This window comes from Devosia sp., assembly GCF_025809055.1.
Taxonomy (GTDB): Bacteria; Pseudomonadota; Alphaproteobacteria; order Rhizobiales; family Devosiaceae; genus Devosia.
Genome location: NZ_CP075529.1, coordinates 1,697,441 through 1,754,790 on the forward strand (window position 1 = coordinate 1,697,441; position 57,350 = coordinate 1,754,790).

General features: G+C 64.3%; 51 protein-coding genes (2 of these 51 running past the window's edge). 32 read left to right on the forward strand and 19 right to left on the reverse strand.

The genetic code is table 11. The features are described from left to right. From KIT02_RS08290 to KIT02_RS08300, 3 genes are all read right to left on the reverse strand, one after another. A protein-coding gene (locus KIT02_RS08290) for an autotransporter assembly complex family protein (RefSeq protein WP_297584829.1) crosses the window boundary here: on the reverse strand, positions 1 to 575 show its beginning. It extends 1,303 nt beyond the left edge of the window; only the first 575 of its 1,878 coding nucleotides appear in the window; it begins with the start codon at positions 573 to 575; its stop codon lies beyond the left edge, outside the window. A gap of 273 nt (positions 576 to 848) precedes the next feature. After that, positions 849 to 2,858, reverse strand: coding sequence for a MacB family efflux pump subunit (locus tag KIT02_RS08295; protein ID WP_297584832.1), 2,010 nt, complete (start codon positions 2,856 to 2,858; stop codon positions 849 to 851). Further along, positions 2,858 to 4,072: an efflux RND transporter periplasmic adaptor subunit gene (locus KIT02_RS08300; protein ID WP_297584834.1), complete on the reverse strand. Its 1,215-nt coding sequence runs from the start codon at positions 4,070 to 4,072 to the stop codon at positions 2,858 to 2,860. The genes KIT02_RS08295 and KIT02_RS08300 overlap by 1 nt, the downstream gene beginning before the upstream one ends. Before the next feature lie 150 nt (positions 4,073 to 4,222). On the opposite strand from KIT02_RS08300, the gene KIT02_RS08305 reads away from it, so the two are divergent. The 5 genes from KIT02_RS08305 (at position 4,223) to KIT02_RS08325 (ending at position 9,613) form a co-directional block, all read left to right on the forward strand. Beyond that, on the forward strand, positions 4,223 to 4,999 hold the full coding sequence (locus KIT02_RS08305; RefSeq protein WP_297584835.1) for an SDR family NAD(P)-dependent oxidoreductase: 777 nt from the start codon (positions 4,223 to 4,225) through the stop codon (positions 4,997 to 4,999). An 88-nt stretch (positions 5,000 to 5,087) separates the two neighbouring features. Then, positions 5,088 to 7,295: an ATP-binding protein gene (locus KIT02_RS08310; RefSeq protein WP_297584837.1), complete on the forward strand. Its 2,208-nt coding sequence runs from the start codon at positions 5,088 to 5,090 to the stop codon at positions 7,293 to 7,295. Next, positions 7,292 to 7,957, forward strand: a complete 666-nt coding sequence (locus KIT02_RS08315) for a response regulator transcription factor (RefSeq protein ID WP_297584839.1) — start codon at positions 7,292 to 7,294, stop codon at positions 7,955 to 7,957. Before KIT02_RS08310 ends, KIT02_RS08315 begins: the two co-directional genes overlap by 4 nt. A gap of 68 nt (positions 7,958 to 8,025) precedes the next feature. Beyond that, positions 8,026 to 8,739, forward strand: a complete 714-nt coding sequence (locus tag KIT02_RS08320; protein ID WP_297584841.1) for a hypothetical protein — start codon at positions 8,026 to 8,028, stop codon at positions 8,737 to 8,739. Beyond that, positions 8,732 to 9,613 carry a hypothetical protein gene (locus KIT02_RS08325; protein WP_297584843.1) on the forward strand — a complete coding sequence of 294 codons (882 nt, stop codon included), beginning with the start codon at positions 8,732 to 8,734 and terminating at the stop codon, positions 9,611 to 9,613. The genes KIT02_RS08320 and KIT02_RS08325 overlap by 8 nt, the downstream gene beginning before the upstream one ends. Here KIT02_RS08325 and KIT02_RS08330 read toward each other — a convergent pair. Next, a complete protein-coding gene (locus KIT02_RS08330) occupies positions 9,610 to 10,641 on the reverse strand; it encodes an Ldh family oxidoreductase (protein ID WP_297584846.1) in 1,032 nt (343 codons plus the stop codon). The two genes, KIT02_RS08325 and KIT02_RS08330, sit on opposite strands and share 4 nt — an antisense overlap. Positions 10,642 to 10,781: 140 nt before the next feature. On the opposite strand from KIT02_RS08330, the gene KIT02_RS08335 reads away from it, so the two are divergent. The 3 genes from KIT02_RS08335 (at position 10,782) to KIT02_RS08345 (ending at position 14,383) form a co-directional block, all read left to right on the forward strand. Further along, positions 10,782 to 11,678 carry an aromatic ring-hydroxylating dioxygenase subunit alpha gene (locus KIT02_RS08335; protein ID WP_297584849.1) on the forward strand — a complete coding sequence of 299 codons (897 nt, stop codon included), beginning with the start codon at positions 10,782 to 10,784 and terminating at the stop codon, positions 11,676 to 11,678. 222 nt (positions 11,679 to 11,900) lie between these two features. Next, positions 11,901 to 13,610, forward strand: a complete 1,710-nt coding sequence (locus KIT02_RS08340; protein WP_297584851.1) for a Rieske 2Fe-2S domain-containing protein — start codon at positions 11,901 to 11,903, stop codon at positions 13,608 to 13,610. 125 nt (positions 13,611 to 13,735) lie between these two features. Continuing rightward, positions 13,736 to 14,383, forward strand: a complete 648-nt coding sequence (locus tag KIT02_RS08345; protein WP_297584853.1) for a glutathione S-transferase family protein — start codon at positions 13,736 to 13,738, stop codon at positions 14,381 to 14,383. A 27-nt stretch (positions 14,384 to 14,410) separates the two neighbouring features. On the opposite strand, the gene KIT02_RS08350 is transcribed toward KIT02_RS08345, so the two are convergent. The 3 genes from KIT02_RS08350 to KIT02_RS08360 are packed head-to-tail and all read right to left on the reverse strand — an operon-like array spanning position 14,411 to position 16,403. Next, complete coding sequence (locus KIT02_RS08350; protein WP_297584855.1) at positions 14,411 to 15,154, reverse strand: hypothetical protein; 744 nt, start codon at positions 15,152 to 15,154, stop codon at positions 14,411 to 14,413. Next, the gene (locus tag KIT02_RS08355) at positions 15,151 to 16,029 is read right to left on the reverse strand and encodes an ABC transporter ATP-binding protein (RefSeq protein WP_297584858.1); all 879 of its coding nucleotides are present in this window, start codon (positions 16,027 to 16,029) and stop codon (positions 15,151 to 15,153) included. The genes KIT02_RS08350 and KIT02_RS08355 overlap by 4 nt, the downstream gene beginning before the upstream one ends. After that, positions 16,026 to 16,403 (reverse strand): GntR family transcriptional regulator, encoded by a 378-nt coding sequence (locus KIT02_RS08360; protein ID WP_297584861.1) that lies wholly within the window; start codon positions 16,401 to 16,403, stop codon positions 16,026 to 16,028. The genes KIT02_RS08355 and KIT02_RS08360 overlap by 4 nt, the downstream gene beginning before the upstream one ends. Before the next feature lie 143 nt (positions 16,404 to 16,546). Between KIT02_RS08360 and fabV the strand changes: the two genes are divergently transcribed. After that, positions 16,547 to 17,716, forward strand: coding sequence for an enoyl-ACP reductase FabV (gene fabV, locus KIT02_RS08365; protein ID WP_297584865.1), 1,170 nt, complete (start codon positions 16,547 to 16,549; stop codon positions 17,714 to 17,716). Positions 17,717 to 17,754: 38 nt separating this feature from the next. Here fabV and KIT02_RS08370 read toward each other — a convergent pair whose 3' ends face one another. The 3 genes from KIT02_RS08370 to epmA form a co-directional block, all read right to left on the reverse strand. Continuing rightward, the gene (locus KIT02_RS08370; RefSeq protein ID WP_297584875.1) at positions 17,755 to 18,543 is read right to left on the reverse strand and encodes an SDR family oxidoreductase; all 789 of its coding nucleotides are present in this window, start codon (positions 18,541 to 18,543) and stop codon (positions 17,755 to 17,757) included. Continuing rightward, positions 18,524 to 19,594 (reverse strand): lysine-2,3-aminomutase-like protein, encoded by a 1,071-nt coding sequence (locus KIT02_RS08375; protein WP_297584886.1) that lies wholly within the window; start codon positions 19,592 to 19,594, stop codon positions 18,524 to 18,526. Before KIT02_RS08375 ends, KIT02_RS08370 begins: the two co-directional genes overlap by 20 nt. A 163-nt stretch (positions 19,595 to 19,757) precedes the next feature. Continuing rightward, the gene (epmA, locus tag KIT02_RS08380; RefSeq protein WP_297584889.1) at positions 19,758 to 20,816 is read right to left on the reverse strand and encodes an EF-P lysine aminoacylase EpmA; all 1,059 of its coding nucleotides are present in this window, start codon (positions 20,814 to 20,816) and stop codon (positions 19,758 to 19,760) included. Between the two features lie 132 nt (positions 20,817 to 20,948). On the opposite strand from epmA, the gene efp reads away from it, so the two are divergent. Beyond that, entirely contained in the window at positions 20,949 to 21,518 is a 570-nt protein-coding gene (gene efp, locus KIT02_RS08385) for an elongation factor P (protein WP_297584892.1), read from the forward strand. Between the two features lie 108 nt (positions 21,519 to 21,626). On the opposite strand, the gene KIT02_RS08390 is transcribed toward efp, so the two are convergent. Both KIT02_RS08390 and KIT02_RS08395 read right to left on the reverse strand, forming a co-directional pair. Further along, the gene (locus tag KIT02_RS08390) at positions 21,627 to 22,598 is read right to left on the reverse strand and encodes an acetylxylan esterase (protein WP_297584895.1); all 972 of its coding nucleotides are present in this window, start codon (positions 22,596 to 22,598) and stop codon (positions 21,627 to 21,629) included. A gap of 58 nt (positions 22,599 to 22,656) precedes the next feature. Next, positions 22,657 to 23,076, reverse strand: a complete 420-nt coding sequence (locus KIT02_RS08395) for a hypothetical protein (protein ID WP_297584897.1) — start codon at positions 23,074 to 23,076, stop codon at positions 22,657 to 22,659. Positions 23,077 to 23,270: 194 nt separating this feature from the next. Here KIT02_RS08395 and fgd point away from each other — a divergent pair, with 194 nt between their 5' ends. The 11 genes from fgd (at position 23,271) to KIT02_RS08450 (ending at position 35,508) form a co-directional block, all read left to right on the forward strand. Continuing rightward, on the forward strand, positions 23,271 to 24,272 hold the full coding sequence (gene fgd, locus KIT02_RS08400) for a glucose-6-phosphate dehydrogenase (coenzyme-F420) (RefSeq protein ID WP_297584899.1): 1,002 nt from the start codon (positions 23,271 to 23,273) through the stop codon (positions 24,270 to 24,272). A gap of 155 nt (positions 24,273 to 24,427) precedes the next feature. Further along, positions 24,428 to 25,240 (forward strand): coenzyme F420-0:L-glutamate ligase, encoded by an 813-nt coding sequence (gene cofE / locus KIT02_RS08405; protein WP_297584901.1) that lies wholly within the window; start codon positions 24,428 to 24,430, stop codon positions 25,238 to 25,240. 3 nt (positions 25,241 to 25,243) lie between these two features. Next, positions 25,244 to 26,221 carry a putative F420-0 ABC transporter substrate-binding protein gene (locus KIT02_RS08410; protein WP_297584903.1) on the forward strand — a complete coding sequence of 326 codons (978 nt, stop codon included), beginning with the start codon at positions 25,244 to 25,246 and terminating at the stop codon, positions 26,219 to 26,221. A 151-nt stretch (positions 26,222 to 26,372) separates the two neighbouring features. Further along, entirely contained in the window at positions 26,373 to 27,374 is a 1,002-nt protein-coding gene (locus KIT02_RS08415) for a putative F420-0 ABC transporter permease subunit (protein ID WP_297584905.1), read from the forward strand. Next, positions 27,371 to 28,162: an ABC transporter ATP-binding protein gene (locus KIT02_RS08420; protein WP_297584907.1), complete on the forward strand. Its 792-nt coding sequence runs from the start codon at positions 27,371 to 27,373 to the stop codon at positions 28,160 to 28,162. Before KIT02_RS08415 ends, KIT02_RS08420 begins: the two co-directional genes overlap by 4 nt. Positions 28,163 to 28,236: 74 nt before the next feature. Beyond that, positions 28,237 to 29,238 (forward strand): TIGR03842 family LLM class F420-dependent oxidoreductase, encoded by a 1,002-nt coding sequence (locus KIT02_RS08425; protein ID WP_297584909.1) that lies wholly within the window; start codon positions 28,237 to 28,239, stop codon positions 29,236 to 29,238. 160 nt (positions 29,239 to 29,398) lie between these two features. Further along, entirely contained in the window at positions 29,399 to 30,385 is a 987-nt protein-coding gene (locus tag KIT02_RS08430) for a BMP family protein (protein ID WP_297584911.1), read from the forward strand. Between the two features lie 146 nt (positions 30,386 to 30,531). Beyond that, positions 30,532 to 32,079: an ABC transporter ATP-binding protein gene (locus KIT02_RS08435; protein ID WP_297584914.1), complete on the forward strand. Its 1,548-nt coding sequence runs from the start codon at positions 30,532 to 30,534 to the stop codon at positions 32,077 to 32,079. After that, on the forward strand, positions 32,079 to 33,149 hold the full coding sequence (locus tag KIT02_RS08440; protein ID WP_297585168.1) for an ABC transporter permease: 1,071 nt from the start codon (positions 32,079 to 32,081) through the stop codon (positions 33,147 to 33,149). The genes KIT02_RS08435 and KIT02_RS08440 overlap by 1 nt, the downstream gene beginning before the upstream one ends. Before the next feature lie 3 nt (positions 33,150 to 33,152). Further along, positions 33,153 to 34,100 carry an ABC transporter permease gene (locus KIT02_RS08445; protein ID WP_297584917.1) on the forward strand — a complete coding sequence of 316 codons (948 nt, stop codon included), beginning with the start codon at positions 33,153 to 33,155 and terminating at the stop codon, positions 34,098 to 34,100. A gap of 118 nt (positions 34,101 to 34,218) precedes the next feature. Then, on the forward strand, positions 34,219 to 35,508 hold the full coding sequence (locus tag KIT02_RS08450) for an amidohydrolase family protein (RefSeq protein ID WP_297584919.1): 1,290 nt from the start codon (positions 34,219 to 34,221) through the stop codon (positions 35,506 to 35,508). Here the strand turns inward: KIT02_RS08450 and putA are convergent. Continuing rightward, on the reverse strand, positions 35,496 to 38,834 hold the full coding sequence (putA, locus tag KIT02_RS08455; RefSeq protein ID WP_297584922.1) for a bifunctional proline dehydrogenase/L-glutamate gamma-semialdehyde dehydrogenase PutA: 3,339 nt from the start codon (positions 38,832 to 38,834) through the stop codon (positions 35,496 to 35,498). The two genes, KIT02_RS08450 and putA, sit on opposite strands and share 13 nt — an antisense overlap. A gap of 151 nt (positions 38,835 to 38,985) precedes the next feature. On the opposite strand from putA, the gene KIT02_RS08460 reads away from it, so the two are divergent. From KIT02_RS08460 to KIT02_RS08490, 7 genes are all read left to right on the forward strand, one after another. Then, on the forward strand, positions 38,986 to 39,420 hold the full coding sequence (locus KIT02_RS08460; protein ID WP_297584925.1) for an Lrp/AsnC ligand binding domain-containing protein: 435 nt from the start codon (positions 38,986 to 38,988) through the stop codon (positions 39,418 to 39,420). 28 nt (positions 39,421 to 39,448) lie between these two features. Next, positions 39,449 to 39,952 (forward strand): GAF domain-containing protein, encoded by a 504-nt coding sequence (locus KIT02_RS08465; protein ID WP_297584928.1) that lies wholly within the window; start codon positions 39,449 to 39,451, stop codon positions 39,950 to 39,952. Between the two features lie 169 nt (positions 39,953 to 40,121). Next, positions 40,122 to 41,051, forward strand: coding sequence for an ABC transporter permease (locus KIT02_RS08470; RefSeq protein WP_297584930.1), 930 nt, complete (start codon positions 40,122 to 40,124; stop codon positions 41,049 to 41,051). Beyond that, on the forward strand, positions 41,048 to 42,220 hold the full coding sequence (locus KIT02_RS08475; protein ID WP_297584933.1) for an ABC transporter permease: 1,173 nt from the start codon (positions 41,048 to 41,050) through the stop codon (positions 42,218 to 42,220). Before KIT02_RS08470 ends, KIT02_RS08475 begins: the two co-directional genes overlap by 4 nt. Next, the gene (locus tag KIT02_RS08480; RefSeq protein ID WP_297584936.1) at positions 42,217 to 43,221 is read left to right on the forward strand and encodes an ABC transporter ATP-binding protein; all 1,005 of its coding nucleotides are present in this window, start codon (positions 42,217 to 42,219) and stop codon (positions 43,219 to 43,221) included. Before KIT02_RS08475 ends, KIT02_RS08480 begins: the two co-directional genes overlap by 4 nt. Beyond that, the gene (locus KIT02_RS08485) at positions 43,218 to 44,219 is read left to right on the forward strand and encodes an oligopeptide/dipeptide ABC transporter ATP-binding protein (RefSeq protein ID WP_297584938.1); all 1,002 of its coding nucleotides are present in this window, start codon (positions 43,218 to 43,220) and stop codon (positions 44,217 to 44,219) included. Before KIT02_RS08480 ends, KIT02_RS08485 begins: the two co-directional genes overlap by 4 nt. A gap of 14 nt (positions 44,220 to 44,233) precedes the next feature. Further along, complete coding sequence (locus tag KIT02_RS08490) at positions 44,234 to 45,814, forward strand: peptide ABC transporter substrate-binding protein (RefSeq protein WP_297584941.1); 1,581 nt, start codon at positions 44,234 to 44,236, stop codon at positions 45,812 to 45,814. 3 nt (positions 45,815 to 45,817) lie between these two features. Here the strand turns inward: KIT02_RS08490 and KIT02_RS08495 are convergent, their stop codons facing one another. The 5 genes from KIT02_RS08495 to KIT02_RS08515 are packed head-to-tail and all read right to left on the reverse strand — an operon-like array spanning position 45,818 to position 51,765. Then, a complete protein-coding gene (locus tag KIT02_RS08495; protein ID WP_297584943.1) occupies positions 45,818 to 46,957 on the reverse strand; it encodes a glycosyltransferase in 1,140 nt (379 codons plus the stop codon). Then, a complete protein-coding gene (locus KIT02_RS08500; RefSeq protein WP_297584946.1) occupies positions 46,954 to 48,255 on the reverse strand; it encodes a lipid II flippase MurJ in 1,302 nt (433 codons plus the stop codon). Before KIT02_RS08500 ends, KIT02_RS08495 begins: the two co-directional genes overlap by 4 nt. A gap of 2 nt (positions 48,256 to 48,257) precedes the next feature. Beyond that, positions 48,258 to 49,406 (reverse strand): glycosyltransferase, encoded by a 1,149-nt coding sequence (locus KIT02_RS08505; RefSeq protein ID WP_297584948.1) that lies wholly within the window; start codon positions 49,404 to 49,406, stop codon positions 48,258 to 48,260. After that, positions 49,406 to 50,494, reverse strand: a complete 1,089-nt coding sequence (locus KIT02_RS08510; RefSeq protein WP_297584950.1) for a glycosyltransferase — start codon at positions 50,492 to 50,494, stop codon at positions 49,406 to 49,408. The genes KIT02_RS08505 and KIT02_RS08510 overlap by 1 nt, the downstream gene beginning before the upstream one ends. Continuing rightward, positions 50,488 to 51,765, reverse strand: coding sequence for an O-antigen ligase family protein (locus tag KIT02_RS08515; RefSeq protein ID WP_297584953.1), 1,278 nt, complete (start codon positions 51,763 to 51,765; stop codon positions 50,488 to 50,490). Before KIT02_RS08515 ends, KIT02_RS08510 begins: the two co-directional genes overlap by 7 nt. A gap of 129 nt (positions 51,766 to 51,894) precedes the next feature. Between KIT02_RS08515 and KIT02_RS08520 the strand changes: the two genes are divergently transcribed. The 4 genes from KIT02_RS08520 (at position 51,895) to KIT02_RS08535 (ending at position 56,669) form a co-directional block, all read left to right on the forward strand. Beyond that, entirely contained in the window at positions 51,895 to 52,536 is a 642-nt protein-coding gene (locus KIT02_RS08520; RefSeq protein WP_297584955.1) for a hypothetical protein, read from the forward strand. Between the two features lie 2 nt (positions 52,537 to 52,538). Then, positions 52,539 to 53,867: an O-antigen ligase family protein gene (locus KIT02_RS08525; RefSeq protein WP_297584958.1), complete on the forward strand. Its 1,329-nt coding sequence runs from the start codon at positions 52,539 to 52,541 to the stop codon at positions 53,865 to 53,867. Positions 53,868 to 53,946: 79 nt separating this feature from the next. Further along, entirely contained in the window at positions 53,947 to 56,064 is a 2,118-nt protein-coding gene (locus KIT02_RS08530) for a Wzz/FepE/Etk N-terminal domain-containing protein (RefSeq protein WP_297584961.1), read from the forward strand. 113 nt (positions 56,065 to 56,177) lie between these two features. Further along, entirely contained in the window at positions 56,178 to 56,669 is a 492-nt protein-coding gene (locus tag KIT02_RS08535) for a hypothetical protein (protein ID WP_297584964.1), read from the forward strand. Between the two features lie 56 nt (positions 56,670 to 56,725). Here the strand turns inward: KIT02_RS08535 and KIT02_RS08540 are convergent, their stop codons facing one another. Then, on the reverse strand, positions 56,726 to 57,350 hold the 3' portion of the coding sequence (locus KIT02_RS08540) for a sulfate/molybdate ABC transporter ATP-binding protein (RefSeq protein WP_297584966.1). 410 nt of this gene lie beyond the right edge of the window; only the last 625 of its 1,035 coding nucleotides appear in the window; its start codon lies beyond the right edge, outside the window — the gene reads right to left on this strand; it ends in the stop codon at positions 56,726 to 56,728.

Sequence of the window (57,350 nt, forward strand, 5' to 3'; positions counted from 1 at the left end):
TGCTGGCGCCAGGCCTCGAGCGAAAGGGCCTCGGCGCGGGTGATGACCGAGGATTTGGCGATTTCGCCGCTCCCATAGCCGCGCATGACCGGCAGATCGACCTGATCGTCCGGGTCCAGAGTCGCGGGCGCCTGATTGACGATGGAGACCGATCCGAAACGGAAGACCGGGCCGACTGTCACCAGAACGGTGACATCAACGGGATCAGGAAGGTTGGTATCCGGCGGCAGGTTGGCCGCCTCGGAGCCGCCAATGCGGATGCTGACCGCACCGCCATAATGCCCTTCGGAATAAAGAGCCGCCAGAATGCGCCGGTAGTCGCCGCGCGCCTTGGCAATCAGACCCGCAGCGCCGGAGGCCGGTTCGGCCTGATCAGCCAGAAGCGATGATGCATTGCGCGCCGCATCCTCCGCCGGACCGGGCTCGGAGGCAGAGAAGGTCACCGAATAGGGTTGTGGATCAACGATGACCGCATCGGCGTCGCGGTCGGCCTGATCCTCGAAGAACTTGATGCCGAACAATTCGAAAGCGCGCGCAGGCGCAACCGCCGTGGCCAATGCCACAACGAGGCTCAAGGCGCTGATACTCGTTACTAGACGCGCGCTTAGCAGTGGTCTGTCCCGCCCGTTTACACTTCAACCAGATTGGGCTGAAGCACATGATTGCCGCATGGATGGAAAGATACCGTTAAGCCTTCCATCCCCCAAATCGCGCTCGCGCACGCGCTGCCCAAAGGGCGACGATTTGGTGGCAAGTTTAGGGCGGGCTGCGGGGCGCGAATACCCCGAGCGATAAAATTGATCGCATTGAAGGCCTTGGCGTTGCCCTTCGGCAACGCTGGCCGCCCGCTATTCCCGGGCCAGCGCCTCCACCGGATCGAGCCGGGCAGCCGAGCGGGCGGGCATGAAGCCGAAGACTACGCCGATAATGCTGGCCGAGGTAATGGCCAGAATGATGGACTCGGTGGAATAGGCCAGGCGCGCGCCCGGCACGATGGCCGTGAGCCCGAGGCCCAGCGCGAAGCTGAGGGCGACACCGGCCGCCCCGCCGGCAAAACAGACAAGCACAGCCTCAATCAGGAACTGCCGCATGATGTCGCTGCGCCTGGCGCCCACGGCCATGCGGATGCCGATCTCCTTGGTCCGTTCGCTCACCGAGACCAGCATGATGTTCATCACGCCAATGCCCCCGACCACCAGCGAGATCACGGCAATGGTCGAGATCAGCAGCGCCAGCGTTGCCGAGGTGGATTCAATGGTCTCGCGGATGGTCGCCGTGTTCTGCAGGAAGAAGTCCTGCGTCCCGCCATGCAGTTGCAGCATGATCTGGGTGATCTCGGCCTCGGCCTGATCCATGTCGTAATCGTCGGAAATCCGCACCGTGATCTGGTTGAGATAGGCCTGGCCCAGGATCCGGCTCATGGCGGAGGTGTAAGGAACATAGACATTGGCATTGTTGCCGCCCGGTCCAAACCCGGTCGTATTGGCCACGACGCCGATGACCCGCACGGGGACATTGGACAGCATGATCACCTGGCCGATGGGGTTCTGGCCATCGGTGAAGATGGCATCGACCGCATTCTGGTCGATCACCGCCTCCTGGGCCCTGTCGGCAATGCCCTCGGCGGTAAAGCCGGAACCGGCGGTAAAGGTGCGGCCATTGACCTGAAAGAACTCGACGCCGACACCGGTAACCGAAGCGTTGGAGGCAGTGTTGCGGTATCGGGCCGTGGCATTGGCCGAGACTTGCGGTGATACGGAATCGGCAAAGGCCTGCTCGGCCAGGACATCCGCATCCGTTGGCATCAGCGTGCGCACCCGGCCCGATCGCATGTCTCCGAAACCGCTGCCCGGATAGACATTGATGGTGTTGGTGCCGATCGAGGAGATGTTTTCAAGCACGGTCTGCTGGCTGCCCTGGCCGAGCGCGACCACGGCCACCACCGAGGCAATGCCGATGATGATGCCCAGCATGGTGAGAAAGGTGCGCAGCTTGTGCGCCCCCATGGCGCGCAGGGCGATGCGCAGGGCTTCGGATGTTCGATCCAGCCCCCGCCGCCAGGAGGCAGCGGCACGCACCGACGCCGAAGGCGTATCGGTTTCGCGCAAGGGCACGTTGCGCGTGTCAGCGATGATCTCGCCATCGGAAATCTCGATCACCCGCTCGGCCTGGGCGGCAATCTGCGGATCGTGGGTCACGAGGATGATGGTGTGGCCATCGCCATGCAATTCGCGCAGCAGGGCCATCAATTCCTTGCCGGATCGGGAATCGAGCGCTCCGGTGGGCTCGTCCGCCAGAATAACCTCGCCGCCATTCATCAGCGCCCGCGCCACGCTGACGCGCTGCTGCTGGCCGCCCGAAAGCGCATTGGGACGATGGTCGAGCCGGTCACCGAGCCCAAGGCGCGTAAGCAGTGCGCGGGCGCGCTCGCGGCGGGCTGTGGCATCGGCACCGGCATAAATGGCCGGCACCTCGACATTTTCCACCGCATCAAGATCGGGGAGCAACTGGTAGCGCTGGAAGATGAAGCCGAAATGCTCGCGCCGCAGCGCCGCAAGGTCATCGGCGTCAAGCTTGCCGACATCCTTGCCGGCAAACCGATATGTGCCCTCGCTCGCGCGATCCAGGCAGCCAAGAATGTTCATCAGCGTGGATTTGCCGGAACCGGACTGGCCGATAATGGCGACCATTTCGCCGCGGTGGATATCGAGGTCCACGCCCTTGAGCACCGCAACGGTCTCGGGGCCGGCCTGGAACCGCCGGGAAAGCCCCGAAATCGAAATGATCGGCACCGATCCGCTGCCCGGACCCTGGCTTGTGGCCGCCGCACCCTGGCGCGGGTCAAACGGGCGGTTCATCAGCCGCCACCGCCACGCGGCATCATCATGCCGCCTGCCCCGCCCATGCGCATGCCGCCGCCCTGGCCACCCTGGCTGCCGCTGCTGAACTGGGCGCCGGTGGCATTGATCACAAGATCACCCTCGTTCAGACCGGAGCGGATTTCGGCACTGATATTGTTGTTGAGCCCCACCTCGACCTGCATGGGGCGCTGTTCCTCGCTGGCCTGGTCATAGACCATGACCGTGGCCATGCCGTCGCGGCCCCGGCGGGAGACGAGGGACGATGGCAGGGTGAGCACGCCGCGGGCCTCATCAAGCACGATGGTGACCGAGGCCGTCATGGAGATGCGCAGGCGATGTTCGGGATTGGGCACGTCGAACAGGCCATTGTAATAGACGGCGCTGCCGGACGAGGTGGTGTCGCTGGTGATCGAGGTCGGCGCGGGTTCGACCTCGCGCAAGGTCGCCTCGATCTGGTTGTCGGGCTCGCCCAGAATGGTGAAATAGACCCGCTGACCCGGCGTCACCTTGACGACATCGGCCTCGGAAATCTCGGCACGGATGACCATGGTATCGAGATTGGCGATCTTGGCGACGGTCGGGGTGGCCGAATTGGCATTGAGCGTCTGGCCTTCATCGACCATCAGGGCAACGATGGTGCCGTCATTGGGGGCCACGATCTGGGTGCGGGAAAGGTCGAGCTGCGCCGATTCCACGGTCAATTCGGCCTGGGCGATCTGGGCATCGAGCTGGTCGATCTGCGCCTCCGCCTGTTGCACCGCCAGTTGCGCCGCCTCGAGGTCCGTCTGGGTGACGAGACTATTAGCGCTCAGCTGCTGCTGCCGGGACAGGGTCGACTGTGCCTTGGCAAGATTGGCCTCCTGGTTGCGCTTCTGCGCCTCGATGCCGGCCAGGGCGGCCTCAGCCGATTTGACGGCATTTTCCTGATTGAGGCTGTCGATTTCCACGAGGAGATCGCCGCGGCTGACATTGTCGCCCAGCGCGACGTGCACGGCCTTGATGGTTCCGGAAACTTCTGCGCCCACGCTGACGAGCGAACTGGCTTCCAGAACGCCCGAGGCCAGCACGGTGGTCTCGATATCGCCGCGCGCGACCGCGACGGTGCTCGGCGCCGACCGCGCCTGGGTCGGGGCATAGAAGTAGAACCATCCAGCGCCAATGGCCCCACCGGCCACCAGCAGTCCGAGCAGGATTTTAATGAACCGCTTCACGCACTTGCCTCGATATTTCTCCGAGCCTTATGCTACCCCTGCCCGCGCGCCAAATCACGTTAGCTCGCGGTAAGCCGCATTAAACTTTGGAAAGGTTGGCGCCGGCCGTTTCCGCCGCCCGCCTTTGACCTTCAGCGCCCAGGATAGCCCATGTACCAGTTGCTCGACCCCAGCCGATTTGTCGTTTTCATCACCGGCGCGACCTCCGGTTTCGGCGCAGCGGCGGCACGGCGCTATGTGGCTGCCGGTGGCAAGGTGATCGCTACCGGACGGCGGGAGGACCGGCTCCTCGCCCTGCGCGACGAGTTGGGCCACGAAAAGTGCCACGTCATGCCGCTCGACGTGCGCGACCGGACGGCGCTCGAGGCCGCCGTGGCTGCCATTCCCGAGCCGTTCAGCGGCATCAATGTGGTGCTCGCCAATGCCGGCCTTGCCCTTGGCCTGCAGCCGGCTGCCGAAGCGAACCTCGACGACTGGCAGACCATGATCGACACCAATGTTTCGGGCCTCGTCTATACGGTGCGCCTGCTGCTGCCGGGCATGATCGCGCGCGGTGGCGGGCATGTGGTGACACTGGGTTCGGTTGCGGGCGAATACGCCTATCCCGGCGGCTCGGTCTATGCGGCTTCCAAGGCTTTCGTGAAGCACTTCGCCCTCGCCATCCGCTCCGACCTGCAGGGCAAGAATGTCCGGGTCACCGACATCGAACCGGGTCTCACCGAGACCGAGTTCTCCGTGGTCCGCTTCAAGGGCGACGAGCAGAAGGCCGGCAATGTCTATGCCGGGACCAAGGCGATGACGGCCGAGGATATTGCCGAGTCCATCTTCTGGGCCACGAGCCTGCCCGAGCATGTCAACATCAACAAGATTCAGCTGATGGCGACGACCCAGGCGATCGGCCCCTTCGACATTTACCGCGGCGGTTAATATTGCGCTAACTAAACTGTTGCGCGCGCAGAGCTTCTCTCGTTTTATGCCGCCCATGAGGGCTAACATCACGACACCGGGGCTGTGGATGACGGCCGTAACGCTGCTTTGCGTTGCGACCTTTGTCATCGTGAGCATTTTCGCCACCAGCATCCCGCGCCTGGGGCTCAAGCTGGTCCCCGGCCCGCTCGATGATGGGGTCTATGTGGTGGGCGTGGAGCAGAACGCGGTTCTGGACGGACCGGCCCTCGTGTTTCCGTCCGAGCTGATCGCCATTGCCGCCGCCTCGACGCCGGATCAGGCTTTCGCCGTTGAACCCATCGACCTCATTCCCGAGGCCGATACGCTGCCCAGTTACCCCGAATTGCGCCGGTTTCTCGACCGGCAGCAGGCGCTTTTCGACATTCTGACCGAGGACCGGGTGGAACTGCACCTGCGCGACCCGGCCAGCAATGACATCTACACGGTTCTCGCCGAACCCTCCGGCGTGCCCCTCTGGCGGCTGCCGGACGGCTTTTGGGTCCAGCTGCTCACCGGCATAGCCAGCATGCTGATCGCCGGCTGGGTCTGGGCCCTGCGGCCGCACAGCCTGGGCCCGGCCTTCTTTGCCGCGACGGCCGTCGGAATGCTCATGGCCACCGGCACGCTGGCCATCTATGCCAATCGCGAGCTGGCCATCAGCGGCACCCTGTTCAAGGCGCTGATGCCGATCAACCATATCGGCACCATGCTGTTCGGCATTGCCATGGTCGCCCTGCTGCTGACCTATCCCCGCCGGATCGTGCCGCCCGCCTGGCTCCTCGTGCTGCCGATCATGATCGGGATTTTTCTTTTCGCCGAACTCAACGAGATAGGCCCGGGGCCCTTCCAGCTCTATGGGGCGGTGGCCGTATTGATGGCCGCCATCCTCGTCGCCATCGCCCTGCAATGGTGGCACACCCGCGACAAGCCATCCGACCGCGCGGCATTGGGCTGGCTCGGCCTTTCCGTCGTGGCGGGCTCAGGTGCCTATACCATCCTGGGCGCTGCGCCGGTGCTGCTGGGGATACCCTTCGGGCTGCCGCAAAGCCACGTCACCGGCGTCCTGATCGTCATCTATGTCGGCCTGGCACTGGGCCTCAGCCGCTATCGGCTGTTCGAGTTGGGCGACTGGGCCTATCGCGTGCTGTTCTACACCATTGGCGTGGTGCTGCTGCTGGTGATCGACGCCGGGCTGATCTTTCTCCTGCAGTTCGAAACGGCCCCGGCCCTTGGCGTTTCGCTGCTCTTGGTCGGCTTCGTCTATCTGCCGGCGCGGGACTGGATCTGGCGGCGCCTGACCGCCCGTCGCCGCATCGAGCAGGATGAGCTATTTTCCGCCGCCCTCGAAATCGCCTTCGCCCCCTCGCCCGATGATGGGGCACGCGAATGGCGGGCCCTGTTGCAGCGCCTGTTCGATCCCCTGGAGATCGAACCGGTCACCGCGACGACCACACGGCCAGCCGTCTCCGGCGACGGCCTTGCGCTCGATCTGCCGGCCGTGGGTGGCTCGCCGCCCTTACGCGTGACCTTCCCCTTTGGCGGCCGGGGATTGTTTTCGCCGGCGCATCTCAAGCTGGCCACCAATCTCGTGACGCTGACCGAGCGCGCCGAGGAAAGCCGCCTCGCCTATATGCGCGGCGTCGGTGAAGAACGCCGCCGCATGGCGCGCGACCTGCACGACGACGTCGGCGCCCGCCTGCTGACCGGGCTCCACACCGCCGACGAGCAGACCCGGCCGACCCTGCAGGCGGCCCTGAGCGACATTCGCGCCATCGTTAGTGGCCTCGCCGGCGAAGAAGCCAGCCTCGACCGCGTCCTGGCCGCAACCCGCCACGAAGCGGCTCGGCGCCTCGAAGCCGCCGGTATTGTGCTCGACTGGCCCCTGCCCGAAGCCGAGACCGAGGCAGTCCGGCTCGATTATCGCCTGCACAAGGCCCTGGCGTCCTCCGTGCGCGAGATTGTCTCCAATGTCATTCGACATTCCGGCGCGACGACGCTGACCGTCACACAGGCGGTGCGCGCAGACGGACTTGACCTGCAGTTTGCCGATGATGGGCGGGGCCTGTCCGAAGACGCCCGGTCCGGCGAAACCGGGGGTTATGGGCTGCGGAGCCTGCGGACGCGCATCGAGGACGTGGGTGGCCAGCTTGGTTTCGGTACGCCCCGGAGCGGGGCGGGCACCGAGGTAAGCCTGGCCATTCCGCTGCGCCTTGCGACCCGCACCCCGGAACCGGGGGTGCAGTCGGTTGATGGCCAGATAGACTTCGGGACATGAGCCCAAAAGACACCCCAAATACCGCACGCCGCTGCCTGCTGATCGAGGACCAGCCGACGACGCGCGACTGGATGCTTGCGGTTCTGGCGCGCGCCTTCCCCGGCATCGTCGTGGAAACCGTGGGTACGCGGAAGGCGGCCATGGCCTGGCTCGACAAGGGCGCGCCGGACCTGTGGCTGGCGGTAGTCGATTTGGGCCTGCCCGATGGATCGGGGATCGACATCGTCAAGCGCCTGCAGCAGGAATTTCCGCAGGTCCTGCCTGTTGTCGCCACCATCTATGATGACGACGCGCATCTGTTCGAGGCCATTTCAGTGGGTGCGCGCGGCTATGTCCTCAAGGATGAAGAGGCCGATCTGCTGGTCGGCTATCTGCAACGCATCGAGCGCGGCGAGCCGCCCCTGTCGCCATCGATCGCCCTGCGCATGCTCAGCCATTTCCGCGCCCCGGCATCCGTGCCCGACGATGATGCGGGCCTGTCGCCGCGCGAAACCGAGGTGCTGACCCTGCTCGCCCGTGGCCTGACCGTGGCCGAGGCCGCGCGGCGCCTTGGCCTGCAACCGCAGACCGTCGCCTCCTATGTGAAGGTCATCTACCAGAAACTGTGCGTGTCGAGCCGGGCCGAAGCCACCCGCGAAGCCATCCGCCGGGGCCTGGCCTGATCCACCCCCGGTTCCGGGGCTGCCGGCCATGGCGGGGAGGGCTATTGAGGGGTATCGGAGGAAGCCCCATGAAATCGCGCTCTGTCCTGCCTCTTGTTGTCGCCGTCGGCGTGGTCACCCTGCTGTTTCTGCCGGCCGACAGTTTCGCCGAACCACTCGACATCTCCACCCTGGACAGCGCCTGCATCGCCACCGAGCTCAAGAACTGCGTGGTCATCACCTCGGGCCGTCTCAACCAGCCCTGGGGCGATGCCGAAGGCGCGCCGATGCTCGCCTGGCAGACCCAGTCCGGGTTCACCGATGTCGACGGCGTACTTGGTGGCTTCGTACTGCTGACCCATCGCCAGGATGGGTGGGAGGTGCTGGACAGTGGGTTTGACGGCCACGATTTCTCCCCGCCCATGCTCGGCATGGACGGAGGCATGCTGCATATCTCCGGCTATACCGGCGGCACCGGCGCCTACAATGTCGACCGCCTGTACGTCTGGGAAGACACCGGCGCAGCCCGGCTCATCGAGGACTGGATCCCCGTGGATATGGGGCAGTGGCGCGAGGCCGTAGGCCCCATGCTGCCCGAAGGTCTCGAGATCTGGAAAGGTGTCGACTTCGACTTTTCGGACTGGTTTTACGGCACTCTGGACGCACGGACGCCGCTTTGGCGGGCGGATGACGGCAATTGTTGTCCGACGGGCGGCTGGGCCACAATTCGCTTCGAGATCGACGACCAGCACCGGCTGATGCCCGTCGGTCTCGACTATGTGCCCAACAGCCCGGATGACTGACCTTGCCGGGGTCCTGCTGAGACTGCTGGGCGGCTTCTATGTCTTTGCGGGCCTCGCTGCCATGCGCGCAGCGGCCGCCGACCGCATGATGGACCTGATGCTGAGCGCCATCACGCTCAAGCCGCAACCGCCGCGCGAGGCGCAAAGGCGCATTCTCTGGGTGATTTCGGCCCTGGCCATCGGCATGGGTGGTGCGGCCCTCGTCGTTCTCAGCATCTGGGCGATACCGCTTTTCGCAGCCGGACTGGCCACGCAGGCCTTTTACCTGGCCTGGGCGCGGGGCGCTTATCCGCCCGAAACGCCGGACGAGGAAAAGGGCCGCCGCCAGACCATCAATGCCGCTTTGCTCTATGCCGTCGCGACCGCCGCCGTTGCGGCTGCCGGCTGGGCGGGCCTCTTCAATCCATGGACTGATCCCTGGGCCCTGATCGCGCCGGCCACGGGTCTCTTCATTGCAGCAACGGTCGGTCAGCACCTGTTCTGGACCCCAAGGAAGCAGACCGGGTTCGACCTCGGACCCGATGACGAACCGGAGCCCGCCCCGGGGCCACCGGTGCGCCGGGTGCGCCTGGAGCCAAGCTGGGGCGGTGTGTTCCTTGTTGATCTCGATACGGGCTTCGGCGTGGACCTATGGGACGCCTTTGACAATGCCCTGGCGGATCGCATCTATCACTGGAGCCTGGCTTTCCATGCCTCAGAGGATGAGCAGGATCAGCAAATCTGGGCCCAATTTGCATCCGGGACCGAAGCGGCCGCCCATCGCCGGGAGGGCGAGGCGATCATATCTGAACTGGCGGCAGTCCTGGGACCGGACAATGTCGAAGGGCCGATCTATCCCGCCGAAACCCGGTTCACCGGTCCTTCTGACCTCTAGAGCTCCAGAAAGGCCACCGTGTCCGGATCGATAGGAATGCCATGGGCGCGGCGATGATCCATCTCCGCCCATTCGCGGTCGCCCGGCGCCATGACGGCTCCGCCTGCTCGGGCCGGCGAACCGCGCAGCGCGGCAAGGTAATTGCCGATGGCAGAAGCAAAGGCGGCCCTGCCGGCAAATTTGTCGGGATCGATCACCAGCACGAAGTGACCCATATTGCGCGGGGTCGAGACATCTTCTGTGCCATACATCGGGATGAAATCCGGATCGAGCGTCGTACCGGTCAGGAGCGCCGAAAACAGCGTCGCCACCCCCGCCAGGGCCGCACCCTTATAGCCATAATCGACGCCGCCGAGCGGCAGCAGCATGTCGGCCTCATGCGGGTCGGTCGTCGGCGTGCCATCCGGCTTTGCTGCCACGCCCTGCGGCAAGGGCTGATCCAGCGAGCGATGCAGCAGGACGCGATTGAGCGGAATGGAACTGGTGGCCATGTCGAGGAGCCAGGGCCGGGTTCCCTCGACCGGGGCAGCGAAGGCGAGCGGGTTGGTGCCGTGGAATTTCTGCGCGCCATCGAATAGCGCAACCATGGAATCGGTATTGGTGGTGGCAAAGGTCACAAATCCTTGCTCGGCGCCCGCCATCGCATAGGCGCCGGCGGCGCCCAGGTGCGAGGACCGGCGGATGCCGACAGCCCCGACACCGGCCTCGCGGGCCAGGTCCATGCCCACCTCGACGGCCTTGTAGGCCGCATAATGTCCGAGGCCATCATCGCCATCGATCATGGCGCTGCCGGCGCCGCGCTGTTCGACGCGCAAATCGGGATGCTTGTTGAGCCTGCCGCCCGCCAGCATCCGGCAATAATGGCCGGCAAGGCGCACGCCGTGGCTGTCGACCCCGACGAGCGAAGCGTGGAGCATGGCTTTTACCGCCGCCGCCCGCGAGTCGGCGCTGGCGCCCGCTTCGGTCAATTTCGCTTCGACGCGCTGTCGCAGCAGGGCTTCGTCAAATCTGGGTGCATCGCTGTCCATGGCTTGCTTGTGCCCCCCGCACCCCGGAATGGCAAGCCACCTGGGACACCGGTCCCTCCCTGCATGGCCGCTCGCCGAACTTTATGCTGGCACCAGACGCGCATCGGATTATGCTGGTCTCAAGAGTTGAGACTATGCCCATGCCCAAGAGCCCCGACCCTATCACAGCCAATCTCTGGCACGTCCTGGCGGCCATCGACGAGATGCCCATCGGCCGCATCGAAACCACGATACTGCTCGATCAGCCCATCGCAATGACCCGCGCCGAAGACGGGCAGCCCGTCATCTGGCGGCGCACCGATGAGCAGACCGGCGACGAAATCGACCCCGAAAGCATTCTCGACCGGCTGCCGGTCAAGGCTGCTTATGGCTATGCCTGGACATGCCTGGGCACCCCGGCGATCGATCTGTTCCCGATCCCCGAATATGCCGAGGCCGATCGCAAGAACATGAATTGCGGCTCCATCGGCCTCAACGTGTCGGCGCCCCGGGCCGTGGAAAATTTCCTCGATATGGGGCATTTCCCCTATGTCCACACCGACATTCTCGGGGCCGAGCCGCATACCGAGGTCAAGGAATACGATGTCGAAGTCTCCGAGGAGCGCGACGAGGTTCTGGCGACCAAGTGCCGCTTCATCCAGCCGCGCGCGGCAAAATCAGCGACCCGGCCGATGGAAGTGGAATACGTCTATCGCGTACCCCATCCCTTCTGCTCTGTGCTCTACAAGTCGTGTCCCGAGGACGAAAACCGCCGCGACGTGATCGCCATCTTCCTGCAGCCCATGGGCGAGGAACGCTGCCGGGCGCATCTGTTGCAATCCATGGTCGACTCCCATTCCACGCTCAAGGAATTGCGGCGCTTCCAGCAGACCATTTTCGGGCAGGACAAGCCCATTCTCGAAAACCAGTATCCCAAGAAACTGCCGCTCGACCCACGCGCCGAGACCCCGATCCGCGCCGACAAGAGCGCCATCGCCTATCGCCGCTGGCTGAGCCAAAAGGGGATCACTTATGGGGTAATTCCCCAGGCGAGCTAGTCTTCTACGGTGTCATTCCCGCGAAAGCGGGAACCTCCGTTAGGAACAGGGGTCCCCGCTTTCGCGGGGATGACGCCGAGACAAACAAAACACCCCGTACGCCAGGGTGGTTTGCGACTGAAATTCGATCGTGGCGCGATCCCTCAAAGCGTTTCCAGCAAAAGTGGCCTTCCGGTTTTGCGGTTCGGAAACGCGGCACAAAGAGAATTGGATCTGATCGACATGCCCCTCTCCGTCACAGACCCCACCTGGTACCCCATCGCTTCGAGCGATGAACTGCCGTTCCGTCACGTCTATCAGGGCCAGTTGCTGGGCCGCGAACTCGCGGTCTGGCGCGCCGACGACGGCAATGTGAACATCTGGGAGAACCGGTGCCTGCATCGCGGCGTGCGCCTCTCCATCGGTATCAATGAGGGCCAGGAGCTCAAGTGCCAGTATCACGGTTGGCGCTATGCCAACCGCTCGGCAGGCTGCACCTATATTCCGGCCCATCCCGCCGATGCACCGGCCCGGCGTATCGAGAACCGCAAGTATCCGGTGCGGGAGGCATTCGGGCTTATCTGGTCGGCGGCCAACGACGACCTGCCTTTCACCCCCTTCCCCGGCGCCGGGAACCACGCCTGGTTCGCGCTGCGCCCCATGCCGGTCAATGCAGCGCCGGACGATATTGCGGCCGCACTCGCACGGCTGGCACCCGACGATGCGCCGGCCGATACGCTGCCGGGCCTCGCCGTAAGAGTTGGCGGCGCCGTGTATTTCGTCCAGCCGGTCGATGCCGGCCGTGCCGTGATCCGGGGCCTCCTGCCCGACAGGCCGGCCGACGAATTGGCGGCCCTGCGCCGATACAATGAAGTGCTGACGGGCCTCCGGGACCGGCTGGAACGCGCCGCCAGCCGCAAACCCGCGCCGGAGCCGCTGGTGCCGCTCTACGAAAAGGTCTCGGCCGATCTCGCCACCATGCCGGAAATAGCCGTGCCCCGTGGCAATACGCTGAACGTGGTGGTCAAGCGCAAATGGCAGAATGCCGAGGGCGTCACCAGTTTCGAGCTGGCCGATCGTGATGGCCGGCACCTGCCGACCTTCCAGCCCGGCGCCCATATCGACGTCCACCTGCCCAATGGTCTGGTTCGCCAGTATTCGCTCACCAATGGCCCGGGCGATCTGATGAGCTATGTCATTGGCGTCAAGCAGGAAAGCGCCTCCAAGGGCGGCTCGAAGGTGCTGGTCGAAACGGTGCGCGAGGGCGATGTTCTCGCCATTTCCGAACCGCGCAACAATTTCCCCCTGCGCCGCGACGCCACCCGAACCGTGCTGATTGCCGCCGGTATCGGCATCACGCCGCTCTTGTCCATGGCTCGTTTCCTCGACAAGTCCAATCTCAATTACGCCCTGCACTATTTCGCCCGCTCCGAGCAAAGCACCGCCTTCAGCGCGGAACTCGGCGTGCTGCATGGAACCATCGAAAAGCATGTGGGCCTGGCGCGCCCGGCCATCCGTGAAAAGGTTGCCGAAATTCTGGGGCCCTACGACTTCGCCAACCATGTCTATATCTGCGGGCCCGGCGCCATGCTCGAAATGGTGCAGGAGCAGGCAGCAGCGCTCGGCTGGCCCGACGAGGCCGTGCATTTCGAGTATTTCCAGAACGACAAGGTCATCGACAGCTCGACCGCCTTTGACGTGGAACTGGCCCGTTCGGCCATGACCCTGCACGTGCCGGCCGGCAAGACCATTCTCGAAACCATGCGCGAGGCTGGCCTCACCGTCCCCTCCTCCTGCGAACAGGGCGCCTGCGGCACCTGCCTCACCGCGGTGATGGAGGGCGAGGTGGACCATCAGGACGTATATCTCAACAAGACCGAGAAGGCGTCGAACACCTGCATCATGACCTGCGTTAGCCGCGCCAAATCGGAGCGGCTGGTGCTGGATATCTAGCCAGGCACGGCGCTTCATCAGACCTCATCCTGAGCCTGTCGAAGGACGAGGTCGTGCCATCAGATTTTCGCGTACCCGACCTCGTGGTTCGACAGGCTCACCATGAGGTCTCAAAGGCAAAGCAAATGACCATTGCGCTCTACGATTTCGAACTCTCCGGCAATTGCTACAAGCTGCGCCTGATGATGAGCATTCTCAACCTGCCCTATGAGATCGCGCCGGTGGAATTCTTCCCGGCCCGCGAACACAAGGCGGACTGGTTCCTGAGGCTCAATCCCTTCGGGCAATTGCCGGTGCTTGTGGACGATGGCCTGACCCTTTCCGATTCCGGAGCGATCCTGGCTTATCTGGCCCGCAAATATGACGCGGGCGGCACCTGGCTTCCCGACAATCCGGCGCTGATGGCGGAGATCCTGCGCTGGCACGCCGTGGCCGATGACATCACCGCGACAGCGTCGGCCGCGCGCCTGGCCCTGAGCTTTGATTTCGATTTCGACATCGAAAAATGCCAGCGCGGGGCCCACCGCATCTTTCGCCTGATGGACGAACATCTCTGGTTCGGTGAACGCGAGGGGCGTCAGTGGCTGGCCAGTGCGCCGCATCCGACCACGGCCGACATCGCCTGTTTCCCCTATGTGATGCTGTCCGAGGAGGGCGGGATATCCCGGCAGGACTATCCGGCCCTGCGGCGCTGGACCGACCGGGTCCGCCGCATCCCCGGCTTCATCGTCATGTCGGGGATTTTTCCGGCCGGACCAGCCAGGTCCGATTGAAAGCGGCCCACCCTTGAATGGCGCGCCCTAAACCGCCTTCTTCTTGATCGCGACATTGCGACCGCAGAGCCAGGTCACGGCGAACAGCACCGCGACACAGAGCAGGTGCAGCGCCGTCGCCAGCCACGCATTGGGTTCGGTCGGCACCAGGCCCTCTTGCACGAGAAACTGCAGCGGGCCATCCCGGTTGGCCATGCCCACACTCGCAATCAGGCTGAGGGCAACTGCAAACGGAATGGCCAGCGATCCGATATAGGCACCGCGATACCACGCGACGCCCAGGAACAGGCCGCCCGCACCGTAGAGCGTGAAGATCAGCCAGTAGTGCAGGAAGACGAGATGCACCTCAAGCGGATGATCGTAGAGGTGAGACCCATCAACGGCCTGCGGCCATCCGGCAAGATGGTATATCAGCGCCTCGGGAAAAAAGGTCACGATGCACAGCGCGGCGACCATGGCAGCGAACAGCGGCACGAAGATGAAAGCCGACTTGAGATAGCTGCGCCGGCTCTGCCCATGCGCCACATGCAGTTCCAGATACTGTCCGCCGACATAGCAGCCGATGGCCAGCACATACCATTGCACAATACCCAGTCCGATGACCCAGCCGCTCACTTCGATGGGCCGGAAAAAGGACACGACGACTGGAATGACCAGCATGAGCACCGAAAATGCGCCCCAGATCATGACGGTAAACAGGCCCTGCTCAGCCAGCAGGCGTTTGGGAAACACGGCGAAGCCGCGCGGAATACGGGCGGTCACAGTGGTCATGGCTGGCTCCCTTCGGCGGTGATGTGTACGAAAATGTCTTGGATCGGCAGTCCGCCGACGTCGAGCCGCTCGGCCGCGGCACGCTCGGTTATCCGTGCCATCTCGCCAAAGACGGCAACCGATCGCGTCGGCCCCAGGTCGCGCGTCGACAGGACACGCAGGCCCTCGGTCGCCCGGTCCACGGCCTCGCGGGGCCCGACCAGGGTCGCGCCCCGCGCCTGGAGCGTCTCGGCATCCTCACGCAGCACCATCCGGCCCGCGTCGATGATGACGATGTCCGAAAACAGCCGCGCCACTTCTTCGATCAGATGGGTGGACAGGACGATGATCCGTGGATTGTCCATGTAGTCGGCCAGAAGCGCCTCGTAGAAGGCATAGCGCGTTGGCGCGTCCATCCCCAGATAGGCCTCGTCGAACAAGGTCAGCGGCGCCTGGCTTGCCAGCCCCAGCGCCGAGGCCAGCGCCGAACGTTGCCCGCGCGAGAGCGTGCCGACTTTCTTCTTACGGTCGAGCTTGAACGTATCGAGGAGGCGCCCCGCCAGCGCCTCCGACCAATAGGGACGCATATCCGCGGAAAATTCGAGCGCATAACCGATGGTCTCGGTGCCATCCACCATGTCGCCGCTTTCGCGGATGAGGCAGATCTGGCTGGTCGCGGCCTCATTGTCGAAAACCGGCAGGCCATCGACGAGCACTTGGCCACCATCGGGCCGGCGCAGTCCGGCCACCGCTGACAGCAGCGTCGTCTTGCCCGAGCCGTTGCGCCCGAGCAGGCCGCAAATGCCGACCCCCTCCAGTCGCAGCGACAGCCCGTCCACGGCCACGACATCGCCATAGCGCATGGTGAGGTTTTCGATATCCAGCGTCACGGTCATGACCGTTCCTTTCCGTTTGCATCAACCGCCGCGCGCACCTGCTCGGCCACCTCGTCCAGCGACAGGCCCAGTGCTCTGGCCTCCGCGATCATTGGCGCCACATGTTCGGCAAAGAAGCGCTCGCGCCGCTCGACCAGGAGCTTGGCCCGCGCCTCCGGGCTGACGAACATGCCCACGCCGCGCCGCTTGTAGAGCAGCCCCTCGTCAATAAGCTCCTGGAAGGCCTTGGCGGCGGTGGCCGGATTGATGCCGTAAAAGGCAGCATACTGATTGGTGGACATGACCTGTTGATCCGCATCCAGCGTGCCGGTGACGATATTGGCGCGGATGCGATCCCCGATCTGCCGGTATATCGGAACCCTGTCGCTGAACACGCTCGCCTCGTTGGTTCGTTACTTCACTAATGAACCATATAGGTCGTGCCGGGTGGCCGTCAAGGGTGGGGCAAAACGTCGGCCACGACTGGCACTGAGAGGCCAGAACGGCTATTGCCTTGGGAAACACGAGGAGAAATCCCATGATCATCGAGCCCAAGATCCGCGGTTTTATCTGCACCACCGCCCATCCCACCGGCTGCGCCACCAATGTGCAGCGCCAGATCGACCACGTCGTGATCAAGGGGCCGATCCCCTCGGACCGCAAGCGCGTCCTCGTGCTCGGCTGCTCCACGGGCTATGGCCTGGCCTCGCGTATCGTCACCACCTTTGGCAGCGGCGCCGACACGGTTGGCGTGTCCTTCGAGCGCGAACCGGGGGAATCCAAGCCCGCTTCGGCCGGCTGGTACAACAACCGCGCCTTCGAGAACCGTGCCCGCACCGCCGGCTCCAAGGCCGTGACCATCGAAGGCGACGCCTTCTCGGACGCCGTCAAGGCCGAGACAATTGAAGCCATCAAGCAAACGCTCGGGCAGGTGGACCTGGTGGTCTATTCGCTGGCCTCGCCGGTGCGCACCGACCCCAAGGACGGCGTGACCTATCGGTCCGTCATCAAGCCCTATGGTGGCGCGGTGACCTCCAAGACCCTCAATACCGGCACTGGCGAAGTCTCCGAGATCAGTGTCGAGCCGGCCACCGAGGAAGAAGCCGCCGCGACCGTCAAGGTCATGGGTGGCGAGGATTGGGAGCTCTGGATCAAGGCGCTCTCGGATGCCGGTGTGTTGGCCGATGATTTCCTCTCGCTCAACTACACCTATCTCGGTTCCGAGCTGACCTGGCCGATCTATCACAAGGGCACGCTGGGCAAGGCCAAGGCCGATCTCGACCGCGCTGCCCAGGCCATTCGCGATACCCATGGCAAGAACGCCGCCCATGTCGTGGCGCTCAAGGCCGTCGTAACCCAGGCCAGTTCGGCCATTCCGGTGGTGCCGCTCTATGGCACGCTGCTGATCAAGGTCGAGGACGAAATGGGCCTCAGCGAAGGCCCGATCCACCAGATCGACCGCCTGTTCCGCAAGAAGCTGCAGGGCGATCTGCACCTCGATGAGGACAACCGCATCCGCGTCGATGACTGGGAGCTTTCCCAGGCCATGCAGGCAGAGCTGGCCAAGCGCTGGAAGGTGCTGACCACCGAAAACCTCGGCGAATTGGCCGACCTCCCCAAATACCGCGAAGAGTTCATGCGGCTCTTTGGTTTCGCGGTTGGCGGCGTGGACTATTCCAAGGATGTCGATCCGCGCGTAGTCGAGTAATCAATGTGAAGGGGCGCCGCCGGCGCCCCTTTTCCTGGCTACCAGCAGCAGAAGCCGCCATCGACCAGCAGGTCGACGCCGGTGACGAAGCTTGCTGCCTCGGACAGCAGAAACACCGCCGGTCCGACCATCTCATCCGGTCGCGCCATGCGTCCCATCGGCGTCTGCTCCTCGAACAGCCTGGTCTGGTGCACCATTTCCGGTCGGGTGTTCATCGGCGTTGCCGTGTAGCCCGGACTGATCGTGTTGACGCGAATGCCGCGTCCCACCCATTCCATCGCCAGCGATTTCGACATGTGGATGACGCCGGCCTTGGAGGCGTTGTAATGCGCCTGCGACAGGCCACGATTGACGATGACGCCGGACATGGAGGCAATGTTGACGATAGCACCGCGGCCATGGGCCAGCATGGCGCGCGCCTCTGCCTGGCAGGACAGGAACACGCCCTTGAGGTTGATATCCATCAGCGTCTGATACTGATCGAGCGCCATGTCCTCTGCCGCATTGGCATTGGCGATGCCCGCCGCATTGACGGCCAGTGACAAAGGCCCCAGTTCCGCCTCGAGCCCGCCGACAGCATCGGCCAGTGCTTCAGCATCGGTGACATCGACAGCCAGTGACAGGCTGCGCCGTCCGGTCGTGGCAATTTCTGCTGCCGTATCGGCCAGACCACCATCGGACCGCCGGTCGAGCAGCGCCACATCGGCCCCGCATTGCGCCAACCCAACGGCGATACGCTGACCGATGCCGCTGCCGGCGCCGGTGACCAGCGCCACATTGCCCGACAGGTCGAACTGTTTTGCAGCATTAATCGCGGTCATCATCATCCCCCCCGAATTCACCTGCCTGCGCCGGCGGATAGGCATGTTCGCCACCCTGCCAGTCGCGGACGGTAAAGCAGCCATCGCCGCCCGTCACGCTGGCCGCACCGATATCAGCCTTGCCGTGGCCCCCGGGAATATCAAGCACGTAGGTCGGCTGGCACAGCCCGGAAATCCTGCCCCTGAGCGCAGCGACAAGCGCCTGCCCCTCTGCGATGCCGACGCGAAAGTGCCCGGTGCCGGGGGCCAGGTCGGGGTGGTGCAGGTAATAGGGCTTGATCCGGTTCTCGACGAAGGTCCGCATCAGCGCCGCCAGCGTTGCGACATCGTCGTTAACGCCCCTGAGCAGCACCGATTGGCTGATAAGGGCGATGCCGCCCTCAAACAGGCGCGCGATTGCCGCCCGCGCCAGCGGCGTAAATTCGCGCGGATGATTGGCATGGACCGCCAGATAAGTGGTCTTGCCGCTGGCGGTGAGCGCCGCCACCATCGCCGCATCGATCCGCTCCGGCTCGACCACCGGAACCCGCGTGTGAAAGCGCACAATCTTGACATGCTCGATGCGGGCCAGCCGCTCCATGATCGCGCGCAGGCGCCGGGGCGACAGCACCAGGGGATCACCCCCGGTGAGGATGACTTCCCAGATTTCATCATGGCCCGCGATGTAGGCCATTGCCGCATCGAGCTCTTGCTCGGTCAGCGTGCCAAGGCCCTGCGGGCCCACCATTTCGCGGCGGAAGCAGAATCGGCAATAGACGGGGCAGACATGCACGGCCTTGAGCAGCACCCGGTCGGGATAGCGATGGACAATGCCCTCGACCGGCGAATGGGTGAGGTCACCGATGGGATCGGTTCGCTCTTCGGGCGTCGTGACCAGTTCGGCGGCGGATGGCACATATTGGCGCGCGATCGGGTCATTGGGGTCAGCCGGATCGATCAGTTCACGCACCGCCGGGGTAATGCCGATGGCATATTTTTCGGCGACGGCGGCTAGGTTGCCTTCTCCAGTGACCAGCCCCGCATCGATCAAACTCCGAACAGTCTTGATGGGGATCACCCTTTGCCCCCCTCATCCGCCCTTCGGGCACCTTCTCCCACGAGGGGAGAAGGGGGACGCTGTGACCGGCCATACACCGGACCACCCTTCTCCCCTCGTGGGAGAAGGTGGCTCGTGCGCAGCGCGAGACGGATGAGGGGCCCTTGGGCCTCGACAAGCCTGCTCATTCCGCCACCGGCGCCCAAAGTACCGCCTCGATCCGTTGCGCGCCCGTGGCCAGCATCACCAGCCGGTCAAAACCCAGGGCCACCCCACTGGCTTCGGGCATGTGCGCCAGCGCGGCGAGAAATTCCTCGTCCAGCGGATAGCGTTCGCCATAGATGCGGGCCTTCTCTGCCATTTCCGTTTCGAAGCGCGTCCGCTGTTCGGTCGCATCGGTCAATTCGCCAAATCCATTGGCCAGTTCGACGCCTGAGGCGTAGACCTCGAACCGCTCCGACACCCGCCGGTCGCCCGGCACCCGCCGCGCCAGTGCCGCCTCGACCGCCGGATAGCGATCCAGCACCGTCACCCGCCCATTGCCCAGCTTTGGTTCGACCTTGTCGACCAGAATATGGGTGAAGAGATAGGACCAGGCACGGTCCTCGGGCACCGCCATGCCGGCGCGCACCATCTGCTCAGCCAGTTTCGCGCCATCGGCCGTTCCCTCGGCATCAAGCGTCGCCAGAAGGTCGATCCCGGCATGGACCATGAACGCCTCGGCCACGCTGATGCGTTCGGCCTCTGCCCGTGGATCACACTCCCGTCCGCGAAAACTGAACCGATCGATACCCGTGGTTTCCGCCGCCAGCCGGATCAGCGCCAGGGTGTCGGCAATGATGGCTTCGTAGGGTTCTTCCACCCGGTACCATTCCAGCATGGTGAATTCGGGGTGGTGGAGCGCGCTGCGCTCGCGGTTGCGCCAGACGTGCTGGAGACTGGCAATGCGCCGCTCACCCGCCGCCAGCAGCTTCTTCATGGTGAATTCGGGCGAGGTGTGCAGATACATCGCCTGCCCCAACCCGTCTTTGCCGACCATCTCGGTGGCGAAAGCGTGCAGGTGCGTCTCGTTGCCGGGAGAACGCTGCAGCCCGGGCGGATCAACAATGAGGAAATCGCGCTCCGCCAGCCACAACCGCACCGCAGCATCGATGCGCGAACGGGCCATGAGGGCAGGACGGCGATCGGCGTGCCGGTCGGGATGCCACCAGGGCGTCTGCTCATTGCGGCTTGATGCCGTCATCGTCGGCTTTCTTGCGGTCCGGTCTGGCGAAAGGTCGCGGAATATTGTATCGGGCGCACCACGAAACGGAATTCCGGCGCCCGGACGGCTCAGTCCTCTAGCCCGCGCCAGCGATTGCAACAAGGAAGAATTATGGTCAAGGTCATCGCCTCGTCCCTGCGCAAAGGCAATGTCGTCGAGCAGGACAACAACCTGCACGTCATCCTGACGGCCGAAAACGTCCACCCCGGCAAGGGCAATTCGGTGACCAACGTCACCATGCGCCGCATTTCCGATGGCGTGAAGGTGATCGGCCGCTGGCGCACGGTGGAAATGGTCGAAAAGGCCGACGTGGATGATCGCGAATACGACTATCTCTATTCGGACGGCGAGGGCCACCACTTCATGGAGCCCTCGACCTATGAGCAGATCACGGTGTCCGACGATGTCGTGGGTGACCAGAAGGCCTATCTCACCGATGGCATGAAGGTGCACCTGATGACCCATGAGGGCATCGCGCTTTCCATGGACCTGCCGCAGCGCCTGACCTTCGAGATCGTCGAGACTGAACCGGTGGTCAAGGGCCAGACGGCGTCCTCGTCCTACAAGCCCGCCGTGCTCAACAACGGCCTGCGCGTCATGGTCCCGCCCCATATCGACACCGGCACTCGCATCGTCATCCTGACCGAAGACAATTCCTATGTCGAACGCGCCAAGGACTAAAGTCCGGCGCCGCGTCGCGGCTCACGGGGCAAGCCGGAACACCCCATAAAGCACACCCCCAAATCAAGGCATAAAGAACGGGCCCTTCCGGGCCCGTTTTTATTGACATCACACGCCAAACCGCTTGCTCAGCCAGGCCATCTGCTGCCGGTCCTGGAACGGCCCGCCGCCTTCGTGATTGTTGAACTCGTATTCGATGATCGACTTGTCGCTTCCCGCAAAGGCCTTGTAGGCGCCATAAATCGTCGAAGGCGGGCAGACATCATCCATCAGCGCCACCGAAAACAGGGCAGCCGCCTTGCTCCGGCGGGCGAAATTGACGCCGTCGAAATAGCGCAGGGTGTTGAATACGGTCTCCTTGTTGTCCCGATGCTGGGCCAGATACCGCACGATTTCGAGGTACGGGTCGCGCCCGGCAACGCGCACCGCGCGCGGAAAATCGCACAGGAACGGCACGTCCGACATCACGGCCTTGACGCGGCTGTCGATGCCCGCAGCCGCCAGCGCTATGCCGCCGCCCTGAGATCCGCCGCAGACTGCGATCCGCTCGGGGTCAACGAAATCCTGATCCGCCATGGCGTCGATGGCGCGCACCGCATCGGTGAAAAGCCGGCGATAGTAATAATCGTTACGCTCGAGAATGCCCTTGGTCATTACCCCGGGAATCTGGCTCGTCGAACCAACTGGGTCAGGCGTGGCGCCCGTGCTCCAGCTCGCCCCCTGGCCGCGCGTATCCATGCGGAAATAGGCAAAGCCGGATGCGGCCCAGTGCAGCATTTCGTGCGGAAAGCCGCGCCCGCCGCCATAGCCGACATATTGCACGAGCAGAGGCAGCTTCTCTGTCCGCTGGCGGGGCAGCACCAGCCAACCCCGAACCTTTTGCCCGCCAAAGCCGGGAAAGGTGACATCAAAAACCTCAAGCAGTTTCAGCGTCGTGTCGGCCGGCGCCATGTCAACCTGGCCGCCCGCCGCGCGGGCTTCGCCAAGTGTCGCCTCCCAGAAGGCGCCGAAATCATCCGGCAGGGTGACGCGGCTCTCATACTGGTCGAGGGCGGGGTGAACGAGATCGGGAAAGGGCACGCTGAGCTCCACGCAAAGGTTCAAACCTTCCATACCAGAGCGTGCGGATTCGGCCCATTCAGTTCCGGATAAACTGTCCCCGATGATAGCGAATGGCCGCCAGGTCGGGCCAGAGGGCCCGGTTTTCCGGCAGGTGAAGCGGGCCGCCCGGCTGGACGATGCCATCATCCGCGCGGGTCAAAATTTGATAGTCGTCTGAAATCAGCACATGACCCTTGGCGAGCAGCCCGTGCGCAACCATGTCGACGACGATACCCTTGCCGGGCAGCAGAATGGAGCTCCCCTCAAGGGGCTCGAACATGAAAACCGACAGGTCCGGGTGCGGGCCAGCGCTGTGCGGCGTAAAGACATGTCCCGTCACGGCGCAGCGATACCCATAGGCATCGAGCAGGAACTGGACGTAATCGACAGCCTGGCCGAACGCGAACCCGGTCTGGTCCATTTCTGAGAACCCGCTTGCCTCCTCGTCTTTGCCCATACGGAAATCCCCCGGTCGGGGAATACCATAGAGGTTGGCCCGGATTTGACAATCGCGGGAACGGAAGTGCCGGACCGGTCACAATTTCGTCCGCCGCAAGGGTGTCCGAATCTGAAAGGGTGCGGATCAGGCCTTGACGAATTTCAATTTTTGACCAAACGATCAAAAACCGGGTTGGAACAGGGAGACTGACCATGCGGTTCGGCTACAAGGCCTCGGCGGAGCAGTTCGCCCCCAATACACTTCTCGGCTTTGCCGTGGAAGCGGAAGCGGCGGGCTTTGACTCGGTCTTCGTCTCCGACCACTTCCAGCCATGGAAACATACCGACGGCCATGCCCCCTTCGCCCCGGGCTGGATGTCGGCGGTGCTGGCTCGCACCGAACGCATCGTGCTCGGCACCTCGGTGCTGACCCCGACCTTCCGGCTGCATCCGACCGTGGTTGCCCACGCCTTCGGCACCATGGGGGCCATGTTCCCCGGCCGGGTCATACTCGGTGTCGGCACGGGTGAAGGCCTCAACGAAGTGCCGGCGACCGGCATGGTCTGGCCGGAGCTCAAGGAGCGCTCGGCCCGCCTGCGCGAGGCGGTGAAGCTCATCCGCCAACTCTGGAGCGAAGATCGCGTCACCTTCGAGGGACAATATTACCAGACGGTCAGCGCCACCATCTACGACAAGCCCGCCGAGCCCGTGCCGATCTATATTGCCGCTGGCGGCCCGCTCAACGCCAAATATGCCGGGCGAGCCGGGGATGGCTTCATCTGCACCTCCGGCAAGGGCGCCGAGCTCTATACGCAGGAACTGCTGCCCAATGTCGAGGTCGGGCGCGGCGAGAGCGACCGGCGGGACAAGCCGTTCGAACGTATGATCGAGGTCAAGGTGTCCTTCGACCCCGACGCCGAGCGGGCCTTGCAGGATTGCCGCAACTGGGCGGCCCTGTCGCTGTCGGCGGAAGAAAAGCACTCGGTTGAGGACCCCGAGGAAATGGAACGGCTGGCCGCAGCCCTGCCCATCGAGCGGGTCGCCAAACGCTGGATCGTCTCTTCCGATCCCGATGAACACGTCGCCGCCATCAAGACCTATATCGATTATGGTTTCGACCACCTGGTGTTTCATGCCCCGGGCACGGACCAGAGCCGGTTCCTGCGGCTCTACGCGGCCGAAATCCTGCCCCGGCTGCGGAAGCTGGTGGGATAGATGGCCAACAGCGCGATCCATCCCCTATCCCCAAAGGTCACCCCGGCGCAGGCCGGGGCCCATCTTGAAATCTCAGGATGGATCCCGGCTCAAGGCCGGGATGACATCGATGATCGCTGCAGCAAAGGCGTCATCTGCAAAAAGGCACGGTGGTCATGACCCCCCGCTTTTCCGTCTGGGGCATTACCGGCCTCCCCGAGATCGCGCCAGGTGATGACCTCGTGACCCTGATCGCCGATGCCGTTGCCGCCCAGACCGCCACCGATCCCGGTCTTGCCCTGGAGGCTGGCGACATCCTCGTCGTCACCAGCAAGATCATCTCGAAATCCGAAGGCATGCAGGTTCCGGCGGCCGACCGCGAAAAGGCGATTGCCGCCGACACGGTTCGTGTCGTGGCCGAGCGGGTCCATCCCGGCGGCACCTTCCGGATCGTGGAAACGCGGCAGGGCCTGGTGATGGCGGCCGCCGGCATCGACATGTCCAATGTGCCCGAAGGCGTGGCCCTGCGTCTCCCCGCCGATCCCGATGCCTCGGCCCGCGCCCTTTGCGCCGGTCTGAGGACCAGGCTTGGCGTCGACATCGGCATCGTCATCACCGACACCATCGGCCGCGCCTGGCGCGTTGGCCAGACCGACATGGCCATCGGCGCCGCCGGCGTGCAACTCACCGACGATCTGCGCGGCGCCAACGACGCCAATGGCCGCCCGTTGCACGTCACCCAGGCGGTCGTCGTCGATGAAATTGCCGGCGCCGCCGATCTTGTCAAAGGCAAGACAACCGGCATTCCCGTCGCCGTTGTCCGTGGCCTCGGCCGCTTCGTGCGCGATCTCGACGCGCCTGGCGCCCGCACGCTGACCCGCACCGGCGATGATGACATGTTCCGCTTCGGCTCGGCCGAGGCCTACCGGCTCGGCTATGAAGCGGCGATGGCCGAAATCAAATCCAAGAACAAGCAGCGTCAGGATTAAGCAATGGCGACGGCCTTAAACGCACATGCCGGGTCATCCCCGCGACCGCGGGGACACCTGTTTCTCGCTTTTGCCGCCCTTCTCGCCCTGGTCCCGCAGGCCCAGGCCGCAACGATCTATCCCCATGCGGTCGACAATTGCGGCACCGTGATTTCCCTTGATGGGCCGCCACAACGCGTCGTCACCATCAAATCGACGGCCACCGAACTGCTACTGTCTCTGGGCCTGGCCGACAGGATTGTCGGTGTCGGCTTCCAGGATGGCCCCCTGCCCGACGATCTTGCCGCCGACCTGCCGGTGCTTTCGGACAAGCTCCCCAGCCAGGAGGTCGTGCTCGAGACCGAGCCGGACTTCATCTATGGCGGTTGGGAGAGCAACTTTGCCGCCGACGGTGCCGGGGAACGCGCCACGCTCGCCCGGCTCGGCATAGAGACCTATGTCGCGCCCGCCGCCTGCCGCTCCGTCGTGCCGCCCAAACTGACCTTCGAGCGCCTCTTTGCCGAATTCGGCGAGATGGGCGTCATTTTCGACGTCATCGACGCGGCCAACAGCCTGATCGAGCGGCAATCGGCCATGTTGGCAACGATCTCGCCGGACCAGCGGGGCCTTTCCGCGCTCTGGTACTCCTCCGGCACCAAGACACCCTATGTCGGTGCCGGCACCAATGCCCCGGCCATGATCATGGAAGCGCTGGGCCTTCAAAACATCTATGCCGATGTCAACGAGGGCTGGATTTCGGCCAGCTGGGAGGCCATCGTCGCCGCCAATCCCGACGTGATCGTGCTGGTCGATGCCGCGTGGAACTCGGCCGAGCAGAAGAAGGCATTGCTGGCCGAAAACCCGATCACCAGCCAACTCGACGCCGTCATCCACCAGCGTTACCTCGTCATCCCCTTCCCCGCCGCCGAAGCCGGCGTGCGCAATGTGCCGGCAACCCTGGACATGGCGGGGCAATTGGCGGGGCTGGATTTCGACGAATGAGCCTTTCGAGCGCGGCGATACCCCCACCCACCCTCCCCCTGATAGGGGGAGGAGCAATTCGCGTGCAGGGCGAGATGTGGCGCAAAGCTCCGGCCACTCTCCTCCCCCTATCAGGGGGAGGTCGGGTGGGGGTGCCGGTACAAGCGACTTCATGAACCGCCTCACCCTCCCTGCCCTCGCCCTGCTCATCCTGCTCAGCGCCGTCATCGCCGTGACCCTGGGCCCGGCTGATATCAGCGCGGGGGAGGTGTGGGCGGTTATCCTGCACCATCTTGGCCTCTTGCCCGACAGCGGCGTGACGCGCCTGCGGGACGCCATTGTCTGGGAATTGCGGCTGCCGCGCGTTGGCACGGCGCTGATCGTCGGCGCGGGCCTGGCGCTTTCCGGCGCAGTCATGCAGGCGCTGACCCGCAACCCGCTGGCCGATCCATACCTGCTCGGTCTCTCCTCCGGCGCCGCCCTCGGCGCCGTCAGCCTGGCGCTGGTCGGCCTGACCCTGCTCATGCCCATTGGCGCCTTCTTCGGGAGCCTGGCCGCGCTCGCCCTGGCCCTGCTCGTGGCGCGCCTTTTGGGCGGTGTCACGCCGAGCCGCACCATCCTCGCCGGCATCAGCATATCGGCGCTGGCCTCGGCCCTGACCTCGCTCCTCATCTTCTGGTACGCCACCGGTGACAGCTACCGGGAAATCCTCGCCTGGCTCATGGGCACGCTGTCGGGTTCGCTCTGGGCCGATGCCGGTCTCGTGGCCCTGGCGCTGGTCATTTGCGGCCCGGTCATCCTGGTCTCGGGCCGGGCGCTCGACGCCTTCGCCTTCGGCGACACGGCCGCCGCGACGCTTGGTGTCGATGTGGTGCGGCTGCGCTGGATCCTGCTCGGCACAACCGCCCTTCTCACCGGCATCATGGTTTCGGTGGGTGGTGCCATCGGCTTCGTGGGTCTCGTCGTGCCGCACGCGGTGCGCCTTGTCACTGGTTCGCGGCATCGCGCCTTGCTGCCGCACACCATGCTGGTCGGCGCCCTGTTCATGCTCTGGACCGATACGGCCGCCCGCACCCTGTTCGACCCGCGTGAACTGCCCGTCGGCATCATCACCGCCATCATCGGCGCGCCGATCTTCCTGCTCGTGCTGCTGCGCTACCGGAGGGTCACATGAGCCTTTCGGTTTCAGGCCTCTCGGTCAGCGCATCAGGCAAGACCATCGTCTCCGACATCGGCTTTGACGCGCCGGGTGGGCAGCTGACAGCCTTGATCGGACCGAACGGCGCCGGAAAATCGACGCTGCTCTCGGCGATTCTCGGCCTTGTTCCAGCCACTGGAGAGGCCCGGTTCAATGATCAGGCACTGGCCGCCCTGCCGCGTCGCGACCGTGCGCGGCTGGTCGCCCTGGTCGAGCAGTCCGCGTCCACCGAAGAGCGCCTCGAGGTGCGTGACGTGGTGGGCCTCGGCCGTCTGCCCCATGAAGCGGCATGGCAGACCGAGCCCTCGGAGCAGGATGCCGGCATCATCGACCAGGCCCTCGCCGAAACCGGCATGGCCGCATTTGCACGGCGCCGCTTCAACACCCTTTCGGGTGGCGAACAACAGCGCGTGCATCTGGCGCGGGCCCTGGCGCAACAGCCCCGGCTGCTGCTGCTGGATGAACCGACGAGCCACCTCGACATTGCCGGACAATTGCAGCTTCTGGCGCTGCTGCGGCGCAAGGCAGAAAGCGGCATGACTGTGCTTCTGGCCCTGCATGATCTCAACCTGGCTGCGCGCTTTTGCGATCATCTGGTCGTTCTGTCCGCTGGCCGCCTTGCCGCCGAGGGCGCGGTGGACACGGTTTTGACGCCGTCGCTCCTTGCCGAGGTCTATGGTGTCACGGCCCGGATCATCCCCGACGAGGGTGGCAATCGGCCCATCATCGTCTATGACGAAGCCCGCCACCAGATTCCCGATTGACAATCGGGCCCGGCCCCGCAAAAATTTGATCGGCTGGTCAAAAATTTGACCCGAAAAGGGAGCGCGGGAAAAGCATGGAATTCGGCATCACCTTCAAGGGATTTATCGAGGCCGAGCGGGCACGCTATCTGGTGCGCGCCGCCGAATATGCCGGCTTTTCCTATTGCTGGTTCTATGACAGCCACATTCTCTGGCGCGATTGCTACGCCGCCATCGCCATGTGCATGGAACACACCACCGACATGCGCTTTGGTCCACTGGTGACCAATCCCGACGTGCGCGACTGGTCGGTCGCCGCCTCCATCTTCGGTTCGCTGTCCAAGCAGTCGGGCGGCCGGTTCGACCTGGCCGTGGGCCGCGGCGACAGTTCCATGCGCGTCATGGGCAAGAAGCCTGCAACGCTGGCGCGCGTCGCCGATTTCATCGCCAAGACCAAGGCCATGGTGCGCGGCGAAGAGGTGTCCTACGGCGAAATCCCGGCCGCGGTGAAGTTTCCCTGGGCCGTCGGCCATGACATGCCAAGCTGGATTGCGGCCTATGGCCCCCTGGCCCTCAAGACGGCCGGCGAACACGCCGACGGCGTCGTCCTGCAGATCGCCGATCCGGGCCTGTGCAAATGGTTCACCGATCAATGCGTCGACGCCGGCAAGGCTGCCGGCAAGGACATGAGCACGTTCCGCTCCATGGCCGCAGCCCCCGCCTATTTCGGCGACAAGAAGCGCGCCATCGAACATGTCAAATGGTTCCCCGCCATGGTGGGCAACCACGTCGCCGACATCGTCGAGAAATATGGCGCGGACAGCGACAAGGTCCCCCAAAGCCTCACCAGCTATATCGAGAAGCGCCGGGGCTACGACTATTCCAAGCACGGCCAGGCGGATAATCCCTATCTCGATTTCATCACCGATGACGTGGTGGAAAGCTTCTGCGTGCTCGGCGAACCCGAGGATCACGTCAAGAAACTGCACGAACTCGAGGCGGCGGGGGTCACCCAGTTCAACATCTATCTCGACAGTGGCGACGAGGAGGAGATCATCGCCAATTATGGAAGGCACGTCATTCCGGCCTTCCGCTGACGACCACGAGGCGCGCCGCAGGGTGCGCCTTTTTTAATGGCCGGCCCCAGTCCGAGACTTCTGGGGAAGCCGGTTTCGACCCCTTCCAAAAGCTGCAGAATTGCTCTTTGGTTGGGCACGGGTGGAGAACGAACAAGAAAACAGCAATCAGGGAACGAAAATGACCAGGATCAATCGCCGCACCATGCTTGCGGCCATTTCACTGACCACCGCCTTGACTTTGTCCGGCGCGAGCTGGGCACAGGACGCCCTCAAGGTGGCAGCAATCTGGACCGTACCGGTCGAGCAGCAATGGGCCAGCCGCCTGCACAATGCCCTCGTGGCCGCCGAAGAGCGCGGCGAGATCGAATACCTCTATTCGGAGAACATCTCCAATACCGACTATGAACGCGTCATGCGCGAATATGCCGAGCAGGGCGTCGCGCTGATGGTGGGTGAAGCCTTCGGCGTCGAGCAGCCGGCCCGCACCGTCGCGGCCGATTATCCCGAAATCGCCTTCCTCATGGGCTCGTCCCTGCCGCCGGTGGAGCCCAATTTCGCGACCTTCGACAACTTCATTCACGAGCCAAGCTATCTCACCGGCATCATCGCGGGCATGAAGACCGAGTCCAACCAGATCGGCATGGTGGGTGGCTATGCCATTCCCGAGGTGAACCGGCTGATGCATGCCTTCATGGCCGGCGCCCTTTCGGTCAATCCCGATGTCACGTTCTCGGTGAGCTTCATCAACTCCTGGTACGATCCGCCCAAGGCCAAGGAAACCGCCTTCGCCATGGTCGATGCCGGCGCCGACATTCTCTATGCCGAACGCTTCGGCGTGTCCGACGCCGCCAAGGAACGCGGCATCTACGCCATCGGCAATGTCATCGACACAGCAGCCGACTATCCCGGCACGATCCTGGCGTCCGCGCTCTGGCATGGCGAGCCGATGATCGAACAGGCCATTGCCGATGTGAAGGCCGGCGCCTTCGCGGCATCCGACTACGGCATCTATGCCTTCATGGAATATGGCGGGTCATCCATGGTCGTGGACGAAGCCCTGGCCGGCGCCGAAGCCGTCGAAGCCGCCAAGGCGGTGGAAGCCACCATTCTCGACAAGTCCTTCACCGTCGAGATCAACGACAGCGAGCCAACCTCGACGCAGTGAGGGTTCACCCCCTCCCAGCCTCCCCCTGAAACAGGGGGAGGAGCTGCTTTCGCGCCTGCCGAAGCCATCGAGCATCCCCGATCCGGTCCCTCCCCCTTCTCCAGGGGGAGGTTAGGTGGGGGTCTTCCCCCAGAGTTAGCACCCCAATGACACCGCCCATCCCCCTGCTCTCCCTGGAAAACATCACCAAGCGTTTCGGCGCCCTCACCGCCAACGACGCCATTTCGCTTGACCTGCACCGGGGCGAAATCCTGGCCCTGCTCGGCGAGAATGGCGCCGGCAAGACCACGTTGATGAACATTCTCTTCGGTCACTACGTCCAGGACGAAGGCAGCGTCCGCGTCGCCTTCGCTGATGGCGCCATGGCCACGCTGCCGCCCGGCTCGCCCGGGGCAGCACTGGCAGCGGGCATCGGCATGGTCCATCAGCATTTCACGCTGGCCGAAAATCTCTCCGGCCTCGACAATATCCGTCTCGGCACCGAACCCCTGCTCGCACTGGGCAACCGGTCACGGGCCCGAGCGAGGATCGAACACCTCATTGCCGAAAGTGGTCTCGACGTCGATCTCGATCGCCGCGTCGCCGCACTCACCGTCGGCGAAAAACAGCGCGTGGAAATCCTCAAGGCGCTCTATCGCGACGCCCGCGTCCTCATCCTCGACGAACCCACCGCCGTGCTCACCCCGCAGGAGGCCGATGGTCTGTTTGTGGTTTTGCGGCGCCTCGCCGCCAATGGCATGGGCATCATCTTCATCTCTCACAAGCTCGGCGAGGTGTTGGCCGTGTCCCACCGGATTCTCGTGCTGCGCCACGGCAAAAAGGCCGGCGAGCTCGAAACCGCCGAAGCCGATCGGCGCGCCATTGCCGGGCTCATGGTCGGCAAGGCCGTGGCCGAATTGGAACATCATCCCGGAACGCCGGGCGAAACAGTTCTTGAAATGACCGGCATCAGCATGGGCCGCAACGGCCAGTCGCAGGCCCTCCACCATGTCGATCTCACCCTCCGCGCCGGCGAAGTGGTCGGGCTGGCCGGCGTCTCGGGCAATGGCCAGGCCGCCATCGCCGCGCTGATCTCGGGGCTCGCAGTTCCGGACAGCGGCAATCTGCGCATTCTTGGGCAGGTCATTTCTACCCCTGATCCGCGAAAGCTTGTGTCCATGGGCGTCGCCCGCATGCCGGAGGATCGTCAGCATGATGGTGTCGTCGGCACCATGAGCGTGGCCGACAATATCGCCATCGAGGACGTCCGGGGCGCGGGGCTCTCCCGTTTCGGCCTTCTCGATAACACGGCCATGCGCGCCCGGGCCGAAACCGCCATTGCGGCCTATGACATCCGCTGCCCCGGCCCCGATGCCGAAGCGCGCCTGCTTTCGGGCGGCAATATCCAGAAGCTGATCCTGGCGCGCGTGCTCGAGCGCGAACCGCGCATCATCCTCGCCAATCAGCCGACGCGCGGGCTCGATATCGGTGCCCAGACGGAGGTCCACCGCCGCATCATCGCCGCCCGCGACCGGGGTGCCGCGGTCCTCGTCATTTCCGAAGACCTCGACGAACTTTTCGCCCTCGCCGACCGGATGGTGGTCATTCATGCCGGCCGTCTCGTCGAGGCCGGCCCCGCCGACGGGCTCGATCGCAATACGGTCGGGCTGCTGATGGCCGGACAATCCGAGGGCATGGAGGCCCGCGCCTCATGATGGTCCGCCTCGTGCCCCGCGCCGATGCCTCCATGGGCCTGCGCCTCGCCGTTTCGCTCGCCGCTGCTGTCATGGCGCTGGTCCTCGTCGCCATTCCTGTCCTGGCGGCCGGGCGCAATCCGCTCGAGGCCTATGGCTTGATGATACAGGGGGCATTCGGCTCCATGTTCGCCTTTTCCGAAACCCTCAACCGCGCCACGCCCCTGATCCTGACCGGCCTCGCCGCGGCCGTCGCCTTCCGGGCCCGCTTGTGGAACATCGGGGCAGAGGGACAGCTCTATATGGGCGCCCTCGCAGCGGTGCTCGTCGGCTCCGGCTTCCTGCAACTGCCAGGTCTCCTGATGATTCCCGCGATCATGATCGCCGGTTTTGTCGCCGGCGGCCTGATGATGGTGGTGCCGACCATCCTCAAGCAGCGGTTCGGCGCCGACGAGGTGGTCATTACCCTGCTCCTCAACTTCGTCGTCATCCTCTTCGTGCAGATGCTGATCGAAGGCCCCCTCAAGGATCCGCTGGCCATGGGCTGGCCGCAATCGGTGCCGCTCGTGGCCGAGGCGAAATTCGACAAGCTCATTCCACGCCTGCGCATGCATTGGGGCCTGATCATCGGCCTTGCCGCAGCCCTCCTGCTCTGGCTCATGGTGCGCAGGACCGTGCTCGGTTTCGAAATCAAGGCCGTGGGCGAGAACAAGGCGGCCGCCCGATTTGCCGGCATTCCCGTCGGCGCCACCATGCTCAAGGTGGCCCTGATTTCCGGCGGCCTGGCAGGCCTCGCCGGTGTCAGCGAAGTCGCGGGGGTCAAGGGGTATCTCTCGGGCGATCTTTCACCCGGCTTCGGCTATTCGGGGATCGTCGTCGCCATGCTGGCGGGCCTCTCGCCCATTGGCAGCGTCCTGGCCGCCGTATTCATCGCCGCCGTCTTTGTCGGCGCCGACTCCATGAGCCGGGCCACCGGCATCTCAAACTACCTTGCCGACCTCGTGGTAGCGCTGAGCCTGCTCTGCGTGCTCGTGGGCACATTCTTCCTGCGGTTCCAGCTGGTCCGCACCAACCGGCCTGCGGAGGCCTGAGCCATGGATGTCCTTTTCGAGATCCTGGGCTCGGCCAATTTCTGGGCCGCCGCCATCCGCATCGCCACGCCGCTGATTTTCGGCGTTCTGGGCGCTCTCATCTGCGAACGGGCCGGCGTGCTCAATCTGGGGATCGAAGGCATTTTCGTGGCCGGGGCCATGGCCGGCTGGCTGGCCGTCTATCTTGGTGCCGGTCTCTGGGGCGGGGTACTGGTGGCGGCCCTGGCCGGGGCCGTTTTCGGATCACTGCACGCCCTGCTCACGGTCATTCTCGGCCTGTCGCAGCACGTCTCCGGCATCGGCATCACGCTCCTGGCCACCAGCCTCAGCTACTTCACCTACCGCACCGCATTGCCCAGTGTTACCTCGCCGCCGCGCATCACCCCGTTCCAGCCGGTATCCATACCGGGCCTGTCGGACCTGCCGTTTTTCGGTCCCGCGCTGTTCCAGCAGACGGGCCTCACCTGGCTCGCCATCGCGCTCGTCGCCCTCGTGGCTTTGGTGCTCTACCGGACGCCGCTGGGCCTCGCCATCCGGGCGGTGGGCGACAATCCCGCTTCGGTCGAGGCGCAGGGTCTATCGGTCGTCGGCCTACGGGTCGGGGCGGTGATTGCCGGATCGGCGCTGATGGCGCTGGGCGGCGCTTTCCTCACCATGTCAGCCTTCGATGCCTTCTTCTTCGGCATGGTCAATGGCCGGGGCTGGATCTGCATCGCGCTTGTCGTCTTTGCCTCCTGGCAGCCCGGCAAGGCCCTGCTCGGCGCCCTGCTCTTTGGCGCCTTCGATGCCTTCCAGATCCGCCTGCAGGCCGAAATCGGCCAGGTCGTACCCGGCCAGGTCTTCCTGATGATGCCCTATCTCCTGTCCATCCTTGCGCTGGTGCTCGTCGCCCGCAAGGCAGACTACCCGCGCGCCCTGCTGCAACCCTGGACACGGGGACAGCGGCATTAGGAACTGACCGCATTCCACCGAGTCATTCCCGCGAAAGCGGGAACCCCTGTTGCGAAAAACAAAGGTCCCCGCTTTCGCGGGGATGACACCGCTAAAGTTGAAACGCCAGAGGCACGACATGTTCGACCTGAAAATCATCAACGCCACCCTGCCCGATGGCCGCACCGGTCTCGACATCGGCATAAGGGCCGGCCGCATAACCGCGCTCGAAACCAATCTCGGCGGCGACGCAGGCGAGACGATCAATGCAGCCGGTCAATTGGTGTCGCCCCCCTTCGTCGATTGCCACTTTCATATGGACGCGACCCTCTCGCTCGGCCTGCCGCGGATCAACGAGAGCGGGTTGCTGCTCGAAGGCATCCGTATCTGGGGGGAACTCAAGCCGCTCCTGACCCACGAGGCAGTGATCGAGCGGGCCATGGCCTATTGTGACCTGGCGGTAAGCCAGGGCCTCCTCGCCATCCGCACCCATGTCGACATCTGCGATGAAAGACTGCTCGGCGTCGAAGCGCTGCTGGAGGTAAAAAAGCGCGTCGCACCCTATATCGACCTGCAACTGGTCGCCTTTCCGCAGGATGGCTATTTCCGCTATCCCGGCGCTGTGGACCTCCTCAACCGCGCCCTCGACCTGGGCGTCGATGTCGTCGGCGGCATCCCGCATTTCGAGCGCACCATGAGCGATGGCGCCGCCAGCGTGAAAGCCCTGTGCGAAATCGCGGCCGAGCGCGGCCTGCTCGTCGATCTCCACTGCGACGAGACCGACGACCCGATGAGCCGTCACATCGAGACGCTGGCCTATGAAACGCAACGCCTGGGCCTCAACGGTCGCGTCAACGGTTCGCACCTCACATCCATGCACTCCATGGACAATTACTATGTCTCAAAACTGCTGCCGCTGATCGCCGAGGCCGAAGTCAGCGCCACCGCCAATCCCCTGATCAATATCGGTATCCAGGGGCGCCACGACACCTATCCCAAGCGGCGCGGCATGACCCGTATTCCGGAAATGCTGACTTATGGCATCACCTGCGCCTTCGGCCATGACTGCGTGATGGACCCCTGGTATTCGCTCGGCAGCGGCGACATGCTTGAGGTCGCATCCATGGGCTTGCACGTGGCACAGATGACCGGCCGCGCCGCCATGCGGCAATGCTTCGACGCGGTCACCACCGGCCCGGCAAAAATCATGCATCTCGATGGTTATGGGATCGCAGTTGGCAACAAGGCCGACATGGTCGTGTTGCAGGCCGCCGACCCCATCGAGGCCATCCGGCTCCGGGCAACGCGCCTCAAGGTCATCAAGTCGGGCAAGGTCATCGCCAATAGTGCGCCGCGCCGCACCAGCCTGTCGCTTGCCGGCCGCCCCGAAGAGCTCGACCCCAGCGCCATGCGCTCTCAGTTCACCTGACCATTGAGCAGGCTGGTATTGCCGCCCGCCGCGGTCGTGTCCACGCACACATGCCGCTCGATCCACAGCCGGTCAATCTGATCGGCGCCGGTGATGAGCGGCAGTATCGGCCCGGCGCGCCGGGCCATGGCCACCCGCGCACGGCGCAACGCGGCCTCGCCGCCAAACAGCGCCACCGCATCAAACCCCTGCCCTTCGGCCAGGTCGGCAGCCTCGAAATTGCCGTCCACCGCCTTGCAACCGGCATCGCGCGCCATCGCATGTTGCGCCGCCCGACCCGCAGCGCTGGGTCCAAGGCACAGCAGCGTGCCGCGCGGTTCGAGCCGCAGCACATTGCTCTCCCCGGTGACCCCGGGCAAAACCCGCTCATCCACCCGCTGGGCCACCCCGCCAGCGGTAAAGCGCGGCAGGTAGTTGGGGCCACCGGCTTTCGGCCCCGTGCCTGAAAGCCCTTCACCACCAAAGGGCTGTGAGCCCACCACCGCCCCGATCTGGTTGCGGTTCACATAGATATTGCCCGCCCTTGCCGCATCGGCCAACCGCTCGGCCCGCGATTCGATGCGGGTGTGAAGGCCAAAGGTCAGCCCATAGCCGGTCGCATTGATGGCAGCGACCACCCGATCCAGCTCCGCCGCGCGATATGTCGCCACATGCAGGATAGGCCCGAAAACTTCCTCGGGCACGTCCTCGATCCCGCTGACCCCGAACAGCGTCGGGCCAGTGAAATGCCCACCGTCCGGAACCGGCAGCTGGTGGATGATCGCTCCGCTCCGCCGCGCGACATAGTCTGCGATCCGCTCCCGTGCCGGCCCGTCGATGATCGGACCGATATCGGTAGCAAAAGACCATGGATCGCCAAGGCGCAGCTGATCCATGGCGCCCTTCAGCATCTCGATAATGGCGGGGGCCACCTCGGCCTGGAGATAGAGCACCCGCAGCGCCGAGCAGCGCTGTCCGGCCGATTGAAACGCCGAGGCCACGACATCGCGCACCACCTGCTCCGGCAGGGCGGTGGAATCGACAATCATGGCGTTGATGCCGCCGGTTTCCGCGATCAGCGGCGCCCGGGGGTCAAGATGGCTGGCCATGGCGGCATTGATGGCGCGGGCGGTCGCGGTCGATCCGGTGAAGGCCACCCCGGCGACGCCAGGCGCGGACACCAGCGCCGCTCCCACCTCTCCGCCACCAGGCAGCAGCTGCAGCGCGTCCGCCGGCACCCCGGCCGCATGCAGCAATTGCACCGCCCGGAAGGCAATCAGCGGCGTCTGCGGCGCGGGCTTGGCCAAAACCGGATTGCCCGCCATCAGCGCCGCCGCGACCTGTCCGGTAAAGATGGCGAGGGGAAAATTCCATGGCGCGATGCAGGTGAAGGGACCGCGCGCCGGGCTTTGCAGGTTCGCGCCTTCCTGGGCGTAGTAGCGCAGGAAATCCACCGCCTCACGCATCTCGGCAATGCCATCCGGCAGGGTTTTTCCCGCTTCCCGCGCCAGCAACGCCAGAAGCTCGCCGCGTTGGGCCTCGAATGCATCGGCAGCCTTGTTGAGTATTTCGGCCCGGACGGCCGGGGCAACGGCGGTCCAGCGGCTTGTCGCAGCAATGCCCACCGCTTTCGCGACGCTTGCAGCATCGGCCGCAACCACGCGGCCGACAACATCGCCCGGATCGGCCGGATTGATCACATCCGATGACTGTCCCACTCCGTGTTCGCCCCCGACCAATGGGCACGCGGACCACTGGCTGTGACGGAAAATGAGCCGTTCACCGTCGAGTTCGGCCAGCGCCCCGCGATCGGCCAGATCGACACCCGCCGAATTGCGCCTGCCGGGAAAGATATCGGCGGGCCGCGGCAAGGCTTCGGCCAATTGCAGCGCCGTCTCCACCGGGTCGCGCGCCACGTCGGCCGCCGGGATCCGCCGGTCGGCAATCTGGTGCACGAATGAGCCATTGGCGCCGTTCTCGAGCAGGCGGCGCACCAGATAGGCCAATAGATCGCGATGCGCTCCGACCGGCGCATAGATGCGGGTCTGCGTGCCCCATTGCTTCCGCATCAGGGCGTGCAATTGCTGGCCCATGCCGTGGAGACGCTGGAATTCGTACTCCGTAACACCGCGCCCCGCGCGCTTTGCCAGTTCGTGGACCGCGACGGCGCTGTGGGCATTGTGCGTTGCAAATTGCGGGTAAAATCGGGGACAGGCCAACAGGCGCCGCACCGCCGCGAGGTAGCTCACATCGGTCGCGGCCTTCTGCGTAAAGACCGGGTAGTCGTCCAGCCCCAGAACCTGCGCCCGCTTGATCTCGCTGTCCCAATAGGCGCCCTTGACCAGCCGCACCATGATCGTCCGGTCCAGCCTTGCCGACAGGGACTCGAGCCAGTCGATGAGCGGCATGATGCGCTTGCCATAGGCCTGCACCACGACACCAAATCCGTCCCAGCCGGCGAGGTCCGGCGAGGCCAGGACGGCCTCGATCACATCCAGCGAAAGTTCAAGCCTGTCGGCCTCCTCGGCATCGATGTTGAAGCCCATATTGGCGCGGGCGGCCGCGCGGGCCAATTCAAGCAGAAGCGGAACCAGCTCAGCCAGTACGCGATCTCGCTGGCTCTCTTCGTAGCGCGGATGCAAGGCGCTGAGCTTGACCGAAATGCCGGGATTGTCGCGCACCGCCGGGCCGGTGCAATGCGGCGTCAGCGCTGCGATGGCATCGGCATAAGCCCTGGCATAGCGTTCGGCATCGGTCTGGGTGCGGGCCGCCTCACCCAGCATGTCATAGGAAAACCGGTCGCCATGTGCGCGCTGTTTCTGCCCGGCGGAAACGGCCTCGGCAATGGTCCGGCCAAAGACGAACTGGCCCGCCACCTGGCCAATCCCCTGCTCTGCTGCAAAGCGAACAACCGGCGCCGCCAGTGCCGAGATCGCATTGCGCGCATCCCCCGGCTCGCCCAGCGCTGCTGCCGCGAGGTGGAGCGACCCGTCGGACAGCCGGGTGAACAGCGAACCCGTGTCCGAGGATGTCCAATCGGCGGCGCTGAGGCGATCCTGGATGAGCGCTTCGCCCGTCCGCGGGTCGGGCACGCGCAGCATGGCCTCTGCAAGGGTCATCAGGGCCCGTCCCTCGGCCTTGTCGAGCCCATAGGCAGCGAGCAGGTCTTCCATCAGCCCCGCAGACCCCGCCGCACGTACCGCCTCGACCATGGCAGAGGCCGAAGCCGTTATGGCCTTCCGCTCACCTCGGCTAAGGCCGGTCTGATCGGCCAATGCCCGAACCAGGCTCGGTTCATCGGCATCGATCATTGCCCGCATCTGGCGACGGCTAGCTTCGAGAACCATGGCATCCCTCCCGATGGAGAAGCCATTCTACCGCGTTGCCGATAGGCCTTTTTCCTTATCTGTGCTAAGTTGAGAGGCGAAAGATATTCCAGTTTCGAAATTTGAAGGCGAAACATCTATCATCCCGCATCCTGACGATACAATCGACCAGATGGACCGCCGCATCCTCGCCGAACTGGCGCGCAATGGCCGCATCAGCGTCGCTGAACTCAGCCGCAGGGTGCATCTGTCGAAAACGCCCTGCCAGGCCCGCATCAAGCGCCTTGAACAGGCCGGCTACATCCTGGGCTACCGGGCGGTCATCGATCCCAATCGCCTGGGCCTGCCCCATATCGCCTTTGTCGAAGTGCGCCTCAGCGATACCCGCAAGGCGGCTTTGGAAGCCTTCAACGCGGCCGTGCGCGCCCTGCCCGAGGTCGAGCAGGCGCACATGATCGCCTCGAGCTTTGATTACCTGCTCAAGGTCCGTACCAAGGATATCGCCGCCTATCGCGAAGTGCTGGGCGAAAAAATCTCCGCCCTGCCCCATGTGTCGCACACCTCAACCCATGTCTCGATGGAAGCGGTGAAAGACGATACCGAATAGGCTCAGGTGAGTCGGAAAGGGCAGGATCATGGATGATGTTTCTTTGGAGGCCATGGCCCGCTTCGAGGAGGTCCTGGCACGGCACGGCGACCCGCTGGAGACCGGAGGCGCCCTGCACGCTCTCGCCGAAGCCTTGATCGGCGCGCGCCTCTTTACCCTCACTGCCATCGACATGCCCAACATGCAGGTGCGGCGCGTCTATTCGAGCCATCCCGACATCTATCCCGTCATGGGCACCAAGCCGCTGGTGATCGACGCCTGGTTTGAAGCCATGCGCACCGAGCGGCGGATCACGGCCATCAATACCGCTGCAGAGATGGAGGGAGAATTTCCCGATCTCGCGACCATTCGCGGCCTGGGCTGCAATGCCTCGATCAGCGTGCCAATCATGGTCGGCAACCAGTTGATCGGCACCATCAACGCGCTCGATGCCGAGGGCAGATATGACGACGCGGCCATGGCCCGCGCCGCCCTGCTGACCATTCCCGCCAGCGCCGTCTTCCTCATTCTCAACCGGCACTTTTCGGTCTGACCGCCGATTTTCAGTTTTGGGCCATTTTTCTGAAAAATCGCCTGTTGAAACAAAAAATTTCCAAGATCACCTTGTGTATCGGCGGGCGGGGTGATGCAATGTCACCAAGAAACAAGTTTCCAGGCACGATCGTGTCCCGACCCGCCCAGCGTCAAAAGGCACAATTGCGATGATGTACTATCTTGCCCAGCGCCTGGGCATGATGGCGCTGACGCTGTTCGCAATCATCACACTGACCTTCTTCCTCATGCACGCCGTGCCGGGCGGGCCCTTTGTGTCCGAACGAATGCTGGCGCCCGAAATCGCGGCGGCGCTCAATGCCAAATACGGGCTCGACCTGCCCATCTGGCAGCAATATCTCAACTATCTCGGCCGCATCCTCACCTTCGACCTCGGCCCATCGTTCAAATATCCCGGCGTGTCGATCAATTCGATGATCGCAGCCGGCCTTCCGGTGACGCTACAGACCGGGCTTCTGGCCGTCATCTGCGTCGTCGCCCTTGGCGTGCCCCTGGGCATCATCGCCGCGCTCAACCGCAATCGCTGGCCCGATACGACGGTCATGGCTATCGCCACCCTGGGCGTCGCCATCCCGTCCTATGTCATCGCCACCATTGCCCTTTACGTGTTCGCGCTCAGATTGGGCTGGGTGCCCACTTTCGGGCTCGACAATTGGCGCGGCTATATCCTGCCCGTCTTTGCCCTGTCCGGGTTCTGGATATCATTTGTATCGCGCCTGACGCGCTCATCGCTGCTTGAAACCCTCGATCAGGACTACATGACCACGGCCCGCGCCAAAGGCCTGCGGCGCGGCCAGGTGCTGATCAAGCACGGCCTGCGCAATTCCCTGTTGCCGGTGGTGACCGTGCTTGGCCCCGTGGTTGCCAATCTGGTCACCGGGTCCTTTGTCATCGAGCAGATATTCGCCCTGCCTGGCATCGGGCGGCAATTCGTGCTCTCGATCACCAATCGGGACTATACCGCCATCATGGGCATCACCATTTTCTATGCCGCCATCCTCATGGTGATGATCCTCATCGTCGACCTTCTCTATGTGTGGCTCGATCCGCGCATCAAACTCACCAAGGTGGCGGCATGAGCGATATTGCGCCGCAGATGTGGGAAAAGGTGCCGGCCGGCGGCGCCGAAGCCGCGCCACCGCCGCCCGCGCCGACCTATGGGCAGGAAGCCCGCCGCCGTCTCTGGGCCAACAAGCCCGCGGTGTTCAGCATCGCCTTCATCATCGCCTTGGTCATTGCCGCTTTTTTCGGGCCCCTGCTCAGCCCGCACACCTATTTCACCCAGAGCCTGCAACTGGCCAATATTCCGCCGGCCTTCGAGACCTATGAGGTAGCCGACAGCACGGGCAAGACCACGCGCTTCTTCCTCAATGCCTCCAACTTCAACCTCTACGAGGTCGATGCGGACGGAAACGTCCTCGGGCTGATCCGTGGCGGCCGCAAGGACATGATCAAGAAGGCCCAGCCCTTCGAATTCGGCGACGTGGCCGTGACGCTCGATTACTCCAGTCGCCCGGCCCGCCTGCTGCGCGAAGATGGCAGCGAGATCACCACCAGCGGCTGGAGCTGGAACCGAACCTATCTGTTCGGCACCGATCAGCTCGGCCGCGATATTCTCGTGCGCCAGCTCTACGGCGCCCAGATTTCTTTAACGGTGGCCTTCGTCGCCACGCTGGTGAACTTTTTCATCGGCGTCTTCTATGGCGGCATTGCCGGCTATCTCGGCGGCAAGGTCGATGCGGTGATGATGCGCATCGTCGAGATCATCTCAACCATTCCCCTGACGCTTTATGTCGTCCTGCTCATGGTCGTTTTCGACAATGGCCTCATCTCCATCATCGTCGCCATTGGCTCGGTCTTCTGGGTGGATATGGCCCGCATCGTGCGCGGGCAGATCCTGTCGCTGAAGAGCCAGGACTATGTCTCGGCGGCACGCACCATGGGCGCCTCGCCCGCCCGCATCCTGACGCGCCATCTCCTGCCCAATGCCATCGGCCCCATCATCGTCACCCTGACCATGCTAATCCCCTCGGCCATCTTCATCGAGAGTTTCATGAGCTTCATTGGCCTGGGCGTCACGCCGCCGCTGGCCTCCTGGGGCACCCTGACCTCCGAAGCCGTCGAAACGCTGCGCGCCTATCCGCATCAGCTGTTCTTTCCGGCCGCCGCCATCTCGCTCACCATGTTCGCCTTCAATTTCCTCGGCGATGGCCTGCGCGATGCGCTCGATCCGAGGCTCAGCGCATGACCCAGCCCATTCTCTCCGTTCGCGACCTGACTACTTCCTTTTTCACCCGGCGCGGTGAGGTCCAGGCCGTGCGCGGCGTCAGCTTCGATGTCCGGCCCGGCGAAATTCTCGGCCTGGTCGGCGAAAGCGGATCGGGCAAATCGATCACCTGCATGTCGGTGCTGCGCCTGCTCAAGGCCGGCGGCCGCATCAAATCGGGCAGTGCCCGCTTCGACGGGCAGGACCTTCTTGCGCTCGATGAAAATGCCCTGTCCGATCTGCGCGGCAATCGCATCGGGGTCATCTTCCAGGATCCCATGACCTCGCTCAATCCGACGCTGAGTGTGGGCGAGCAGGTCATGGAATCCATCCTGCGCCACCGCCGCGCCAGCCGCGCCGAAGCGCGCGCCCGCGCCATCGAACTGTTCGAGCTGGTGCGCATTCCCTCCGCCGCCTCACGGCTGAAATCCTTTCCGCACGAGTTTTCCGGCGGCATGCGCCAGCGCGTGATGATCGCCATGGCCCTGGCCTGCGATCCGCAACTGCTCATCGCCGATGAGCCCACCACCGCGCTCGACGTCACCATCCAGCGCCAGATCCTGAGCCTGCTCAAGGACCTGCAGAAGCGGCTGGGCATGGCCGTCATTCTCATCACCCACGACCTGGGTGTGATCGCCGAAACCGCCGATCGGGTGCTGGTGCTCTATGGCGGCATGGTGATGGAAACGGCCCCGGTGCGCAGCCTGTTCGCCCGCCCGGCCCATCCCTATACCACCGGCCTCCTCGAAGCCGTGCCCGACCTGCGCGACGACACCCATCGCCGCCTGACGCCCATTCCCGGCAGCCCGCCAAACATGCTGGCGCCACCACAAGGCTGCCCCTTCGCGCCGCGCTGCCCCCATGCCATGGCACAATGCCTCGCCGCCCTGCCGCCGCTGTTCGGAAACGATCACCAGTCCCGCTGCTGGCTGCAACACCCCGATGCTCCGAGAGTCCAAGGCATCAACGAGGTGGCGGCATGACCCAGCCCCTCCTGCAACTGCGCGGCCTGCACAAGCATTTCCGCCTCTCCGCGCCGCCCTTCACCCAAAGGCCGGTGCTGCGCGCCGTGGACGGCGTCGATCTCGACCTCCTCAAGGGCGAAACGCTCGGCCTTGTCGGTGAATCGGGTTGCGGCAAGTCGACCCTGGCGCGCACCGTCATCCGCCTCCACGAGCCGACCTCCGGCTCCATCCGCTTCGACGGCACCGATGTCTCCAATCTCCCCGAAGCGGGCCTTCGCGCCTTCCGCCGCCGGGTGCAGATGATTTTCCAGGATCCCTATGCTTCGCTCAATCCGCGCATGAGCGTGGGCGACCTGATCGCTGAACCACTCGAAATTGCTGGCATCGGCACGAGCCAGACCCGGGCCCGCAAGGTCGCCGACCTGCTGGATCGGGTCGGCCTGCCCGCCGATTCCGCCCAGCGCTTCGCCCACGAATTTTCCGGCGGCCAGCGCCAGCGCATCGGCATTGCCCGCGCCATTGCCCTCGAACCCGATCTCGTCATCTGTGACGAACCGATTTCGGCGCTCGACGTCTCCGTCCAGGCGCAGGTGGTCAATATGCTCGAGGATCTTCAGGCCGACCTGGGCCTGACCTTCCTCTTCATCACCCACGATCTTTCCATGGTCCGCCATATCTCCGATCGCATCGGCGTCATGTATCTGGGCCGCATCGTCGAACTGGCCACCAGCGCCGATCTCTACCATCGGCCGAGCCATCCCTATACCCGCGCCCTGCTCGCCTCCATTCCGGTACCCGACCCGGAGGCGGTGCGCACCAGCGAGCCCATGCGCGGCGAAATCCCAAGCCCCATCGACATTCCCACCGGCTGCCGCTTCCGCACCCGCTGTCCGATGGCAGCCGAAATCTGCGCCAGCACCGAACCGCCGCTGGCTGACATCAGCGGCGGACATCTGGCAGCCTGCCACTTCGCCGGCCCGCCGGCGCAGCATTCACCCGGGTCAAAAACCCAATAACAGGAGAGAACGTCATGAAGAGATTTGTCTTGCCACTGATGACGGCAGCGCTGCTGGCCTCGACGGCCACGGCCTTTGCCGCGGGCGAGTTGACCTATGTCGTCAACAACGAGAGCGCAAAATATGATCCCGGCACCACTGCCGAGACCTTTGCCGCGCCCATTATCGGCAACACCTTCGAAGGCCTCATCCGCTTCGATCCGGAAGGCGAGGTCATTCCGGCCCTGGCCGAAAGCTGGGAGATTTCCGAGGACGGCCTGACCTATACCTTCCACCTGCGCGATGCAAAATGGTCGGATGGCGAACCGGTCAAGGCAGCCGATTTCGTCTATGCCTGGACCCGCGTTCTCGATCCGGCCGCCGGGGCCATGAATTCGCAGATGCTGTTCCTCATCGAAGGTGCCGAAGAGGCCTATAATGGCGGCGACATGGCCGCTGTCGCCATTTCGGCCCCGGATGACAAGACGCTGACCTTCACCCTCAAGAGCCGCGTCCCCTATATGATGCAGCTTCTCAATTACCCGACCTTCTATCCGGTGCGCGAAGACGTCGTCTCGGCCGATCCGGAAGGCTGGACCCGCAATCCGGCGACCTTTATCGGCACCGGTCCCTTCCGCGTCACCGCCTTCAACCAGGGCGAGTCGGTGGTGTTCGAGAAGAACCCCAACTATTACGACGCCGATGCGGTCAGCCTCGACAAGCTGACCTTCCGTCTCATCCCCGATCCGGCGACGGCCCTTGCCGCCTTTGAGGCCGGTGATGTCGACGGCATCGAGGCCGTTCCCGCGCCGGAAATTCCACGCCTCTCGGTCGAGTCCGATGCCTTCATGGTGATCCCGGCATTGGGCACCACCTATGCCTTCTTCAATCCCAACCAGGCCCCGCTCGACAATCTTCATGTCCGCAAGGCGCTGTCGATGGCCATCGACCGCTCCGAGATCATCGAGTTCGTCCTGCAGTCTGCCGATACGCCGGCCCTTGGCCTCGTGCCTCCGGGCATGAGTCTGGGCGGCGAAGACTATACCGCCGGCCGTGATACATTTGGTCTCTCGGAAACGGCCGATGTCGAGGGCGCCCAGGCCGAGCTCGCCGAAGCCGGCTATCCCAATGGCGAAGGCTTCCCGGAAACGCTCTATGTCACCTATTCCTCCCCGCCGATCGAAAAGCTGCTGGAAGCCATCCAGCAGATGTGGAAGGAAAACCTCAATATCGACGTCAAGATCCAGGCCACCGAGTGGCAGGTCTATTATCCCGAAGTGCAGAAGATCGAGTACCAGGTCGCGCAGATGGGCTGGGGTGCCGACTATCCGCACCCCATGACCTTCCTCGACAACTTTGTCACCGGCAGCGCCAACAACCTCAACAACTGGTCCAACCCAGACTTTGACGCTGCCATCGCAGCGGCAAAGTCGGCCAGCGACGAGGCCGAATCCCGTGACGACATGCGACAGGCCGAGGCCATCCTGATGAATGACCACGTCATCCTGCCGCAGTACCATCGCTACAACTACATGATGATGAGCCCCGACGTGACCGGCTTCTGGCGCTCGACGCTCAACGTCCCCTATTTCCGCGACGCCAAGATCGCCGAATAGCCCCTAATCACGGGCGCCGGATTCATTCGGCGCCCGTTTCTTCCCGCGCATCTGTGCCAGCACCGCGTCCCACTGCGCCATGACGGCGGCCTCCCCAAAGCGCTCCCGGACATCGAGGGCCGCCGCAGCCATCGCATGACGTCGGGGCTCGTCGTCCAGCAGCGCCGCAATGGCCTCGCCGAGCGCCTCGGGCGTGTTCTCCCGCGAGATGACGCCATCCAGGCCAGGCCGCACAATGTCGCGCGCGCCATAGCGGAAATCGTAGCAGGCGACGGGCACGCCATGCGCCATGGCTTCCAGCATCACCATGGGCATGCCCTCCCACAGCGAGGACATGGCGAAGATGCGCGCCGCACCATACCAATCGCTCATATTGCCGACCCGGCCCGGCAGGCTGACTTTGTCGGCCAGGCCAAGCGAACCTGCCAGGTCTGCCATGGATTGCCGCTGCGGTCCGTCTCCCAGGATTACCAGATGCGCTTCCGGCCGGCCTTTGGAGACAGAAGCGAAGGCGCGGATCAGGTCACCGAAATTCTTGGCCTCGACGAACCGCCCCGCCGACAGCACCATGGTTCTGCCGTCCGGCACCACCTCTTCCACGGCCAGCCGCGGCTCGCCATCCACGCCCGGCCAACGCACGGCATTGGGAATGACCTGCACCGTCACCCGGCCCACACGCTGCCGCAGCGCATCGGCCGCGCCTTCCGCCAGGGTGGTCAACAGGTTGAGGCGCCGATAGGCCGAAAAGCGGATGGCGTTCCAGAACCGGCCCTGCACCGCGTGATCGGGGTGATTGTGTTCGCAGCCAATCAACGGCCAGGGCTGCCCGATGCTGGCCAGTGCGGTTTCGATGACCATGTTGCCCTGCACCGCCACGACCAGGTCCGGACGGTTGCTCCGTAGGGCTCGCCGCAAGCGCAACAGCCGATCCAGCATCCCGGCCCCGCCCACGCGCAGCGGCTTGGGCTCGGACAGGCTTTGTAGCTGCACCCTCTGGTCTGGGCTGTATTCGACCTCACTGAGGGGCGTCATGGTGGTGGCAATGACCTCGTGCCCCCGCGCCACCCAGGCATCGGCGAGGTTGACCGCCACGCGTTCGGCGCCGCCCCCCCGCAAACTATAGCAGACAAGGTTGATCCTCATCGGTCCCGCTCGCGCAGGATGAACACGCCCAGCACCAGCAGGGACACGCCATACATGGCCGCCGTTCCCCAGAAGATGGCGGCGATGCCGTATTGTGCCAGGAACAGCACCAGGACCAGCGCCTTGGCACCGACGGCCGCCAGGTTGGCAACCAGCAGAAGCCAGTATTGCCGCGTGCTGGCCACCCATTGCGCCAGGATCAGGCTGGCAAAGTAGAATGGCAGCTGCAACACGCCGGCACGCAGGGCCTCCGCCACCTTGGCCACGTCCGCAGATGAGAATTCACCACGCTCATAGAGAACGGAAATCACCCAGGGCGCCAGCACATAGAGTCCGCCGGCCAGCACAATCCCGGCCGCCAGCATCGCCAGCGACCAGAGGCGAGCCAGGCGCGCCACGACAACCGCGCCTTCAAGGGCCGCCTCGGCGAAATTGGGCAGGACGGCGCGCCCGACAACGATCGCGGCCATGCTGGTGACCAGCGTCAGCGCCTTGTTTGTATAATTGACCACGGCGTTGGAACCGTCAGAGAGTTGTGCCGCCACGATCTGGTCGAGCACCGTCCCGCCGATGGAAAAGGCAACCTGCGCCACCAGCACCACGACCATGCCCGAGCCCACCTGCTGAACCAGCACGGTCGTCCCTGCCAGACCCGGGCGCAGGTCGGCACCCGTCCTGTGCAGGGCGAAAAACAGAAGCAGGCTGGTGAGCGCAAATCCCGCGAGGCTGCCGAGCCCGAGCAGACTGGCACCCTCCATGGTCCCGCCAAGGCTGACGATCGAGGCAATGAGAACCAGCGGCGTCACCGCCTCGAGAAATGTACCGACATGCTTCTTGGCGGCCATCAGGCGGGCGGTCATGGCCGCGCTGACCACGCCGAACGGAATGGTGAGCGCCATCGGCACCGCCAGCGCTTGGAGTTCCGGGCCCCCATCGCGTCCCAGCCACCAAAACACGAGACCGGCCGCCAAGCCGGCGACTATCCCGATAATGCCGCTCCAACTGAGCACAGCCCGCAGGGCCAGCGCCTCGGCGGCTCTGTCCGTCTTGCCCAGTTGCACCAGCAGGGGCACGAGAATGACCCCGGCGGTCATCGAAAACAGGGCGATGGGCCACCCGGCAAGGCCCGACAGGAACGAATAGGCGTCTGCCGTTCCCGAAGTACCATAGGCCGCCGCTACGGCGATTTCCTTGAACGCGCCAGCAGCTTTGGCGACCACAAGAAACAGCGCCAGCAATGCCGCCGACTGTAGAATGACCAGGCTCACCCGGCGCCCTGCCGGCGATGGACCCGCCACGTTCACGGTATCAATTCGCTTTCCGGCCGCTCGACATCAACGGCAGGCCGGCCATCGATGAAGGCCCGGTACCGGTCGAGCATCGTTTCGATGGTGTGCTCTTTTTCCACGCGCGCCCGCGCTGCCGCGCCCATGCGTTGGCGCAGGTTTTCGTCCGCGAGTGCCAGGAGGCACTCGGTCAGCGATTGGGTGTCATTGACCGGGAACAGATAGCCGTTTTCGCCATGGATAACCATTTCGGTCGCGCCGCCGATGTCGGACAGGACGACGGGCAGGCCGCTGGCCATGGCCTCCAGCGCTGCGAGGGAAAATGTCTCAACGGCATTGGAGACCAGCACGCCAATGTCCCCGGCGTGCAACAGTTGGGGAATGTCGACCCGCGCACCAGCGAAATACACCCGGTCATCAAGACCGTGCGCCGAAACCTGTTGCCGAATCATGGGCTCCGTGTCGCCCTCGCCGATCAGCAGGAGTTTGAAACGCTCGCCTGCTGCGCCGAGCCGATGCACGGCCTCGATCAGTTGCACATGGTTCTTTTCGGGTGCGAAGCGGCCGCTGAGAATGATCACCACATCCTCGGGCGTAAAACCCAGCGCGGCGCGCGCCGCGGACCGCTCGGGCGCGGTCGGCGGGCGGAAGCGCCTGGTGTCGATGCCATTGGTGATCGCGGTCACGCGGGGTGCGGAGAGCCCGCGTTCGGTCCAGTATCGCTGCTGATTGCGGCTCACATAAATGATGCCGTCCGACCGGGAGGCCAGAAACTTGAAGATGGGCAGTTTGAGCCGCCCCCCCAGACTTGTCACCATCGTGGTGTGGAACACGCAAACCACCCTGGCCTCGTGCCAGCCCAGCCAGCGCGTCACCATGGCCGCGGTGAGCGCGGTCTGGTTCACGGCAAGCACCAGATCCACCCTTTCGGAGCGAAGCCGGTGGCCCAATTCACGCAGCGCCGACAGGTCGAGGATGGATCGTCCCCCGATCCGGTCGAGCTGCTTGCCCGGCAGCACCGCCGGGTGCGGATCGGCCCCGCCGGTCAACAGCACCATGGTCTGCACCAGCCGGCCTTCCGCTTCGAGCCGGTCTCCGAGACCCAGCGTGTGATTTTCGGCCCCGCCGAGATTGAGCCGGTTGAGCAGGAACGCAACGGTCATCACACCGCCCCCTGTCTGACAGTCTTGATGAAGTAGTCTTCGTAGGCACGGGTCACATTGGCTGCCGAGTGTCCGTCGACCACCCCGGCACTGGGGTGCTGGCCATTTCCTGTGGCAAAATCGGCCAGTGCCGCGGCCAGGTCATCGGCGCCAAACCCCTTGGCCAGTACGCAGCCCGGCACCGATCCAATCAGTTCCGCCACGCCCGGAACCGGTGTCGACAACACCGGCAGCCCGCAACACAGAGCCTCCAGCACCACATTGGGAAATCCCTCGAAGCGCGAGGACAGCACGAACCCGTCCGCCTTTGCCATGACCGAATAAGGGTTGGCGGTAAAGCCCGCCAGCCGCACCCGGTCCGCAAGCCCGAGATCGGCAATCTGGCCTTCCAGTGCCGCACGCTCGCTGCCCTCGCCCAGAATGTGCAGGTCCACGTCACTACGGGGCGACCGCGCCAGAGCAGCGAGCAGGGTGTCAAAGCCCTTGGCCGGCGCCAGGCGGCCGACCGCAACGAGATTGGTGCGTTCGGGGCGGAACGGCAGGGTCACGGGCTCGGCCGATCTGGCTCGAATGCCCTCGATGTCGACCGGATTGGCAATGGCCTGCCCCACGCCCCTGGCGAGGCCAAGCCGTTCGGAAAACGCATCTTCCATGGCCCGCGACTGAAAAATGATCCCGTCGGCGCGCGGAAAGCTCAGCGCCATCATCCGCCGCAGGCCGGGCTTTTCAAGGTTGAGAAAGTCCGTCACGCGCACGATCAGCCGGGTCCCTCGGGGGAAAACCATGCGCAGCAGCCCGGTGGCGACATTGACATGGTCTAGGGTGGACACGACCAGAGGGGGCCTGTCCCTCCAGATCAGCCGCAACAATGCCGGCATCGCATTGCGCAATCGCGGTTCGCCCAGGTCGATGACGCGGACGTCCTCGGGCACCTGTGCGGCGAGGGTACGATCCGCGCCATTGACCAGGACCAGCGTCGGGTCAAATCGCTTGCGGTCGATAAAGCGCAGCAGGGTCGTGATCACACGCTCCGCACCGCCTCCCGACAGGCTCGGCAGCACGAAATAAACCGGCATCGCCTCTACCATGTGAGCCCCCCCGCATGCGGTCGGCCCAGCGTCCTGTCGCGTTCCTCCATGCTCATGCGCAGGTAGAGGATCGCCAGCAGCAGATAATAGGGCAGATCGAAATAGGAGTGCGTGAACACCGACTGGATGACCAGCATGGCGAAGATGACCACGGCGATCCGCGTGCCCTGATAGAGCAAGGCGCCGAGCATGAAACAATAAGCAGCAAAGCCGACGAGCCCGAATTCGGCCAGCATCAGCACGAACATATTGTGGACGGACAATCCGTGGCTCCACACATGGGTGGAGCCATAGCCCATGCCCAGGATCGGTTGCTGCGCAAACGCCTCCCAGCCATACAGCATGAGCCGGATGCGTTCATTGGTGGTCCCGCGGTCGACACCGGACAGGCGCGAGAACGTGTCGGTGTTGAGGAAGGGACGCAGCGCGTTGATGATGTCCTGGTAGAATATGAGGAACAGCCCCGCCACGAGGCCGACGATCAGCAGCACGCGCATCAGCCGCAACAGCCGCGTGGCCATGCCCTGTGCGGCGTTGGACAGCATGACGTGGTCGAGCGTAACGGCCACCAGCCAGAGCACGATACCCTCGCGGCTGAAGGTGAAGGCTATGCCGACCAGCACAATCCCGTAGTGGACAAGCCGCATCCCATGACTGGCGCCCAGGCACATCAGCGGCAAGGCCATGGCCAGAAAGGTCGCGCACTGGTTTGGGTCCCAGTACAACCCGGCGGCGCGTCCGGCATAGACCCCCATCTTCACCGGGAACAGGCCCGGCATCAGCACCACCGCGACATTGAGCAGGGCCGTGCCCCACATCACCACCTGGACGGCCCGGACGATGGCTTTCAGATTATCGGCCTGGGCAATGATGATGGTGAGACATATACCCATCAACAGTGTGTTCACCCTGAGCACAAATATCCGGGCCTGCTCTGAATTCTGCCCCGCGAACGGCATCCACCACAGGTGCAGGGCCAGCATCATGGTCATGGCAGCGAAGAATGGCCAATAATCGCGCCAGCGATTGAACGCCTCGCGGTTGGCAGCAAGATAGAGCCCGGTCAGGGCGTAGGTCAGGAAGTAGAAGTAGCTCGGCTTGAGCGGATTGTTGAAGGTCTGATAGCTGCCGGTCGCCTCGGCATGGCCGAAATAGATCAATGAAGACAATAGCAAAGCCACTGCCGCCACGGCATACCAGTTGGAAATGCCGGACAGCCTGATCGTGGTAGCGCTATTGGCCGCAACCGTCAGTTGGACACCTGTCGTCATGACCTGGGCGAAAGACCAGGCCGATAAACATACGTAACTGACCTAGCAGTAATCCGGCGGATACTAGCTTTGCGTTAAACCGGCGGAAGGAAGCAGGGTTTAGTGTCTGGCACGAATGGAGAAACCGGAATGCATCGTCTGCTCCTCGTGCTTGCTGGCGGCATCGTGGCGCTTGCCGGTAGCTGGTTCGCGGCAAGTGAGGCACCAGGCCTTTCGGCGCCTGGCCTGCCGCCTGCCCAGCGCATCGCCGCGACCCGGATCGACGTCCTGAGCCCCAGCCTGCCCAGCCGCAGCACGATCCTTCTGGATTGCCAGCGCCTCTTGCCCGCCCAGGCTGGCGCCCGGGCCGTTGCCGATGATGCCACCGTAGTGCGCTGCGAGGCCCTGGCGAAAACTATTCTCCATGGCAACCCGGTCTTTGGCCATGCCGAACTGATCCTGGCGCAGGCCGCGCTCTATCGCGAGGAGGCCGATACCGTCTGGACCCATTTGGGCCGGTCGCGGGCGATGTCCCCCGCCGAGGCCTGGCTGGCCACGCCCCGGCTCAGCATGGCGCTCTCCCTGGCAGGCGAAATCCCCGAGATGGCAGAGGCCATGATGCAGGCAGACCTGATGGTAACGCTGGAGAGCGAGGCAGGCCTGCTTTGGGCCGCAGCCCGCTATGCCCGCGATGACGCGTTTCGCGCCCTTGTTCAGCCGGCATTCGCGACGATCACCCCCGCGCGGCAGCAGGATTTTCTGGATGCCGTCCGGCAGTTGACGGGGAGCTAGCAATGTCGGTGTCGGGCAAACCGGCCATGGATGGCTGGATACGATGGGTTGTTCTGGCGGGCCTTGCCGCCCTGGTCGCACTGGCTCCACTCCCCTATGGCAGCGTGCCGGCACTGGCCAAAGCCAGCATTGCCGCATCCATTGGCCTGCTGGCTGTCCTCGCCTTCGGCCTGGCTGGTAAAGAGCCTGTGCCCGCCCATTCACGGCTGGCGATCGCGGCGGTTCTGGCTTGCATCGCCTATCTGGTGATACAGGTTCTGCCGCTCGGCGCCATCGCGCCCGGCCTCACGGCAATCAGCGCACATGGTCTTGACCTTCAGGCTCTGGCCATCTCGCTGGTGCCCGGCGAAACCGCGCTGTTGGCCATTCTGGCCGCAAGCTATGTCCTGCTTTATCTGCTGATCGTTCGCACCCAGGCCGATGACGAGCGCGCGCAAGGCCTGCTCGACGTAATGCTCATTGTCGGCTGCGTCTATGCACTCATCGGCATCGCCGGCATCAACGCCACGACGACGCTTTTCGGCGCCGAGAAGCCCGACTATGTCGGCTATGCCACCGGGCCCTTCGTCAACCGCAACAGCTTCGCCACCTATCTGGCCCTTGCCTCCACCCTGGCGCTGACGCGGGCGCTGGCACCCTTTCTTCGCCGCGCGGGCGACCCTTTGCGGCTAGGCTCCGTGATTATCGGCGTTGCGGCCTTTCTGCTGCTGGCCACCGCGCTTTTGGCCACCGGCTCGCGCATGGGTCTGGCCAGTGCCGGCCTCGGCTGGCTGGTGCTGATCGCGTTCTGGGCCACGCGAACCGGGCGCGGCCTGCGCGCGGGCGGTTGGCTGCTTCTCCTCTTCGGCGCCCTCGGCATTGCCTGGCTATTTGCCGACGCTGCCCTGGAACGGGTGTCCACGATTGGTTCGGGCGTCGCCGACCGGACCGCCCTTTATGCCCAGGTGCTGGACCTGATCGCCATGCGCCCGCTCACCGGCTTCGGCGGTGGCGCCTTCCAGCAAGCATTTCAACTGGTCCACGCCCTGCCGGTCGATCCCGATCTGCTGTGGAGCCGGGCTCACAGCACCTATCTCACCCTGTGGGTCGAGCTCGGCCTGATCTTCGGCACATTGCCCGTGTTGGTGGTGTTCGGCATGGGCTGGCGCCTGTTTCGCGCCATGCCGCAGCTTGATGATCGGCAATGGGCCCTGGCAGCGCCTGCCCTCGGCGCCTTGGTGATCGCCGCGACCCATTCGCTCTTCGATTTCAGTCTCGAAGTGCCCGCAAATGCAATTGCACTGATCGTTCTGCTCGCGATCGGCCGCCGCGCAATTGCGAGACCCGCATAGGTGCTCCCCTCATTAACCCATGACACGAAACGGTTTCTTGGCATTTTGAGCCTATATCTCGCGCGGGAATGCAGGGAGAATGGCGTTGAACAGCGGCGAGATTGACCTTCGGAGCATTGCCGGCCTTTTGGCCCGGCGCTATCGCCTGATTGCCGCAACTGTCGCCGCCTTCATCATCGTGGCGATCGTCGCATCGCTGTCGATAACCCCGATCTTCAGCGCCTCGGCGCTGGTTCTGGTCGATCCCAGCCGTAAGGACCTCCTCGCAAGCGAGGGCAATGGCGGCAGTTCATCGACCGACAGTTTTCGCATCGACAGCGAAGTCGAGATCGTCGCCTCCGACAGCGTCCTGTTGCGCGTTATCGACCGTGAAAATCTCGCCAGCCAAGCGGACCTTGGCGTCAATCTGTCGATCATGGGCCGCATCATGGCCTTGTTGAACATCGGCGAACCCAGCCTGCCTTCGGCGGAGGACGCGACCCAGGATCTGCTCGCCAACCTGCGCAAGTCCGTGGACGTGCAGCGCCGGGGCCTGACCTATCTCATCGAGATCGAAGCCCATTCGCCAGACCCCGCCCAGGCGGCGCGGCTCGCCAATGCGGTTACCGACACCTATATCGAGCAGCAGCTCGCCTCCAAGGTGAACAGCGTCCTGACCTCCCGCGACCTGCTGGAGGCGCGCATTGTCGAGGCTCAGCAAAAGGTCACCGAGACCGAAGCGGCCTTCGATTCTTTCCTCAACGGCAATCTGGACGAATTGTCCGTCGACGCGCGCAGTTCCTCCACCATTGCCGGGCTGCGTAGCCAGATCGACCAGATCGAAACCACCCGCCGGGACACGGCTGGCCTCAAGGCCGGTATTGATGCCAGCCTGGCCAGCAACGACTGGAATGCCCTCGTCACTGCCGTCGGCACCGCCGCCATCGCCGAGCTCGAAGGCCAGCGCGAGGCCCTGCTGGCACGTATCGGGCAGGCTCCCGTGGCCCCGCAAAACCTGCAAGACGAACTGTTGGCCCTCGAAAATCAGCTGCGTTCCGCCGCCAGCCAGCGCGGATCGGAACTGCAGGCGGCCATCGTCGAGAGCCAATCCCAGGAAAGCCAGTTGCGCCAATCCCTGCGCAGTGCAGTGGTGTCCGGCGCCACTTCGCCCGAGCTCCTGACCCGGGTCTATAGCCTCCAGCAGGGCGCCGAACTCGCCCGCCAGCAATATGACACCCTGCTCGCCCGCATCCAGGAGGTCGAAGCACAGGCCGCCCTCCAGGTGCCGGACAGCCGCGTTGTCTCACCGGCCCTGTCGCCCCGCGACCCGACCTTCCCGAACAAGACCCTGATCGTGCTCCTGGCCACGTTTACCGGCGCGGCCGTCGCCATTGGACTCGCCTTCCTCTACGAAAATTTCATTGGCGGCTTTACCAGCCAGAGCCAGGCCGAACAGGTGCTCCGCACACGTGTCTCCAACATCGTGCCGACGCAGAAGACCAAGAGCGATCTATTGAGCCCGGCCGATCTGGTCAGCGAAGCGCCGCTGTCGACCTTCCCGGAAGCCATTCGCAAACTGCGCAACAATCTGATGCAGGTCCTTGCCCACAAGGATGGCGATCCCGGCAAGGTGGTGATGATCAGTTCCACCCTGCCACGCGAGGGCAAGTCGACTTTGGCCCTCTCGCTGGCGCGGTCCTTTGCCCTGGCGGGCCGCCGCGTCACGCTCATCGACTGCGACCTGCGCAAGCCTGGCCTGCACACACTTGTCGGCGTTTCGCCCTCCCATGGCCTGCTCGAATATCTCAGCGGCGAGAACCCCGATTCCCTGCCCGACATCGTCTCCGGCGACCCGCTAACCGACGCCACGCTCATTCTGGGCACGCGTCGCAGCGATATCCCCACCGACCAGTTGTTGCTCGGTACCCAGTTCGAGCGCCTTATTGCGGCCGCCCGCGAGCATTTCGATGTCGTCATCATCGACACCTCCCCGCTCGCACCGGTGGTTGATGGCCTGGCTGTCGCCCCCCATGCCGACGCCGCCCTGTTCGTCACCCGCTGGGCCAGCACCGGTCAGAGCGATGCCCGTCAGGCCCTATCCGCCCTGCGTGACGCCATGCGGCCGGAAGCCGAAATTCTCGTGGCACTCAACCAGCAGGACCAGTCCCGGACCGCTCGTCTGCACAAGTTCGGCAATTACTACTCCGAAGCCTATTAACCCGCTGTCAACGTTAACTATGTGTCAACAAATAGGGGCCCGAAGCGCCCCCGATGCGTTGACCGGCCATGCCCGCGCACACTAGCTTTTCCACAACCTGATGGAGCGAGCCCGTGCGCAAGTCGTTGAAGACCCTGGTTCTGACCCTGTCCCTGTCAGCCGCCGCTTCCGGCGCTGCCTATGCCGACGGATATGCCTGTCTGTCCGGCACCAGCACCCTCGAGACCATGGTGCTGTCCTACTACGACACCGCAAATGCCGTCTGCACTTCCGAGGACTCCGATTTCCTGCAGTGCGACAAGGCCTTGCGAGATTTTGCCAGCCTGACCAATGTCGATGCTGCCGCGCTTCTGCCCGAAGTCGCCGCCATGTCGCCAGACGTTCGCATGGCATTCCTCGACGAAGTCAGCGCCTATTCGGCCGATCCCAAATGCAGTGAAAGCCTCCGTGCCCGTCAGGACGATCTCTATCTGCAGATCAGTTCGGCCAATCAGGACAACAAGCTCTTCATGTACGGCATCGACGACGCGCTGATGCTCTGCACCGGCTACAGCTACACCTTCGATCGCCGCCCCCGCGATCCAAGCCCGGTCTTGCCCAGCTAAGGCCAAACCGCTTCCAAAGTCGGACGACTTGAGGCCGGACTTTGTCCGGCCCTTTTCTATGCTGCCGGGAACAGCATCCAGCGCTTAGGCCGGAAGGCCAGTTGCGTGCGCTCGACGGCGGGGTGGTCGAAGGGCAGGTCGATTTCCACCCGATGCGCGGCGCCGCCGATTTCAATCTCGACGCGGCGGGTGCCGCCGACGCGGCGGCTGGCGGCCACCACCCCGGTGAGCGCGGCTCCCCCCTCCACCAGTTCGATGTCATGCGGGCGGAAGAACAGGCGCGATGGCCCCTCCCCCTGCTGGCCCGACAGGCCCAGCGGCCTATCGCCCAGCCACAGATCGCCCTTTTCGACCGTCACCGGCAATTCCGACGACTCCCCTATAAAGCCGAAGACGAAGGGCGAACCCGGCCGGTCATAGACGCTGTCGGGCGTACCCACCTGCTCGATCTTGCCCTGGCTCATCACGCAGAGCCGGTCGGCCAGCTCCAGTGCTTCTTCCTGATCATGGGTGACGAAGACCGTGGTATGGCCGGTGCGATCATGGATCTCGCGCAACCATTTGCGCAATTCGCGGCGCACCTGCGCATCCAGCGCACCAAAAGGCTCATCGAGCAACAGCACGCGCGGCTCGATCGCCAGGGCCCGGGCCAGGGCCACGCGCTGGCGCTGGCCGCCCGAC

Coding starts and splice junctions, on each gene's coding strand:
- KIT02_RS08295 (WP_297584832.1), bottom strand. CDS start 2,858: ATGAACCGCCCGTTTGACCCGCGCCAGGGTGCGGCGGCCACAAGCCAG.
- KIT02_RS08305 (WP_297584835.1), top strand. CDS start 4,223: ATGTACCAGTTGCTCGACCCCAGCCGATTTGTCGTTTTCATCACCGGC.
- KIT02_RS08310 (WP_297584837.1), top strand. CDS start 5,088: ATGACGGCCGTAACGCTGCTTTGCGTTGCGACCTTTGTCATCGTGAGC.
- KIT02_RS08315 (WP_297584839.1), top strand. CDS start 7,292: ATGAGCCCAAAAGACACCCCAAATACCGCACGCCGCTGCCTGCTGATC.
- KIT02_RS08320 (WP_297584841.1), top strand. CDS start 8,026: ATGAAATCGCGCTCTGTCCTGCCTCTTGTTGTCGCCGTCGGCGTGGTC.
- KIT02_RS08325 (WP_297584843.1), top strand. CDS start 8,732: ATGACTGACCTTGCCGGGGTCCTGCTGAGACTGCTGGGCGGCTTCTAT.
- KIT02_RS08330 (WP_297584846.1), bottom strand. CDS start 10,641: ATGGACAGCGATGCACCCAGATTTGACGAAGCCCTGCTGCGACAGCGC.
- KIT02_RS08335 (WP_297584849.1), top strand. CDS start 10,782: ATGCCCAAGAGCCCCGACCCTATCACAGCCAATCTCTGGCACGTCCTG.
- KIT02_RS08340 (WP_297584851.1), top strand. CDS start 11,901: ATGCCCCTCTCCGTCACAGACCCCACCTGGTACCCCATCGCTTCGAGC.
- KIT02_RS08345 (WP_297584853.1), top strand. CDS start 13,736: ATGACCATTGCGCTCTACGATTTCGAACTCTCCGGCAATTGCTACAAG.
- KIT02_RS08350 (WP_297584855.1), bottom strand. CDS start 15,154: ATGACCACTGTGACCGCCCGTATTCCGCGCGGCTTCGCCGTGTTTCCC.
- KIT02_RS08355 (WP_297584858.1), bottom strand. CDS start 16,029: ATGACCGTGACGCTGGATATCGAAAACCTCACCATGCGCTATGGCGAT.
- fabV (WP_297584865.1), top strand. CDS start 16,547: ATGATCATCGAGCCCAAGATCCGCGGTTTTATCTGCACCACCGCCCAT.
- KIT02_RS08370 (WP_297584875.1), bottom strand. CDS start 18,543: ATGATGATGACCGCGATTAATGCTGCAAAACAGTTCGACCTGTCGGGC.
- epmA (WP_297584889.1), bottom strand. CDS start 20,816: ATGACGGCATCAAGCCGCAATGAGCAGACGCCCTGGTGGCATCCCGAC.
- efp (WP_297584892.1), top strand. CDS start 20,949: ATGGTCAAGGTCATCGCCTCGTCCCTGCGCAAAGGCAATGTCGTCGAG.
- KIT02_RS08395 (WP_297584897.1), bottom strand. CDS start 23,076: ATGGGCAAAGACGAGGAGGCAAGCGGGTTCTCAGAAATGGACCAGACC.
- fgd (WP_297584899.1), top strand. CDS start 23,271: ATGCGGTTCGGCTACAAGGCCTCGGCGGAGCAGTTCGCCCCCAATACA.
- cofE (WP_297584901.1), top strand. CDS start 24,428: ATGACCCCCCGCTTTTCCGTCTGGGGCATTACCGGCCTCCCCGAGATC.
- KIT02_RS08410 (WP_297584903.1), top strand. CDS start 25,244: ATGGCGACGGCCTTAAACGCACATGCCGGGTCATCCCCGCGACCGCGG.
- KIT02_RS08415 (WP_297584905.1), top strand. CDS start 26,373: ATGAACCGCCTCACCCTCCCTGCCCTCGCCCTGCTCATCCTGCTCAGC.
- KIT02_RS08420 (WP_297584907.1), top strand. CDS start 27,371: ATGAGCCTTTCGGTTTCAGGCCTCTCGGTCAGCGCATCAGGCAAGACC.
- KIT02_RS08425 (WP_297584909.1), top strand. CDS start 28,237: ATGGAATTCGGCATCACCTTCAAGGGATTTATCGAGGCCGAGCGGGCA.
- KIT02_RS08430 (WP_297584911.1), top strand. CDS start 29,399: ATGACCAGGATCAATCGCCGCACCATGCTTGCGGCCATTTCACTGACC.
- KIT02_RS08435 (WP_297584914.1), top strand. CDS start 30,532: ATGACACCGCCCATCCCCCTGCTCTCCCTGGAAAACATCACCAAGCGT.
- KIT02_RS08440 (WP_297585168.1), top strand. CDS start 32,079: ATGGTCCGCCTCGTGCCCCGCGCCGATGCCTCCATGGGCCTGCGCCTC.
- KIT02_RS08445 (WP_297584917.1), top strand. CDS start 33,153: ATGGATGTCCTTTTCGAGATCCTGGGCTCGGCCAATTTCTGGGCCGCC.
- KIT02_RS08450 (WP_297584919.1), top strand. CDS start 34,219: ATGTTCGACCTGAAAATCATCAACGCCACCCTGCCCGATGGCCGCACC.
- putA (WP_297584922.1), bottom strand. CDS start 38,834: ATGGTTCTCGAAGCTAGCCGTCGCCAGATGCGGGCAATGATCGATGCC.
- KIT02_RS08460 (WP_297584925.1), top strand. CDS start 38,986: ATGGACCGCCGCATCCTCGCCGAACTGGCGCGCAATGGCCGCATCAGC.
- KIT02_RS08465 (WP_297584928.1), top strand. CDS start 39,449: ATGGATGATGTTTCTTTGGAGGCCATGGCCCGCTTCGAGGAGGTCCTG.
- KIT02_RS08470 (WP_297584930.1), top strand. CDS start 40,122: ATGATGTACTATCTTGCCCAGCGCCTGGGCATGATGGCGCTGACGCTG.
- KIT02_RS08475 (WP_297584933.1), top strand. CDS start 41,048: ATGAGCGATATTGCGCCGCAGATGTGGGAAAAGGTGCCGGCCGGCGGC.
- KIT02_RS08480 (WP_297584936.1), top strand. CDS start 42,217: ATGACCCAGCCCATTCTCTCCGTTCGCGACCTGACTACTTCCTTTTTC.
- KIT02_RS08485 (WP_297584938.1), top strand. CDS start 43,218: ATGACCCAGCCCCTCCTGCAACTGCGCGGCCTGCACAAGCATTTCCGC.
- KIT02_RS08490 (WP_297584941.1), top strand. CDS start 44,234: ATGAAGAGATTTGTCTTGCCACTGATGACGGCAGCGCTGCTGGCCTCG.
- KIT02_RS08495 (WP_297584943.1), bottom strand. CDS start 46,957: ATGAGGATCAACCTTGTCTGCTATAGTTTGCGGGGGGGCGGCGCCGAA.
- KIT02_RS08505 (WP_297584948.1), bottom strand. CDS start 49,406: ATGACCGTTGCGTTCCTGCTCAACCGGCTCAATCTCGGCGGGGCCGAA.
- KIT02_RS08510 (WP_297584950.1), bottom strand. CDS start 50,494: ATGGTAGAGGCGATGCCGGTTTATTTCGTGCTGCCGAGCCTGTCGGGA.
- KIT02_RS08515 (WP_297584953.1), bottom strand. CDS start 51,765: ATGACGACAGGTGTCCAACTGACGGTTGCGGCCAATAGCGCTACCACG.
- KIT02_RS08520 (WP_297584955.1), top strand. CDS start 51,895: ATGCATCGTCTGCTCCTCGTGCTTGCTGGCGGCATCGTGGCGCTTGCC.
- KIT02_RS08525 (WP_297584958.1), top strand. CDS start 52,539: ATGTCGGTGTCGGGCAAACCGGCCATGGATGGCTGGATACGATGGGTT.
- KIT02_RS08530 (WP_297584961.1), top strand. CDS start 53,947: ATGGCGTTGAACAGCGGCGAGATTGACCTTCGGAGCATTGCCGGCCTT.